Annotated in this window: 68 protein-coding genes and 1 tRNA gene (1 of these 69 cut by a window edge); 51 read left to right on the top strand and 18 right to left on the bottom strand. The window is 39.3% G+C overall.

Translation table 11 applies throughout. The features are described from left to right. The 3 genes in view from HMPREF3279_RS03100 to HMPREF3279_RS03090 are tightly spaced (at most 2 nt apart) and all read right to left on the bottom strand, a layout consistent with a single transcriptional unit that may run on beyond the window. A protein-coding gene (locus tag HMPREF3279_RS03100) for a hypothetical protein (RefSeq protein WP_070868039.1) crosses the window boundary here: on the bottom strand, positions 1-517 show its 5' portion. It extends 38 nt beyond the left edge of the window; the window shows 517 of its 555 coding nt (coding positions 1-517); the start codon lies at positions 515-517; its stop codon lies beyond the left edge, outside the window. Further along, positions 504-716 carry an ANR family transcriptional regulator gene (locus tag HMPREF3279_RS03095; RefSeq protein ID WP_070868038.1) on the bottom strand — a complete coding sequence of 71 codons (213 nt, stop codon included), beginning with the start codon at positions 714-716 and terminating at the stop codon, positions 504-506. The genes HMPREF3279_RS03100 and HMPREF3279_RS03095 overlap by 14 nt, the downstream gene beginning before the upstream one ends. A gap of 2 nt (positions 717-718) precedes the next feature. Further along, positions 719-985: a hypothetical protein gene (locus HMPREF3279_RS03090; RefSeq protein WP_070868037.1), complete on the bottom strand. Its 267-nt coding sequence runs from the start codon at positions 983-985 to the stop codon at positions 719-721. Positions 986-1,299: 314 nt separating this feature from the next. Between HMPREF3279_RS03090 and HMPREF3279_RS03085 the strand changes: the two genes are divergently transcribed. Further along, complete coding sequence (locus HMPREF3279_RS03085) at positions 1,300-1,512, top strand: hypothetical protein (protein ID WP_070868036.1); 213 nt, start codon at positions 1,300-1,302, stop codon at positions 1,510-1,512. On the opposite strand, the gene HMPREF3279_RS10155 is transcribed toward HMPREF3279_RS03085, so the two are convergent. Both HMPREF3279_RS10155 and HMPREF3279_RS03080 read right to left on the bottom strand, forming a co-directional pair. After that, positions 1,490-1,648, bottom strand: coding sequence for a hypothetical protein (locus tag HMPREF3279_RS10155; protein WP_180365025.1), 159 nt, complete (start codon positions 1,646-1,648; stop codon positions 1,490-1,492). The two genes, HMPREF3279_RS03085 and HMPREF3279_RS10155, sit on opposite strands and share 23 nt — an antisense overlap. Before the next feature lie 127 nt (positions 1,649-1,775). Beyond that, positions 1,776-1,853 (bottom strand) — tRNA-Met (locus HMPREF3279_RS03080). Positions 1,854-2,221: 368 nt separating this feature from the next. On the opposite strand from HMPREF3279_RS03080, the gene HMPREF3279_RS03075 reads away from it, so the two are divergent. Both HMPREF3279_RS03075 and HMPREF3279_RS03070 read left to right on the top strand, forming a co-directional pair. Next, a complete protein-coding gene (locus tag HMPREF3279_RS03075; protein ID WP_070868035.1) occupies positions 2,222-2,746 on the top strand; it encodes a hypothetical protein in 525 nt (174 codons plus the stop codon). A gap of 245 nt (positions 2,747-2,991) precedes the next feature. Continuing rightward, positions 2,992-3,366 carry a hypothetical protein gene (locus tag HMPREF3279_RS03070; RefSeq protein WP_180365024.1) on the top strand — a complete coding sequence of 125 codons (375 nt, stop codon included), beginning with the start codon at positions 2,992-2,994 and terminating at the stop codon, positions 3,364-3,366. A gap of 51 nt (positions 3,367-3,417) precedes the next feature. On the opposite strand, the gene HMPREF3279_RS03065 is transcribed toward HMPREF3279_RS03070, so the two are convergent. The 4 genes from HMPREF3279_RS03065 to HMPREF3279_RS03050 form a co-directional block, all read right to left on the bottom strand. Then, positions 3,418-3,765 carry a hypothetical protein gene (locus HMPREF3279_RS03065; RefSeq protein WP_070868033.1) on the bottom strand — a complete coding sequence of 116 codons (348 nt, stop codon included), beginning with the start codon at positions 3,763-3,765 and terminating at the stop codon, positions 3,418-3,420. Beyond that, the gene (locus HMPREF3279_RS03060) at positions 3,746-4,240 is read right to left on the bottom strand and encodes a type II toxin-antitoxin system HicB family antitoxin (RefSeq protein WP_070868032.1); all 495 of its coding nucleotides are present in this window, start codon (positions 4,238-4,240) and stop codon (positions 3,746-3,748) included. Before HMPREF3279_RS03060 ends, HMPREF3279_RS03065 begins: the two co-directional genes overlap by 20 nt. 1 nt (position 4,241) lies before the next feature. Beyond that, positions 4,242-4,505, bottom strand: coding sequence for a type II toxin-antitoxin system HicA family toxin (locus HMPREF3279_RS03055; protein WP_005698592.1), 264 nt, complete (start codon positions 4,503-4,505; stop codon positions 4,242-4,244). Between the two features lie 124 nt (positions 4,506-4,629). Then, positions 4,630-5,328 carry a LexA family transcriptional regulator gene (locus HMPREF3279_RS03050; protein WP_070868031.1) on the bottom strand — a complete coding sequence of 233 codons (699 nt, stop codon included), beginning with the start codon at positions 5,326-5,328 and terminating at the stop codon, positions 4,630-4,632. 108 nt (positions 5,329-5,436) lie between these two features. Here HMPREF3279_RS03050 and HMPREF3279_RS03045 point away from each other — a divergent pair, with 108 nt between their 5' ends. The 41 genes from HMPREF3279_RS03045 (at position 5,437) to folC (ending at position 36,549) form a co-directional block, all read left to right on the top strand. Beyond that, positions 5,437-5,625, top strand: a complete 189-nt coding sequence (locus HMPREF3279_RS03045; RefSeq protein WP_005641697.1) for a transcriptional regulator — start codon at positions 5,437-5,439, stop codon at positions 5,623-5,625. Between the two features lie 48 nt (positions 5,626-5,673). Next, complete coding sequence (locus tag HMPREF3279_RS03040; RefSeq protein ID WP_070868030.1) at positions 5,674-6,117, top strand: YmfL family putative regulatory protein; 444 nt, start codon at positions 5,674-5,676, stop codon at positions 6,115-6,117. A gap of 50 nt (positions 6,118-6,167) precedes the next feature. Continuing rightward, positions 6,168-6,863 (top strand): phage antirepressor KilAC domain-containing protein, encoded by a 696-nt coding sequence (locus HMPREF3279_RS03035; RefSeq protein WP_049371081.1) that lies wholly within the window; start codon positions 6,168-6,170, stop codon positions 6,861-6,863. Beyond that, a complete protein-coding gene (locus HMPREF3279_RS03030) occupies positions 6,860-7,807 on the top strand; it encodes a conserved phage C-terminal domain-containing protein (protein ID WP_070868029.1) in 948 nt (315 codons plus the stop codon). The genes HMPREF3279_RS03035 and HMPREF3279_RS03030 overlap by 4 nt, the downstream gene beginning before the upstream one ends. Next, positions 7,804-8,433 carry a replication protein P gene (locus HMPREF3279_RS03025; protein ID WP_070868028.1) on the top strand — a complete coding sequence of 210 codons (630 nt, stop codon included), beginning with the start codon at positions 7,804-7,806 and terminating at the stop codon, positions 8,431-8,433. The genes HMPREF3279_RS03030 and HMPREF3279_RS03025 overlap by 4 nt, the downstream gene beginning before the upstream one ends. Further along, on the top strand, positions 8,433-9,425 hold the full coding sequence (locus HMPREF3279_RS03020) for a DUF968 domain-containing protein (RefSeq protein ID WP_070868027.1): 993 nt from the start codon (positions 8,433-8,435) through the stop codon (positions 9,423-9,425). The genes HMPREF3279_RS03025 and HMPREF3279_RS03020 overlap by 1 nt, the downstream gene beginning before the upstream one ends. 44 nt (positions 9,426-9,469) lie before the next feature. Further along, entirely contained in the window at positions 9,470-9,826 is a 357-nt protein-coding gene (locus tag HMPREF3279_RS03015) for a RusA family crossover junction endodeoxyribonuclease (protein WP_070868026.1), read from the top strand. Then, the gene (locus tag HMPREF3279_RS03010) at positions 9,820-10,194 is read left to right on the top strand and encodes an antiterminator Q family protein (RefSeq protein ID WP_049384881.1); all 375 of its coding nucleotides are present in this window, start codon (positions 9,820-9,822) and stop codon (positions 10,192-10,194) included. Before HMPREF3279_RS03015 ends, HMPREF3279_RS03010 begins: the two co-directional genes overlap by 7 nt. Positions 10,195-10,364: 170 nt before the next feature. After that, positions 10,365-10,616 carry a hypothetical protein gene (locus tag HMPREF3279_RS03005; RefSeq protein ID WP_373897129.1) on the top strand — a complete coding sequence of 84 codons (252 nt, stop codon included), beginning with the start codon at positions 10,365-10,367 and terminating at the stop codon, positions 10,614-10,616. Further along, positions 10,597-11,148, top strand: coding sequence for a lysozyme (locus HMPREF3279_RS03000; RefSeq protein WP_083327153.1), 552 nt, complete (start codon positions 10,597-10,599; stop codon positions 11,146-11,148). Before HMPREF3279_RS03005 ends, HMPREF3279_RS03000 begins: the two co-directional genes overlap by 20 nt. Before the next feature lie 96 nt (positions 11,149-11,244). Further along, complete coding sequence (locus HMPREF3279_RS02995; protein WP_180365023.1) at positions 11,245-11,610, top strand: DUF2570 family protein; 366 nt, start codon at positions 11,245-11,247, stop codon at positions 11,608-11,610. A gap of 10 nt (positions 11,611-11,620) precedes the next feature. Further along, positions 11,621-11,797 carry an Rz1-like lysis system protein LysC gene (locus HMPREF3279_RS10220; protein WP_257282669.1) on the top strand — a complete coding sequence of 59 codons (177 nt, stop codon included), beginning with the start codon at positions 11,621-11,623 and terminating at the stop codon, positions 11,795-11,797. Positions 11,798-11,840: 43 nt separating this feature from the next. Then, positions 11,841-12,191 carry an HNH endonuclease gene (locus HMPREF3279_RS02985; protein WP_049384884.1) on the top strand — a complete coding sequence of 117 codons (351 nt, stop codon included), beginning with the start codon at positions 11,841-11,843 and terminating at the stop codon, positions 12,189-12,191. Between the two features lie 127 nt (positions 12,192-12,318). Further along, positions 12,319-12,804, top strand: coding sequence for a phage terminase small subunit P27 family (locus HMPREF3279_RS02980; RefSeq protein ID WP_049372598.1), 486 nt, complete (start codon positions 12,319-12,321; stop codon positions 12,802-12,804). After that, positions 12,801-14,507 (top strand): terminase large subunit, encoded by a 1,707-nt coding sequence (locus tag HMPREF3279_RS02975; protein WP_049372597.1) that lies wholly within the window; start codon positions 12,801-12,803, stop codon positions 14,505-14,507. Before HMPREF3279_RS02980 ends, HMPREF3279_RS02975 begins: the two co-directional genes overlap by 4 nt. Then, positions 14,504-14,656, top strand: coding sequence for a hypothetical protein (locus HMPREF3279_RS10150; RefSeq protein WP_049372596.1), 153 nt, complete (start codon positions 14,504-14,506; stop codon positions 14,654-14,656). Before HMPREF3279_RS02975 ends, HMPREF3279_RS10150 begins: the two co-directional genes overlap by 4 nt. After that, positions 14,653-15,867: a phage portal protein gene (locus HMPREF3279_RS02970; RefSeq protein WP_070868024.1), complete on the top strand. Its 1,215-nt coding sequence runs from the start codon at positions 14,653-14,655 to the stop codon at positions 15,865-15,867. Before HMPREF3279_RS10150 ends, HMPREF3279_RS02970 begins: the two co-directional genes overlap by 4 nt. Continuing rightward, a complete protein-coding gene (locus HMPREF3279_RS02965) occupies positions 15,860-16,462 on the top strand; it encodes an HK97 family phage prohead protease (RefSeq protein ID WP_070592309.1) in 603 nt (200 codons plus the stop codon). Before HMPREF3279_RS02970 ends, HMPREF3279_RS02965 begins: the two co-directional genes overlap by 8 nt. A 66-nt stretch (positions 16,463-16,528) precedes the next feature. Then, positions 16,529-17,734, top strand: a complete 1,206-nt coding sequence (locus tag HMPREF3279_RS02960) for a phage major capsid protein (RefSeq protein WP_070868023.1) — start codon at positions 16,529-16,531, stop codon at positions 17,732-17,734. Between the two features lie 46 nt (positions 17,735-17,780). After that, positions 17,781-18,101: a head-tail connector protein gene (locus HMPREF3279_RS02955; RefSeq protein ID WP_070868022.1), complete on the top strand. Its 321-nt coding sequence runs from the start codon at positions 17,781-17,783 to the stop codon at positions 18,099-18,101. 9 nt (positions 18,102-18,110) lie between these two features. Further along, the gene (locus HMPREF3279_RS02950) at positions 18,111-18,434 is read left to right on the top strand and encodes a phage head closure protein (protein ID WP_049372591.1); all 324 of its coding nucleotides are present in this window, start codon (positions 18,111-18,113) and stop codon (positions 18,432-18,434) included. After that, positions 18,427-18,909: an HK97-gp10 family putative phage morphogenesis protein gene (locus tag HMPREF3279_RS02945; RefSeq protein WP_049372590.1), complete on the top strand. Its 483-nt coding sequence runs from the start codon at positions 18,427-18,429 to the stop codon at positions 18,907-18,909. The genes HMPREF3279_RS02950 and HMPREF3279_RS02945 overlap by 8 nt, the downstream gene beginning before the upstream one ends. Continuing rightward, positions 18,906-19,250, top strand: coding sequence for a DUF3168 domain-containing protein (locus tag HMPREF3279_RS02940; protein WP_070868021.1), 345 nt, complete (start codon positions 18,906-18,908; stop codon positions 19,248-19,250). Before HMPREF3279_RS02945 ends, HMPREF3279_RS02940 begins: the two co-directional genes overlap by 4 nt. Before the next feature lie 3 nt (positions 19,251-19,253). Further along, positions 19,254-19,907, top strand: coding sequence for a phage tail protein (locus HMPREF3279_RS02935; RefSeq protein ID WP_070868020.1), 654 nt, complete (start codon positions 19,254-19,256; stop codon positions 19,905-19,907). A gap of 113 nt (positions 19,908-20,020) precedes the next feature. Continuing rightward, entirely contained in the window at positions 20,021-20,428 is a 408-nt protein-coding gene (locus HMPREF3279_RS02930) for a hypothetical protein (protein WP_070868019.1), read from the top strand. 44 nt (positions 20,429-20,472) lie between these two features. Further along, entirely contained in the window at positions 20,473-20,703 is a 231-nt protein-coding gene (locus HMPREF3279_RS02925) for a phage tail assembly protein T (RefSeq protein ID WP_049372586.1), read from the top strand. A gap of 93 nt (positions 20,704-20,796) precedes the next feature. Next, positions 20,797-21,060 carry a hypothetical protein gene (locus HMPREF3279_RS02920; protein ID WP_049372585.1) on the top strand — a complete coding sequence of 88 codons (264 nt, stop codon included), beginning with the start codon at positions 20,797-20,799 and terminating at the stop codon, positions 21,058-21,060. Between the two features lie 58 nt (positions 21,061-21,118). Beyond that, on the top strand, positions 21,119-24,520 hold the full coding sequence (locus HMPREF3279_RS02915) for a tape measure protein (protein ID WP_070868018.1): 3,402 nt from the start codon (positions 21,119-21,121) through the stop codon (positions 24,518-24,520). Positions 24,521-24,529: 9 nt separating this feature from the next. Further along, on the top strand, positions 24,530-24,865 hold the full coding sequence (locus HMPREF3279_RS02910; protein WP_070868017.1) for a phage tail protein: 336 nt from the start codon (positions 24,530-24,532) through the stop codon (positions 24,863-24,865). Further along, on the top strand, positions 24,866-25,603 hold the full coding sequence (locus tag HMPREF3279_RS02905; RefSeq protein ID WP_070868016.1) for a phage minor tail protein L: 738 nt from the start codon (positions 24,866-24,868) through the stop codon (positions 25,601-25,603). A gap of 2 nt (positions 25,604-25,605) precedes the next feature. Next, positions 25,606-26,376, top strand: a complete 771-nt coding sequence (locus HMPREF3279_RS02900) for a C40 family peptidase (RefSeq protein ID WP_070868015.1) — start codon at positions 25,606-25,608, stop codon at positions 26,374-26,376. A 17-nt stretch (positions 26,377-26,393) separates the two neighbouring features. Continuing rightward, a complete protein-coding gene (locus HMPREF3279_RS02895; RefSeq protein WP_070868137.1) occupies positions 26,394-26,894 on the top strand; it encodes a tail assembly protein in 501 nt (166 codons plus the stop codon). A gap of 67 nt (positions 26,895-26,961) precedes the next feature. Further along, the gene (locus HMPREF3279_RS02890; protein WP_070868014.1) at positions 26,962-31,128 is read left to right on the top strand and encodes a TipJ family phage tail tip protein; all 4,167 of its coding nucleotides are present in this window, start codon (positions 26,962-26,964) and stop codon (positions 31,126-31,128) included. Between the two features lie 11 nt (positions 31,129-31,139). Beyond that, positions 31,140-31,466 carry a hypothetical protein gene (locus HMPREF3279_RS02885; RefSeq protein ID WP_070868013.1) on the top strand — a complete coding sequence of 109 codons (327 nt, stop codon included), beginning with the start codon at positions 31,140-31,142 and terminating at the stop codon, positions 31,464-31,466. A 49-nt stretch (positions 31,467-31,515) separates the two neighbouring features. After that, positions 31,516-31,851, top strand: a complete 336-nt coding sequence (locus tag HMPREF3279_RS10000; RefSeq protein ID WP_083327152.1) for a hypothetical protein — start codon at positions 31,516-31,518, stop codon at positions 31,849-31,851. Continuing rightward, on the top strand, positions 31,848-31,985 hold the full coding sequence (locus HMPREF3279_RS10145; RefSeq protein ID WP_180365022.1) for a hypothetical protein: 138 nt from the start codon (positions 31,848-31,850) through the stop codon (positions 31,983-31,985). Before HMPREF3279_RS10000 ends, HMPREF3279_RS10145 begins: the two co-directional genes overlap by 4 nt. Position 31,986: 1 nt before the next feature. After that, positions 31,987-32,475 (top strand): hypothetical protein, encoded by a 489-nt coding sequence (locus HMPREF3279_RS02875; protein ID WP_070868012.1) that lies wholly within the window; start codon positions 31,987-31,989, stop codon positions 32,473-32,475. Next, positions 32,475-33,158, top strand: coding sequence for a hypothetical protein (locus HMPREF3279_RS02870; RefSeq protein ID WP_070868011.1), 684 nt, complete (start codon positions 32,475-32,477; stop codon positions 33,156-33,158). The genes HMPREF3279_RS02875 and HMPREF3279_RS02870 overlap by 1 nt, the downstream gene beginning before the upstream one ends. Before the next feature lie 331 nt (positions 33,159-33,489). Continuing rightward, positions 33,490-34,284: a tRNA pseudouridine(38-40) synthase TruA gene (gene truA / locus HMPREF3279_RS02865; protein WP_070868010.1), complete on the top strand. Its 795-nt coding sequence runs from the start codon at positions 33,490-33,492 to the stop codon at positions 34,282-34,284. Positions 34,285-34,349: 65 nt separating this feature from the next. Then, positions 34,350-35,240, top strand: coding sequence for an acetyl-CoA carboxylase, carboxyltransferase subunit beta (gene accD, locus HMPREF3279_RS02860; protein WP_070868009.1), 891 nt, complete (start codon positions 34,350-34,352; stop codon positions 35,238-35,240). 4 nt (positions 35,241-35,244) lie between these two features. Then, complete coding sequence (gene folC, locus HMPREF3279_RS02855; protein WP_070868008.1) at positions 35,245-36,549, top strand: bifunctional tetrahydrofolate synthase/dihydrofolate synthase; 1,305 nt, start codon at positions 35,245-35,247, stop codon at positions 36,547-36,549. Between the two features lie 47 nt (positions 36,550-36,596). On the opposite strand, the gene HMPREF3279_RS02850 is transcribed toward folC, so the two are convergent. Together HMPREF3279_RS02850 and argR are read right to left on the bottom strand one after the other, a co-directional pair. Next, the gene (locus tag HMPREF3279_RS02850; protein WP_070868007.1) at positions 36,597-37,481 is read right to left on the bottom strand and encodes a TIGR01777 family oxidoreductase; all 885 of its coding nucleotides are present in this window, start codon (positions 37,479-37,481) and stop codon (positions 36,597-36,599) included. Then, complete coding sequence (gene argR, locus HMPREF3279_RS02845; RefSeq protein ID WP_070868006.1) at positions 37,481-37,936, bottom strand: transcriptional regulator ArgR; 456 nt, start codon at positions 37,934-37,936, stop codon at positions 37,481-37,483. Before argR ends, HMPREF3279_RS02850 begins: the two co-directional genes overlap by 1 nt. Before the next feature lie 186 nt (positions 37,937-38,122). Here argR and mdh point away from each other — a divergent pair, with 186 nt between their 5' ends. Then, positions 38,123-39,058, top strand: a complete 936-nt coding sequence (gene mdh, locus HMPREF3279_RS02840) for a malate dehydrogenase (RefSeq protein ID WP_005698784.1) — start codon at positions 38,123-38,125, stop codon at positions 39,056-39,058. A gap of 322 nt (positions 39,059-39,380) precedes the next feature. Here mdh and HMPREF3279_RS02835 read toward each other — a convergent pair whose 3' ends face one another. The 7 genes from HMPREF3279_RS02835 to HMPREF3279_RS02805 form a co-directional block, all read right to left on the bottom strand. Continuing rightward, positions 39,381-40,328 (bottom strand): ribose-phosphate pyrophosphokinase, encoded by a 948-nt coding sequence (locus HMPREF3279_RS02835; protein ID WP_005695817.1) that lies wholly within the window; start codon positions 40,326-40,328, stop codon positions 39,381-39,383. A gap of 1 nt (position 40,329) precedes the next feature. Then, on the bottom strand, positions 40,330-41,253 hold the full coding sequence (gene ispE, locus HMPREF3279_RS02830) for a 4-(cytidine 5'-diphospho)-2-C-methyl-D-erythritol kinase (protein ID WP_083327151.1): 924 nt from the start codon (positions 41,251-41,253) through the stop codon (positions 40,330-40,332). After that, positions 41,253-41,876 carry a lipoprotein insertase outer membrane protein LolB gene (gene lolB, locus HMPREF3279_RS02825; protein WP_005698818.1) on the bottom strand — a complete coding sequence of 208 codons (624 nt, stop codon included), beginning with the start codon at positions 41,874-41,876 and terminating at the stop codon, positions 41,253-41,255. The genes ispE and lolB overlap by 1 nt, the downstream gene beginning before the upstream one ends. A gap of 64 nt (positions 41,877-41,940) precedes the next feature. Continuing rightward, entirely contained in the window at positions 41,941-43,185 is a 1,245-nt protein-coding gene (locus HMPREF3279_RS02820; RefSeq protein ID WP_070868004.1) for a multifunctional CCA addition/repair protein, read from the bottom strand. Between the two features lie 61 nt (positions 43,186-43,246). Next, on the bottom strand, positions 43,247-43,855 hold the full coding sequence (locus HMPREF3279_RS02815) for a TIGR04211 family SH3 domain-containing protein (RefSeq protein ID WP_070775489.1): 609 nt from the start codon (positions 43,853-43,855) through the stop codon (positions 43,247-43,249). A gap of 69 nt (positions 43,856-43,924) precedes the next feature. After that, on the bottom strand, positions 43,925-45,187 hold the full coding sequence (locus tag HMPREF3279_RS02810; RefSeq protein ID WP_049368970.1) for an inorganic phosphate transporter: 1,263 nt from the start codon (positions 45,185-45,187) through the stop codon (positions 43,925-43,927). A gap of 35 nt (positions 45,188-45,222) precedes the next feature. Next, entirely contained in the window at positions 45,223-45,903 is a 681-nt protein-coding gene (locus HMPREF3279_RS02805) for a TIGR00153 family protein (protein WP_049365956.1), read from the bottom strand. A 138-nt stretch (positions 45,904-46,041) separates the two neighbouring features. Between HMPREF3279_RS02805 and HMPREF3279_RS02800 the strand changes: the two genes are divergently transcribed. The 6 genes from HMPREF3279_RS02800 to HMPREF3279_RS02775 all read left to right on the top strand — a co-directional run bounded on the left by HMPREF3279_RS02800 (position 46,042) and on the right by HMPREF3279_RS02775 (position 53,880). Beyond that, positions 46,042-47,064: a CYTH domain-containing protein gene (locus HMPREF3279_RS02800; RefSeq protein WP_070868003.1), complete on the top strand. Its 1,023-nt coding sequence runs from the start codon at positions 46,042-46,044 to the stop codon at positions 47,062-47,064. Between the two features lie 26 nt (positions 47,065-47,090). Then, positions 47,091-48,470 (top strand): DNA repair protein RadA, encoded by a 1,380-nt coding sequence (radA, locus tag HMPREF3279_RS02795; RefSeq protein WP_070868002.1) that lies wholly within the window; start codon positions 47,091-47,093, stop codon positions 48,468-48,470. Between the two features lie 81 nt (positions 48,471-48,551). Further along, positions 48,552-49,031 carry a leucine-responsive transcriptional regulator Lrp gene (gene lrp, locus HMPREF3279_RS02790; protein WP_005695827.1) on the top strand — a complete coding sequence of 160 codons (480 nt, stop codon included), beginning with the start codon at positions 48,552-48,554 and terminating at the stop codon, positions 49,029-49,031. A gap of 2 nt (positions 49,032-49,033) precedes the next feature. Continuing rightward, positions 49,034-51,823: a DNA translocase FtsK gene (locus HMPREF3279_RS02785; RefSeq protein ID WP_070868001.1), complete on the top strand. Its 2,790-nt coding sequence runs from the start codon at positions 49,034-49,036 to the stop codon at positions 51,821-51,823. A 36-nt stretch (positions 51,824-51,859) separates the two neighbouring features. Continuing rightward, the gene (gene lolA, locus HMPREF3279_RS02780) at positions 51,860-52,486 is read left to right on the top strand and encodes an outer membrane lipoprotein periplasmic chaperone LolA (protein ID WP_049384978.1); all 627 of its coding nucleotides are present in this window, start codon (positions 51,860-51,862) and stop codon (positions 52,484-52,486) included. 53 nt (positions 52,487-52,539) lie between these two features. Then, entirely contained in the window at positions 52,540-53,880 is a 1,341-nt protein-coding gene (locus tag HMPREF3279_RS02775) for a replication-associated recombination protein A (RefSeq protein ID WP_070868000.1), read from the top strand. Positions 53,881-53,936 lie beyond the last annotated feature (56 nt).

The raw sequence follows: 53,936 nt of genomic DNA, 5'->3' as shown, positions 1-53,936 counted from the left end.
TAAATTGGGCAAGATATGCTGATTCAGCTTGATGTGGTTGCCAAAAAACAATTGTGATATTTGCCGGAGAGATACCGTCCAATTGCGGCCACTCTACAGATGCTGGTGGAAGTAACTGTTCTTTTTCCGTTGCAAGCATAGATAAATCCATAGATTTAATTGCTGGCAATTTTTTATACTCAACATCAAAACGCTGGTGGATTGCTAAATTAAAGCGATCTTCAATATTGCGATAAGGCTCACTTAGCAAATGTTTGAGCGGAGTCGGAATATCTTTTAAGTAGGCTTCTGCCGCATCGTGCAGTAGGAAAAGAAATGCAAGCTCAGGTAATCCCATTTCTTCAAAAATATAGCTGCCAAGTACACAATGCTGAGCTACGCTATAAGGCTCAGCAGTTTGACCAATAAAACGGTTTTCAAAGCTGAGATTATGCGCAATATCACGAATATCAATTTCGTTAGGATCCGGCTTTATATAGTCAATGGTATGACCATAATAGGTATTAATGCGGTACATAGATTTTTCTCGTTTTCAGTTTAACTTCTTCCAGGTGCATTTTTTGGCACCATTCCGCACGGCTTATGCACCAATGTTTATTTATCTCTTTTCCGGTTAGCTTTGATGCCTTTTTCCAAAGCACATAAGCGGATAAATAATTTTTCTTGCGTTCTTCCTTGGCGGCAAGTTCGCTGTTGGTTTTAAAAGGTAGTTTCATTTCTATTCCTTATTAATTTCAGCTTGTTTAATGGATACGTAAGCACGTGCTTGTTTTTCACCTTCTTCGGTTAAATTCTGTTGATACTCACCGTGTTCGGAAATCCACTGCACTCTCGCTTTTTCACGTTCTAGTGCAGGGTTAGTGTATTCTTTTGCATCTGCCGCTAATGCGGTGAGAATAACCATTGCAGCAACAATGATTGAACAAACTGTTGCAACACCGTAGGCGGTATTTTTAATAAATCTTGCGAATTGATTTTGTTTCATGAGTAGATCCTTGTAGTGATGGTGGAATTAGGTAAAAAAAATCCCGCAGTGCAAATAAGCTATAAATGGCAACTGCGGGGAATTGACTAAAGAAGAACATATTGTTATGTGCTGTTTCCAGCTAGAGCCGCTCTCACACCACTTGAACAAAGTGTAAAATTAGTGATGTTTCTACTTGAAAGCGGCTTTAGCTGGTTGCTCCAAAGAACCATTAACGTGCCTTTCTTTATGCTTGTAAGGCTCAAGCCCTTATTGTTTCTCACAACGCTAAGGAATATAATTTAGACTCTCACAACTCAAATAAGGATATTATTATGAATAAACCTGAAGCAGACGCTCTTGCCCTACTTTTTGCAAGAGATATAGCCAAAACATCAAGCTCATCAACTGCAGCTCCTTACATTTATTTAAACAGCGACTCAGCTAATGGCATTGCGGACTTTGTTGAAACGTTATCTAATAGATTTTTGTCATTAGATGAAAACGTAGATTTGATGAAGGTTATTAACGCCCATAAAGGTCAATAAATGTAAAAGCTCGACACAGTGCTTTAGCAATGTTGTCTGGTGGCAGATTTGTATTTTTAGCCGCACTTTCTAATACAGCCTGTTTGATTAGTTTTTTATCTATATCAGATAGGCTTTTTTCTTTTTCTTCTTCCATATTTAAACCTCTTTATTGATTGACATTTCAAAGCGAACTTACCAAATTCTGATCTAGCTATCCTTAAATTGGTAATCTGCAGTTTACCCAGACCTTTGATGGAACATTTAATAAATTCGCTTTGAAGTGGTGCCTCGGGAGAGATTCGAACTCAACTATCCTCCGGTTATGAGCCGGTCGCTTTTACCTATTAAGCTACCGAGGCAGTTTACCGTCTCTCCGGCTGTCACGCTTGTAGCTGCGTTTGCTAAATTAACCAGTCCGTGGGCTTGTTACCATTTCCCCGACCGAACTCGTATCCTCTAAGGGATTGCTTAAAGATATAAACAGCGCTGCCATTGACCTGCCAACCACATCACTTCGGTTAAACACGCAGTACAGTTTTCTGCTCTGGGGTTACTCGACTTAAACAGCCGATAATTTATATCCCGCACGAGACCAAATTGTCTAAAATTCAAAACAGGTTAATGATGAGTGCCTTTCTTTATACTTGTAAGGCTCAAGTCCTCTTGTATGCGACTACATCGAGGAATATAATGCTCTCTGCGACTACAATTTAATCAGAGGAACATCATGGAAGAGTACGCCAAGTTACTTAATACCATACTTACCAAGGTAGTTTTTAATCACATGACTATGTTCTTCGTTTTCTTATTTATTGGCTTTACGTTCATTCCGCCAGAATTAACGTTGTATCTCAACGCTAAAACACCGGCATTCTTTCCTGATTGGTTCACTCTTGCCAATTTTGGTTCTTTGATATTTGCGTTGGTTTCTACGATGATTTGGATTCTTATTTCTAATTCGACCAAATCAATTATTTCAAAACTGCGTGAATCATTAAAAACTAATTCAGAGCAAGCTAGATTAATCAATCTACTTCATAATTTATCAACAGAAGAGCAACATGTTCTTGCAATGTCCTGCCTTAATGAGCGAATTATTTTCCCAGATAACAGAACTCAGCTAGCCATTCAAAAACTCTTGTCAAAAGAACTTATTTCGTACGGCTGGACTAATGATAAATATGAGTTAAATCCACTTATTCGCAATGTTGTTCTTGCTAAGCTCGATAAGAGCATGAATTCCCATCATTAACCTGTTTCAAATTTTTAAAGAACGTTTCAAAGCGTTTTGCTTTGTTGTGGTTAATTCTACTTAAAGTAGATATTTATGCAACTAAAATTTGCATAAAAGTAGAATTATTTTCTATCAAAAGTAGTATTTATTTGATTTTTAAGTAAAAATATTTTGTTGATTGGTGTTTGATTGACTATTTTTTAACCAGTGAATATTTTGATTTGAGATGCTGATCACGGAATACGTTAATTTTTTTAAGTAGAATGGCCGCACTTTTTAATGGAGGTTATATGAGGAAAATATTTGTTCCGATTGTTGCACTTGGTCTTTTTGGATGTGGAGTTAGTACGTCTGAAATGCGTGCGTTAGAATTTAAAAGCTATCCAATTACACAAAGCGAAGATCATGTAAAACAATGTTTGCTTGATAAGCTAAATAGCTTTAGGCCTGATCGCATGCTGATAAATGAATATGGAAAGCATACAGAAATATTTATTGGGGCAACACAGGCGGGGAAGTTTAGAAGTTTTTATTTGTTTGATATTTTGCATAATGAAATTAAAATATCTCATTATGATGGAGTGTTTCCAGCATTATCTAAAAGCGAGGCAGACAGCATTGTCACATCCTGCCTATGATTAATTAAATATTCGAAATAATAAAAAACCGCCACACAGGCGGTTTGTTAGTTAAATTTCAATAGGTAAATAAGGCAAGCTATTGCTTGGCACTTCGGATATAGCAAGAAGGTTTTTTGCAAATGGCATAGCGTAAGTGTAAAGTGATGCCATAAATTCTTGTTCCCTATTTTTAGCTTCTGAGAATTTTGGACGATTTTTTTCAAAATGATAAGCAAATTCTCCTTTAAATTCATAATCTGGCGTATCAATTTCAATATGGAGAATACAGTCGGCTCTGTCTTCTTTTGGGAATGTAACACCTAGAGATAGTTTTCCTTCTTTTGCGCTACTTTCCTTATTAGTCTTTAGATTAAAAGAGTAAGACATAATAGCTTGATCAAGGATTTGCATTTTCATAATTATTTTCCTCTCCTGAAACAAACTGAGATTTTGACATTTTTTCTAATGTCCAATTAATTGCATTTTTTCTCATTTCTGGATTGCGTTCCCAGTTAAACTTAAATACTTTGTAAGCTTCTAGTTTTGCATGTTCAGTTGCATATTTTGTAATGACCAAATCAACCCCTTCTGCTACTAAAGCATTTAGTTTTATATTTTGTACGCTTGAGATAAATAGGAGTTGGCGATGCTTTTCTGGTTTTACCCGAATATTAAATGCACCCGAACAAGATCTTTGTGGTTCGACGCCGGATTCTTCACAATCGGCAAGATAATCATCAACAGCATCATGAAATGCAGCCTCTAATTCTGAAAAATTCTCAGCTTCGTAAGTTATCAAGCCATTAATATGTAATAGCTTGCCGTATAATATCTTGTCTTCCTTGGAAATTTCGATACTTCCTAGAAAGCCTTTATATTGCATTGTGTCCATATTAATTTCCTAATAGCGCATAGAGTTCATCAAGGGCGGTTTTTATCTGAATAATTACATACCGCTTTAATGTATTTTGCGGATGTGGCTTATGAATACTAATCGGGAAATCAAGCGAAGAATGCTCAAATTTCACACGAGATCCATTACCTTGTTTTTCATTAAATCCTAAATTAAGTAAAAGTGTTCTCAGCTCGTCCCACGTAAAATCAGTGGGTGGCGGCTCTTTGTAGAGCTTATCTTTAATTTTTGTAATTTTGCTCATTTGTCACTAACCTTTAGTTACAAAATATTACCATGAATATTAATATTGTAAACATATTAGTAATAATAATTACGAATTCTTTGTTACTACACAAATAAATCAACAACCATCCGCTATTGTTTTTTTATAAAAGGACAGAATACCAGAACACTTTACCAAGCACTGAAATGTCTTGTAACTCTGCTATTTCGTCAGGGTGCTCATCACTGTTATAACTGCGGATTTTCACTTGTTCATTAGGCATATTGTAGAGTAGTTTTATTCTCAGTAATCCACCGTGGTTTATGGCATATATTTTCCCATCTCTAATTGTTTTATTGCCTAAATCAATCCCCACCGTTGTTCCATCCGGAATAACAGGTTCCATAGAGTTACCGTCAGCAATTACACACACAGCATTTTCAAACTGAACACCTTGTTTTCTTAATGTAGCTTTAGAAAAGCGTAATTTAAAATTGTTATAGTCTGCGATGTCATCAGCAAACCCATTACCCGCAGCAAGGCGAACATCTTGATAAAAAGGCACTGCCACTTCATCACTATTTAATGGCGTGTTTCTATCCCATAAGTCAAAGGATCCAAGCTCTTTTATGTTTGATGTGACTTTTGTTTCAGTTGAGTCAGTAGATCCATATTTCAAATAAGCAGGACTAACTCCAAAGTATTCAGCCATAGATTCAATTTTGTCATCTCTTGGTGTGGCTGTGCCAAGCGTATAACGTCTGGCCATTTCATAGGTTACGCCTAGAGCCTTTTGAAGATCTCCTATTCTTTTATTTTGCTGAGCCATTAATTCATTAATTCGGCTTGCTAAATCTGACATATAACCCCCTTATTTCTACTAAAGGTAGAGAATACGTAAATAAAATAGTTGATTCAATTCTATTTTTAGTAGTAGAATTATGCTACTTAAAATAGAAATGAGGTTAAGATGCTACCAATCGAAAAAGCTTATGAAATCGTAGGCGGTATTTCTGCCATGGCTCGGCACTTCAATATCACCCCTTGGGCAGTATCAAAATGGCGTGAAAAAGTACCAGCTGAACGCTGTGCAAAGATTGAAGAACTTACTAATGGCAAAGTTAAAAAATCTGAATTACGCCCCGATTTGTGGGATTAATTTATCAGTAAAAATCAAAAAGAAAACCATAAAAATAAGGCAAAAATTATGGCAATGAAACAAACCATTATAGAGATGATTGAACAGATACCCGGTGGAAAAAGTGCGGTAGCTGGATTCTTGGGATTTACTGAAAGTGAATTAAATAATCGTCTTTATCAAACAAAGGGCCAACGGTTCAAAAATGAAGAATTGATTGCTATTCAACTTGAATATGGCTGCACACAGTTTATTGAAGAATTATGCCGTACCGCTGGTGGACGTTTTGTACCAGATACCTGTGCAGATGATTTAGATGCAGTAGAAATGGCAAATATTCAATTACATGAGTTATCAGCTCGTGGATTGTTATTTGAAGCATTAGAAAGCGCGCTTGCTGATGGTGAGATTACCCGTAGTGAAGAAGATTTGATTCTCAAGCTATTAAATAAACATTTAGCTGCAACACAACATTCTATTGAGTGTGTGATTTCACTTAATAAACGGCAATAAAAAACCACGGCGGCCACCGTGGTTAATTACACTCACAAGGAGTTCACAAGATGAATGAATTATTACCGATTAATGATAAAAATGCAAGTGCATTAACAATGAGCAGTCGAGAAATAACAAAACTTGTTAATTCTAGACATAGTGACGTGTGTAAAAGCATTGAAACACTTATTTCAAAAGGTGTGATTGGGGGGTATCAGCCGAAACCGTACACCCACCCACAGAATGGTCAAATCTACTATGAGTATTTTTTGAATAAGCGCGACACTTATATTTTAGTTGCTCAGTTTTCACCGGAATTTACAGCGGCAGTTATTGATCGTTGGCAAGAGTTAGAAAACCAACAAAATCCGACCGCACTTTTACCGCAGAATTATCTTCAAGCCTTAGAGCAGTTGGTGGCATCAGAGAAAGAGAAACAAGCTTTAGCGTTAGAGAACAAGGCGATGAAACCTAAAGCGGACTTTGTAGATCTTTACGTTGATATTGGCACAACAAAATCATTACGCGAAACGGCAAAAATCTTAAATATGCCAGAGAAAGCGATGATTGCTGCACTAGAGCGAGATAAAGCGTTATATCGTCAATCAGGCAATCTTATTCCATATTCAGACAAACAAAGCCGTGGTTTATTTACAGTGAAAACTGGTACAGCAGAGCACGGTCACAACTTTACACAAACTCGCGTGACATCGAAAGGTATTCAATGGATCGCACAACGTTACGCATCGGAGTTAATGCTATGAGCAAATTTATCCCTAATTCTTTTCAGATCCCTAATGCTTTTGTAGATGAAGTGATGTTTGCCCTTTCTGGTAACGCTGTAAAAGCCTATTTGTTGGTAGCTCGTAAAACGACTGGCTGGCAGAAAGAAAGTGATTTTATTTCTATTGAACAATTCAAACAATTCACTGGCATTAACCGAGATAAGACTATCTATGAAATCCTTAAAGAGCTTGAAGAAGTTGGTTTGATTCGTACTGTTAAAACCGCTGGAAGAACGACTGAATTCTATTTAGTGAAAGACCTTCCTAATGTTGAAAATAAACCAGTGGCGAAAAGTGCTACCAGTGGCGAAAAACGCCACCAGTTACAAAAAACGCCACCAGTGGCGAAAAGTGCCACGACACCAGTGGCGGAAAACGCCACCGCCACCCCTGGCGAAAAACGCCACCCTACAAAAACAAATAATAAAACAAATATAAATAACCCACCTATAGTCCCCCCAGCTGAGCAAGTTGTGTTGGATTATTTGAACATGGCATTGGCAAATCTTGCTGAAGAGCAAGGCGAACGAAAACCAACAGGATACAAGCTCACTGACAAAACAAAACAAGCGATTGGCGCTAGATTGGCTGAATTCGATTTGGGTGTGTGTAAACGTGTGGTGGATTATCTCGTGTCAAAATGGGGCCGTGATCCGAAAATGGTTGAGTATCTCCGACCAAGTACGATTTTCCGTCCAACAAACTTCGGTGAGTATGTTGTCGGCTCAGAACGTTGGGATAACAAGGGCAGACCAGAAATGCGAGACGGTGCTTGGGTAATGGCTGATGGCACGATGTTAAAACCGAAAGGCAGTGCACCAAACCCGGCAAGCAAAAGCACCGATTGGGCAAAGGGCAGACAAATTCAAATTCGTAATCCGCAAGTAGCGGAAAAACTACGCAAAATGGGGATGTTGAAATGAACGTGGCAATCAGACAAGAAAATTGCGTTTCAGGGGTTGATTTAAATACTCATGTTTCAGAATTAGTGAATCAGTTATTCAATCGCTTGTGTGCTTACTGCAACCGTTGGCGCTATAACTACCCAACAGACGAAGCATTGGAAGAAGCGAAATTTATTTGGATTGAAGAGCTAGTGAATCATGATGTTTTATCTGTGGATATGTTAGAGCGTGGATTAGCAAGAGTTCGTGCAGCAAGAAATGATTATTTCCCAAACCTGTTTGATTTCATCGAATGGTGCAAAATTCCGATGGATTTACCGTCAGAAGAAGAATTAGCACAGCGTTTAGCAAGTTTTCAACGTTACGGCATGGCTGATGTGGATAAATTTAAATTCAATTCAACCGTGGAATATTGGTTAATCACTGATTTGTATTGTCGTTGTCGACGATACACTTGGTCAGTAGAGCAGTTACGAAAAGAAATTAAACAGGCCTTACGCAATATGGCTGATCGTTTAAAAAATGGTGAAGTGTTACCGGAGCCAACAAAACAATTACCATCGCAAGCAACATCAATGCCAGTTTCAAAAACACGCCAAGCAGAGATCATTGCAAGCATTAAAGGATCGTTGCGGGGGCATTAATGCAAGTATTGTTGTTGACACCATATAAACAATCAGACCTTGGTTTAATGATGTTTAGAATTCCGAGCAATGCTGCACAGGTAATGACGAAGAGAATGGTGTTAATGCCAGAGCCTACTGAATTACAACATAAGGAATCTGGTGTAGTTAATTGGCAATGGTCTATTAGTGAAGAATTTCCACCGTTGGTGGTGGATTTCCTAAAAAATAAGGAAGTGCGGTCAAAATTACTTACAAAAAAAGCGTTGATGAATTTTGTGGGCAGTATTAAGCATTGTCAGTTGAGTGATGGTGAATACTGTCATAAAGAATTAACAATTACTCCGTACTTAGACGGTTTTATCAGAGCTTGTTGGCACCACGATACAGAAATGCGCAAGGGAAACTATGATGCTGAAAAAGCAAAGTTGGTGGTGGAACAAAATATAGAGCAAGCAATCATTGCAAAAATCCAAGTGGATTTAAAACATGCTCGTCCTTTAACAGAATCAGATTTAGTGCTGTATTGTTTTAAGAATGGACTTCAACGTTTATTAAGTGATGCGTTATTAAGAAAGGTCTTTAGTGTTAAAAATTACGAACGAGACAATAAAGAAAGTTCTACTCGCTTTGAAGATCCTCTTATTTATCACATGGACCGTTTAGATAAAGCCATTTTAAATTTAAAAGCTGATGATGATCCGCCACTTCAATATATGGCAAGACCAAAGCCACAATATATCCGTTCTGAAAAATGGTTACGTTGGGTAAAAACTCAGCCTTGTGTGTGTTGTGGTAAACAAGCAGATGATCCACATCATTTAATTGGTCATGGTAATGGTGTGATGGGAAGTAAAGCAGATGATTTGGATTGTATTCCGCTTTGCCGAATTCATCACAATGAATTACATCAAAACGTAAAAGCATTTGAAGAAAAGTATGGTTCACAAATAGAGCTTTGGCATAAGTTCTTTTTATACTCCATCAAGATTGGTGCATTAGTGATTGATTAATGGTTTAACAATCAAAAGTGCGGTCTTTTTAAAGTGAGATTTCTATGACAACGATAACATTAGAACTACCATTCCCACCTTCTGTTAATACCTATTGGCGCAGAGTAAATGGGAAAACATTAATTAGCGCGAAAGGACGTGCTTATGCTGCACAGGTTGCGTGGATGACTAGACGCTCAGCAAGATTTCCAGCGGGTATTCGTGCTGCAGTGGTGGTGGAAGCATTTATGCCGGATAGAAGAATGCGTGATTTGGATAATCTTTTTAAATCATTATTAGACGCGTTAGTGAAAGCGGGCGTGTTGGTGGACGATAGTGTTATTGATGATTTGCGAATTATACGCAAATGTGTAGTCAAGGGTGGAAAGGTTTTAGTGTCGATTAAGGAGATAGTATGTTAGATATTGATGTAATTGTTGTTGAGTTCGGTTATTGGGCAACACCAAGACATGAAACAGAATTTCCACGTGTTGCCGCTGGATTTGCAGAAATGAAATGTGAAGCACGTTACGCTCATAAATATCGCATTAATTCTATCTCTGATGATCTTGGTTTAAAAATTGATGGCTACCTTGGCATTATACGCAAGCTAACACCTGAGCTTTATGATGTGTTTGTGTTGACCTATATTAAGCGCTGGGAAAAACAAGAAATATTGACTTATCTACGGATTTCAAAAGCGGAATATTTCAACCGATTAAAAACCGTAAAAACATCTCTATTGTTAATGATTGTGAGTGGTGGGAGTGAGTGTATTTGGGTTGTTTAAAATATTTAAAATTTTTTAATAAAACCGCTTGACAGTCTAGACTAAATGTGTATCATATAAGATATAGTGCGTTTTTTGCACGTTACAAACGCAGAATTGATTTTTAAACCCCTGATGGTTCTCCATCGGGGGTTTTTTATTGCCCCGCAATTGCGAGGTGGAGTATGAGAATGTTTAAAGACGCAGGAAATCAAACATATTTTTGGTCAGGCTTTTCCGGTGTTCTTGCTTGGCTCAGTGATCAAAACAATTTAATGATATTAAGTTTGGTGATTGGTATTGTTACCGCACTAGTTAATGCTTATTCAAAATGCTACGAAGGCAGAGCGGCAAGACGAGCAGAAGAGCGCGAAGAAGAATTGCATGCCTTAAAGGTTCAGGCTTTAAAAAGAGGGCTTAGAGATGAAGCTGGCAAAGACTAGAGTTGGATTAGGACTTGCAGGAAGTATATGCGGAGTATCAGCCATCATCCTAACAATGTACAGTGCTTATGGTGATGAGCTTATTCTCAGTCCTGCTGGAGCAGAGATTATTGGTAATGCTGAAGGTTGCAGACGTGATCCTTATAAATGTCCTGCTGATGTATTAACCGTTGGCATAGGATCAACTGAATACAGTGGCTTACCAATAGATCCTAAGCATCGTTACACAGATTTAGAAATTGCGGAACGTTGGAAGAATGACATTCAAGTGGCTGAGAAATGTGTATTGGCTTATGGAAATGGGCGAGCGTTGCCACAGTCTGTATTTGATTCTGCCGTATCAATTACTTTTAACGTTGGTTGTGGTGCAGTTCGAAAATCAACCTTATTTAAATACCTTAATTCAGGCAAGTATGAGTTAGCTTGTAATGAATATCCAAGATGGAATAAAGCTGGTGGAAAAGTTTTACCCGGCTTAGTTTCACGTAGAGAAAAAGAAAAGGCATTATGTTTATCTGATTTACATAAGTAAAGGTTAGCCGGTGCGGTTATGGGAGCTATTAAATCAGATGGCGAAAGCGTAAACAAAAGAGCCTAAACCGCACCGCTATTTATTATGGGGTTTAACATGATTGGTATCGGGCAATATATCAGTAACGGATTCACAAAGGTTTTATTGGTGTGCTCCGTTGTTTCTGCGTTTGTAATTCTTGCATTGTGTGGATGGATTCATCATCAGTCAGCAACTATTGATGGACTGAATGTAAAGATTAAAACACACCAAGAAACAATTGCTGCACAAAGTCAAACGATCACTCGATTAGAAGAAGATGCTGAGCAAAATAGACAGCTAACATTTGAGCTAAGTCGGGTGGAGTCAGATGCAAGGAGTAAATCAGATGCAGTTATCAAATCTATACCGAAACAAGTTAAAGCTAGCAGTGCTTTTAATACTAGTGCTCCTAGCAATGTTATTGAGTTCTTGCGCCAGTAAACCAGTTGTAGTGAGTTGTTCTCAATTACCTGCAGCGTTGACCGCTCATTTAGATAAGACGGTATTTGCTGGTGATACTTATGGTGATGTGACAAAGTACGCGGTAATCTTAAAACGCGAACGTGATATGTGCTTAAACCGTATTGATAAAATTCGGGAGTGGCAAACAGAGAAGTTAAGTAAATAAAAGGTGAGTGACAATACTCGCCTTTTTTCTTTTGGTGGGAACTATGCCAGCAAGAATACCTAAAGCATGCAGAAAGCAAGGCTGTAAGAATACAACAATCAACAGCAATGGTTATTGTGATGAACATCAAGGTTGTGGTTGGCAAAGACATCAGAAAGGAAAGACATCGTCTCAGCGTGGTTATGGAGCTCAATGGCGAAAAATAAGAGCTGTCGTGTTAGTTCGCGATAACTACTTGTGCCAAGAATGTTTAAAGCAAGGTCTGTTTGTAACAGCTACAACTGTTGACCACATAATCCCTAAGGCTCACGGTGGTAGTGATGACTTAACTAATCTACAAAGTTTATGTAATTCATGCCATAAATTCAAAACAGCGCGAGAACGCTTGAAATAGTGTTTAAAGTGCGGTTGTTTTTGTAAGGGTAGGGGGTGGTAAAATCTCTATAGGTTTTGCCTATCGAAACCGCCACCCTAACTCTATTTTCACAACCGCGAAATTAAAAATTTAGGGTAAACGCCAAATGACAGGAATAGCAACAACGCCGGGGCGAGGAAGAAAGCCCACTCCGACGAAAGTGAAAGAGCGTCGCGGCAACCCCGGTAAAAGAAAATTAAATAAAGACGAGCCTGAGTTCAGTCCATTTAACGAAAACACCCCACCGCCATCTCAGCTTAATACTGACGGTAAAAAGATGTGGGCCTTTATTCTAAAAGAATTACTATCCCAAGGAGTTCTACTACAAACCGATCTTGAAGTAGTGACAAACTATTGCATTGCATATCAGAATCGTAATCGTGCTTGTAAAGATGTTGAAAAATACGGCACGTTTGTTGAGAACGGGAATGGTGGATTATCGAAAAATCCTGCTTTTACTGTTTTGAATGAAGCATTGAAACAGATGACTACATTCGGAGCGTTGCTCGGACTTGACCCAAGCAGTCGACAACGATTGATTGGTAAGGTAGATGAGCAAAATCACAATCCATTCGCGGAGTTAATGCAATGACAGATAATGTAAAAAAGGCAATTAAGTATGCCAAAGATGTTATTGCTGGCAAAATTCCCGCTTGCCGATTTATTGTAAAAACCTGTCAGCAGTTCATTGATGATTTAGAAAATCAAAGTGCGGTTAAATTTCCTTATTATTTTGATGAGGTGAAGGCTGAAAAAGCGTGTAAATTTATTCAATACCTACCACACACAAAAGGCGAGTGGGCGTCGAAACGCCAAAATATCACGCTTGAACCGTGGCAACTCTTCATTATGGCAAATACTTTCGGGTGGTTGCGTAAAAGCGACAATCTGCGTCGTTACCGTGAGGTTTATGTTGAAGTACCCCGCAAAAACGGTAAATCAGCTATTTCTGCAGGTGTCGGCTTGTATATGTTCTGCATGGATAATGAGTTTGGTGCGGAAGTCTATTCAGGTGCAACCACGGAAAAACAAGCGTGGGAAGTATTCCGTCCTGCTCGATTGATGTGTAAGAAAACCGATCTTCTTTGCTCAACTTTCGGTATTGAAGTAAATGCGTCTAACTTAAACCGCCCTGCTGATGGCTCTCGTTTTGAACCGCTTATTGGTTCACCTGGTGATGGTGCATCGCCTAGTTGTGCGATAGTTGACGAATACCATGAGCATAAGAATGATGAGCTATATACCACAATGTTGACTGGTATGGGAGCACGTAAACAACCGCTTATGTTTATCATTACGACTGCAGGTTATAACATCGAAGGTCCTTGTTATGACAAACGCAGAGAAGTAATTGAAAAACTATCCGGTGCAATTCCGAATGATGAGCTATTTGGGATCATTTATACAATTGATGAAGATGATGATTGGACAGATGAAAGCGTATTACGCAAAGCAAATCCAAACTTTGATGTGTCTGTGTATGGTGATTACCTAATTAGCCAACAAAACAAGGCAATTAATAATGCGCGTCTTACCAATACTTTTAAGACAAAACACTTGAATGTGTGGGTGTCGGCCAAAGAAAGCTATTTCAATATGGTGAGTTGGGAAAACTGTAAGGATGAAACACTATCACTTGAAGATTTCCAAGGTGATGATGTCGTGCTTGGCCTTGATATGGCGCGTAAGCTTGATATGAACTCGCTTGTTAAAGTGTTTGCTCGGGTTATTGATGGTAAGCGGCATTATTATTGTATTGCCCCAGAATTCTTCGTTCCGGAAGATACTATCTATAACACTGATACAGCTTTAAAACGAGTGGTGGATAAATATCAAAAATGGGTAAATAGTGGACATTTAACTGCAACAGATGGTGCGGAAGTTGATTATCGAGAGATAGAAGAAGTCATCAAAGATACCAATCAAGAACATAGAGTTTCTTGTGTTGCAATTGACCCGCATGGAGCGATAGCAATCAGCCATAACTTAGCCGATGAAGGACTTAACCCTATAACCATTACACAAAACTACACCAATTTATCCGACCCGATGAAAGAATTGGAAGCGGCAATTGAATCAGGTCGTTTCCATCATGACGGGAATCCAATTATGACCTGGTGTATCGGTAATGTGGTTGGTAAGACAGTTCCAGGGAATGATGATGTCGTGCGTCCAATTAAAGAAATTCCTGAAAACAAAATAGACGGAGCGGTGGCTCTAATGATGGCAATAGGTCGCATTATGTTGAGCACTGATGATGAAAACTTTTTCCCGAATGAGGTATTAGAACTATGAGAACTGTCATTTTAGATCTTTTAGGTCTAACAGGCTTTGGCTTGATGTCTTATGGAGTGTATCTCAAATATGGGGCAGATATTGCATTAATTGGTAGTGGGGCATTATTACTGCTTTTAACTATTTTGGCATCGAGAGGTAAACAATGATTTTTGATAAATTATTTAGCACTCGTTCACTGGAGAATCCAGCGGTGCCATTAAGTGCTGAATCAGCTTACGAAGAAATATTCGGAATGCAGCCGACTAAATCGGTTAGTCCTGATTTGGCAATGAAGTTATCTGCTGTTTATGCTTGCGTTTATGTGTTATCGAGTTCTGTCGCACAATTACCACTGCACGTTAAGTGTAAGAGCGGTGATAAAGTAGAAACAGTAAAAGATCATCCAGCATATTACCTTTTACATGATAGCCCTAACGCTTGGCAGACATCGTACAAATTACGCGAATATGCACAAAGTTCGGTTTTGTTGTACGGAAATGCTTATATCCATATTGTTCGTGATAAAAACGGTGGAGTTGTCTCGCTTGAATCATTAGAGCCGTGGAAAGTGCAGTTGCTTAAAAACGGAAGTCGCTATGTTTATGCTTACTACGGTGACGATAATACAATGAGCCTATCTCCGGATGATGTTTTACACATTAAGTCACTCGGGCCATCAATAAAAACAGGTAAATCAGTCATTCAAACTCATGCTGAGACGATTGGCTTGGGGTTAGATGCTCGCAAATTCGCGAGCGGTTTCTTTGGTGGGAATGCTCGTCCTGCAGGTATTCTGTCTGTTAAGACACCACTTAATAGCAATGCATGGGAAAACTTTAAAAAGATGTGGCAAACCGCACAAGAAAAGCTGAGAAGTGAAGAAAATAAAACAATATTACTTCCTGCTGAGCTTGATTATAAGGCTTTGACCGTATCACCAGTCGATACTGAACTGCTTTCAATGATGAAACTGAATCGTTCCGAGATTGCAGGTATTTTTAATGTTCCAGCCCACATGATCAACGATTTGGAGAAAGCGACATTTTCAAACATCTCCGAACAGACAATCCAGTTTATTAGGTTCAGCGTTATGCCATGGGTAGTCAATTGGGAGCAGGAACTAAACCGAAAAATCTTTACTGAAGCAGAGCGTAAAGCGGGTTACTTCGTGAAGTTTAATCTTGCTGGAATTATGCGTGGTACTGCAGGAGAGCGTGCAACATTTTACCATGCCGCTATCACTGATGGTTGGATGTCGCGAAATGAAGCTCGTCAGCTTGAAGATATGAATCCGGTTGAAGGACTGGATGAAATGTTGGTTAGCGTGAATGCGGCAAAACAAGCAAATAATAAACAAACGGAGAACACAAATGAGTGATGTAGAAAAGCGCTCCTACGCAGGCGAAGTGCGAGCGGAAAGTCGAGATGATGAGCCTACGCACATTATCGGTTATGGTTCCGTGTTCAATACTATGTCTGAAGTAATGTGGGGTTTTCGCGAAATCATTATGCCAGGTGCATTTGATGATGTGCTTGAAGATGATGTGCGCGGGTTGTTTAATCACGACCCTAATTTCATTCTAGGGCGCAGTAAAGCCGGTACGTTGAGTCTATCAGTTGATGAAACAGGACTTAAATATGACATTATTGCACCAGATAATCCAACTATTCGTGATTTAGTTATTGCCCCGCTAAAACGCGGTGATATTACTCAATCATCCTTTGCGTTTAAGATCGCACGTAATGGAGATGAATGGTATGAAAATGATGATGGTGTAATCATCCGTGAAATTCATAAAATTTCACGCCTTTATGATGTCAGTCCTGTGACTTATCCAGCTTACCAAGAAGCAAGCAGTACAGCTCGCTCACTTGAAGCATGGAAAGAAGCTCGAGACTCAGGAACAATTGCTAAAGCGGTATCACAAAAAGCCGCACGTGAGCGATTCTTAAGCTTAATTAGCGCTAAATAAAAGTAATTTTTATCAATACGAGCCGCAATAATGCGGCTTTTTTCATTTAAAGAAAGAGGAAAAATCATGGCTAAATTACATGAACTTCAAGAAAAACGTCGTAATATCGCGGCTCAAATGCGTCAATTGAATGATGAAATTGGCGAAAAAACATGGACTGAAGAACAGCGTACTAAGTGGGATTCGATGAAATCCGAGTTAGGCGGTGTTGAATCACAAATTGAGCGCGAAGAATCATTACGATCAACCGATGCTTTATTTGTTGAAGAACAACGTCAAATTGAAACTGAATCAAAACCAGTTATTGATGTAGAAGTTAAACGTTCCCAAGCGTTTAATTCGTTCTTACGTCGTGGCTTAGGCGAATTAAGCCAAGAAGAACGTCAAGTGATGGCGGAGCTTCGTGCGCAAGCGGCAGGCACGGACAATAAAGGTGGTTACACCGTACCTAAAGAAATGCAGGCTCGTATTGCTGAACAAATGAAAGCTTTTGGTGGTATTGCGAGCGTTGCTCAAATCCTTAACACTGCAGACGGTCGCGTTATTACTTGGGCGACTGCAAACGGCACCGCTGAAGAAGGTGAATTAATTGGCGAAAATGCGGCAGCAACTGAATTAGATACTGAATTTGGCACAGCTGAGCTTGGTGCGAAAAAACTCTCATCAAAAATTATCCGCGTATCAAACGAATTGTTACAAGATTCAGGTGTGGATATCGAAGAGTATTTATCTCGTCGAATTGCAGAGCGTATTGGTCGTGCAGAAGCTAAATATCTTATCCAAGGTACTGGCGTTGGCTCACCTGCTCAACCTAAAGGCTTGCAAACCGCAGTTACTGGTGTAACACAAGCGGCAGCCGCTGCAGTGGCATGGCAAGATTTTAACGCATTGATCCACTCAGTAGATCCTGCCTATCGCAATGTTGGCAATACTCGCCTTGCTTTCAACGACAATACTTTAAAAACGTTGAAAGAAATGGTGGATGGACAAAAACGTCCATTATGGTTGCCTGATGTGGCTGGCGTAGCGCCTGCAACTATCTTAGGTCATCAATATGTGATTGATCAAGGCATCGAAGATATTGGTTCAGGTAAGAAATTTGCTTACTTTGGTGATTTCAGCCGTTTCATCATTCGTCGTGTGTCAGGTATGACATTACGTCGCTTAGTGGAACGTTACGCAGAGTTCGACCAAGTAGGTTTCTTAGCGTTCCATCGCTTTGACTGCGTACTCGAAGATGTGTCAGCAATTAAAGCATTAACAGGTAAATAGTTAAAAGTGCGGTCAGAAATGGCCGCATTTTTTATTTGGGGGATGAATGAAAATCACACTAGACGAAATTAAGTTGCAATGTCGAATTGATAATGATGATGAAGATGATTTGTTGTCTGCCTATCTAGTTGCAGCAAAGGCGATGGTTGAGAACCACACGAATAGAGTGCTTTTTGATACATTGCCCAAAGAAAAACCGATTAATGCACAAGAAATCACTGGCGATTTGAAAATAGCCATATTAATGCTGATCGCTTACCTATATGAAAACCGTGGTGGATGGAACGAAGGTCAAGGTGTAACAAACTTTGATTTACCTCCAACTGTTAAAGCCATCATTGAGCGTTATCGTTTTATAGATGTGTAGGTGATTAAGATGAACATAGGAAAGCTACGTCACAGAATTACTTTGTTACGGCAAGTTAATGAAGTGAATGATTACGGTGCAAGTACTCAAACCTGGAAGAGAGTAGCTACTGTTTGGGCTGATGTTAGGCCATTATCAGGTCGAGAGTATTTTTCAGCACAGCAAGTACAGTCTGAAGTTACCACTCAAATATGGCTACGTCATATAGAAGGCATTAAACCCACAATGAAGGTTAAGTTTGGGAAAAGAGAATTTGAAATTCTTTCCGTGCTTAATACTCAAGAGCGTGACGTGTCTTTACAGCTTATGTGTAAGGAGACAGGAAATGTCTAATCTGACTGTGAAAGTTACAGGGCTTAAAGAGTTAGGAAAAAAAATGAATGACCTTGGAAAGAAAACAAAAGGTCGTATTTCTGTTGACTCAATGCGAAAAGGGGCTGTGATTATCAGGGATAAGGCAAGAGCCAATGCACCAACTTTACAAGAGAAAGTACCCCATCGGAAACGTGGCACTTTAAAAAGAGCCATACTTGAAAGTACAAAGGTTGATAAGTTCGGAAATGTCCGCTCTAAAATCTATGTTCGAAAACTTCGAAGTAAAACTATTGAAAACTTTAAAGTTAAAACAGGTAAAGGTGGCGCTAAAAACCCTAACGATCCTTATTACTGGCGATTTATAGAGTTTGGAACATCAAAAATGCAAGCCAGACCGTTTTTGCGTCCAGCATTCTCAACTAAAAAAAATCAAGTATCGCGAGAAATTATTAATAATTTGCGCAATAACATTTTTAGAGAGGCTGGTAAATGATTCAAAAGAAACTCTTTAATGCTCTAAATCCACTGGTGTCAGGTCGTTGTTTTTATGGGTTGATCCCTGAAACAAATAGTGCCTATCCAGTCATCGTATATCAATTCCCAGCAATATCACCAAATTCAGCGTTGGAAGATGGAGATTTGGATGATTTCACGGTGCAGATTGATGTTTATAGCAAAAATCCTGATGACATTTTCGCTCTGCGAAAGGCTATTTTTACCGCACTTGAAACGGCATTTGATTATGCCGAGAGAGAAAGTGATTTCAGTGACTACGAACCCGATACAAAATTACATCGTCGGGTAATAACTTATCAAATTGCTTATGGAGAATAAAACATGGCAGCAAAAACCACACCGTTCCAAAAAACACGGTTTTATATTGGCACATCCGAAGATGTAGGCAAGAAAATTACAGCTTGTGCTGTAACACCAAATGCAACAATTACTATCCCTTCAAGCGGATTCAAAACTGGTGATTGCGTCTTAGTTACCGGCTTAGGTGCGCTAGATGGATATTATCCAGTTAAATCTGTAGCGGCAGATGTAATCACATTAGCTGATGAAGTTGATTGGTCAGCGTATGATCAACCAACAGTATTTACTGATGCTAAAGCGGCATTAGTGAAATGGTCAAATAATTTCTGTGAGCTCCGAAATTTAGAGCGTAGCGAAGATACATTGACCGAAGAAGATGTGACTACCATGTGTGATGATGGCAAAGCCACCGAAGCAGGTGAGTTTGAGTACGGTGAGACTCAGATGAAGTTCTTTACTGCGCCAACATCTGAAATGCAAAAATTATGTCGTAAAAAATTCTTTTCAAAATCTAAGTTCCCTTTCCGTTTAGTTTTCCCAAATGGTCAAGGCACGATGTATGGCACTGGTTATTTCAAATCTGGCAATGGTTACTCTGGTGAAACTATGGGTAAATTTGAAAGTGGTGCAACTATTAAGCATACAAAACAGGAATATCACTTACCTGTAGCTTAAAAATAAAAAAAAGCCAAGAGTGATCGGCTCTTGGCTTTAATTATTAGATTAACCTTTATTGCAGGAGAAGTTTACCTGCGAGTAAATTTTAACCATAAAAGAAGGTAAATACAATGGATTTGAGAAACAAAATATTGCAGCATAAACCTAAAGTAACCGAAATTGAAATTCTTGGCGAACAGTACTATGCGAGAGCATTAAGTGTCGGTGATGTAAACCGTGGATTGTTTGGCCAGCACAAGCTATTGTGTGATATTGCAAAAGCACAAGGTATTGAGCTTAATTATGATGATCCAGATGAGTTAGGTAAGCAATTAGGAAAAGTTTACGATCCATATCGTTTAGCCCGAAATCTAGCCCTCCGCTTATGTGATAAAGATGGCAATCTATTGTTTGATTTTGAAAATGAAGATGACTTGAAAGCATTATCAAGCCTAGATAATGAAGTTTCTGAAGAATTAAGTCGAGCATTGATGGGTGATGAACCAAAAAACTTAATGACCGACGCAAGTTCCAAATAACTTTATCGCTTGCGTTGGGCAAAACGTTAGAAGAAATCGAACAAATGCCTGAAAAACATCTTCAGGAATATATGCTGTTTTATCAAGAACAGCCATTTGGTTTATGGAGAGATGATTATCGCACAGCGCAGATTGCTCATTTGTTAGCGTTAATTCATAAAGATCCAAAACAGAAAGCCACGACATTGAACGATTTAATGCCATTTTTCAATGAGAATAAGGCATCAGAAGATAAAGAAGATGATGGCGTAGAGTCTTATTTGTTAAATCGTTGATTGTTTAGTAAAAAAGTTAAAAAAATTAGCTACTCCCTATTGATTAAAATGAATGTATTTTGTACAGTATAGGTAAGTAAATAAGGAGGGGTTATGTTTAAAGATGAAGTTAAACTTATCCATTGGTTGGGCAAAGAGGTTATTGCGTTTTTCGCTTTATTCTTTGTGTTACCTATTATTTTTATCTTGGCTGTAACAGGCATAACCACAAAAATTTTACTTGGTGTTTCTCTGGCTTACATTACCTTTTTTGTTTTTGCAAAAGTTGCTATGTTTTTCTTTATGAAGAAAACTGAAAATGAAGTGCTGCAGCAAATTGAAAAAGAAAACGAAGTTAAGTACGTCATCATTAAATAGTTAGTGTTTGTATAGAAAGCTCGCAATATGCGGGCTTTTTTTTATTTCTGGAGAAAATATGTCATCACTCGGTAGTTTGTATATTGGGTTAAGTCTCGATACAGTCCAATTTCAGAATGGATTGAGTAAGTCGGAGTATCAGACCCGAAAATTTACTAGACAATTTGAAGCTAATTTTTCTCGCGCTCAAGAAAAAGCACGTCAGTTCTCAGAACGCACTACACAATATTTAAATAATATTGAGAAAGCCGCCAATAACATCAATTCGACAACAAAATGGAGTTTTCGCCTTGATAATTTAGGTAGAGCGCAAGATTTGTCAAAGCAAGCTATTGCAATGATGGATAGCTACACTGAGCTACAGAACCGTATTAGACTGGTGACTCATAGTCAGACAGAAATGGCTCAGGCTACAGAAAGCGTGTTTGATATATCATCTCGAACCAATCAAGCTGTTGGCGCAACCGCTCAAATCTATCAACGTTTTGCAAAAAATGCTGATACTTTAAATATTAGTCAGCAAAAAGTCGTAGAACTAACAGAAACCGTATCAAAAGCAGTCGCTTTATCAGGTGCCGCACAAGCGTCATCAGAAGCGGCATTAATGCAGTTCGGTCAAGCTTTGGCTAGTGGTGAGTTGCGCGGTGCTGAACTTAATTCTGTGATGGAACAAACACCGGCTTTAGCACAAGCTATTGCAGATGGTTTAGGTGTTAGCGTTGGCGCACTTAAAGATATGGGTAAGAATGGTGAGTTATCTATCAACAAAGTGATAACTGCACTTGAAAAAGCAAAATCATCTGTGGATAGTGATTTTGAGAAACGTGTAAAAACACTCTCGATGTCATACACCAATCTCGAAACATCATTTATTAAATATGCCGGTGAAGCTGACCGCACTTATGGCATCACGCAGAAACTTGGTGAGAGTGTAGATTTTGTTTCGAAAAATCTTGACCAATTAATTACTGCAGCGGTTGTTTTAACTGGTGCCTTAGCAGTTGGTAGAATTAGCCAATACAGTGCAGAGTTAACAAAATCAGGCATTATCAGCGCAAAAAATGCTTTAGCCCATACAGCGGAAGCAAAAAGCATTTATGAAAGAGCAACAGCAATGCGAGTTGCCGCACAACTTGAAATGTCTAGCTTGACCGCACAATTACAGCTTTCTCAATCTGAACAAACTCGATTTGCATTGCGTGAAAGAATGAAAGTGCAATCTGCTCAAATTATTGCACTTGCAGAAGCGGAAGCTACAGCAAAACGAAACCTTGCTACAGCAACTAATCTTGCAACGATGGCGGCAAAAGGTTTGCAAAGTGTAATGGCTTTACTTGGTGGCCCAGCTGGTGTTATTGGTATTGCGGCTACATCATTATTATTTTTCAGTTCACAAGCGGCAGAAGCTCGACAATGGGCATTAGATACATCTGTTGCTAACCAAGCTTTAGCTGAATCTTATGATCAAATCACCGAAGCGGCATTATCTCTTAAAATCACAAAACAGCTTGAGGATATAGAAAAATATTACGCTGAGATTGAAAAATTAAAAGCCGGTGTAAAATCAAAAAACATTAATGGCGATTTTGATGGTTTCACAGTCGTTAATGCCCAAACAGAAGCTGAAATTGAAAAAGTAAATGCTCAAATCGGCACGATGACAGAGAATGCTGATAAAGCTAAACAAGCTCTTGAAAAAATGCTTTCTCCACTTGGCGAGAAGATGCTTCGAGCAGGTAAAAATGTTGATGAAGTGCGGCAGAAATTCAAGTTGCTTGGCGTATCAGCCGAAACTGCAGATAACATTATAGCTAACTTGCCAAAAAGCTTTAATGATACGGCTAATAGTGCAAATAAAGCGGCAGATAAGACGTTAGATTTAAAAGATGCGATGGATAAGCTGAAAGAGAAATCTACGTCTCTTGCTCAAAAGCTTGAAGTTGCAAAACTCAAACAACAAGGTCAGGCTAAATCCGCTTATGTGTTGGCTGGTCTTTATGAATTGCTTGGAAAGGAAGGTGCTGAATACAACGAAGTATTGATTGGTATTGCTACAGGCACAATTACTGCAGCTAATGCGGCAGATAAAGCTGTTGGGTTATCACTTGAAACGCTAAACAAGATTTTAGCCGGTAAAGCAACATTGGAAAAAATGTTTTCCGATGAAACCAAAGTGACAACAATTGAAACTCAAATCAAAGAAAGTAACAAAAAATCAGGTGGTCGAAAATCATCAGGTGAAAATGCTCGAGATAGTTGGTTAAGTTTCTATGATGAAATTCGTAAGAAAAGTAGTTCTAGTCTTGCTGAAATTGACTTGGAACAAACAAGAATGTTTCAACGCTTGGAAGAGCACAACAAAAAAGGTGTTGTATCTCATCAAGAATATGAAACAGCAAAAACAGCTATCACTGAGCGGTTTGCTCGTCAACGGTTAGAGCTTGCAGGGAAGTATGCGCCTGAGAAATTATTGCGTGCGAACTTAAATGATGAGTTAGCGATAGTTGAAGAGCTTAAAAAAGCAGGACAGCTTACAGGTGGTGAAGCTAATACTGCTGAATTGCAATTGAAGTTTGATTATGCTCAAAACAGATCTCAAAGTGCGGTCAATCCATTAGATCAATTACGCGCACTTTATGATCCGCAACAAGAGCTAATTAATCAACAAACGCAAGAGCTTGCTCAGCTCCAAGCATTTAACGATCAAAAGTTAATCACGGAAGAAGAATTCCAGCAACGCAAACAGCAAATCATTGATAAATACAAAAACAACAAGATCCAAAAGGAAATGGAATCGTATGCTACAGGGCTCAATGATTTGGGTGGCGCTTTTGGCACTCTTGCATCTATGGTTGAACAGTCTGCAGGAAAACAATCTGCCGCTTATAAAGCAATGTTCGCTATCTCTAAAGCATTTGCGATCGCTGAAGCAACTGTAAAATTATCACAGGCAGTAATGCAAGCTATGGCTGATGACACCGCATTTACCCCTGCTCAAAAATTTGCAAATATGGCAGCGGTTGCAGCGGCTGGTGCTAATGTTATCTCTCAAATCACTAGCGTAGGATTTGCTAAAGGCGGTCATGTTGTTGGCGAGGGTACAGGAACAAGCGATTCCATATTGGCTAGATTATCTAACAATGAATTTGTTATGACATCCCGCACGGTTGATCACTATGGTGTAGGGTTTATGAACGCCTTAAACCAACGAAGATTTCCTAAATTTGCAAATGGCGGTCATGTTGGTGGCAAATCTGATAGTTATGACGGATTGTTTAGCGGTGGTGGAGCATCAACCAATAACGAAGTATCAATAACAATAAATATTGATAAAAACGGAAATGAAAGTGTGACTGCTGAGCAAAAAGCCGCACAAGGTAAAGAGCTTGCACAAGCAATCCAAGCAAATGTACTTGAAGTGTTAAGAAAACAACGTCGTCCAGGTGGAATGCTTGGATAAGGAGATGAGATGGCTTTAAAAACATTGCCTTGGTGTCCGCAGCCTGGTTATACGGTTGATGAAGAACCAAAGCGTAAAGTGCTTAATTTTGGAAATGGCTATCAGCAACGAATGGAAGATGGAATTAATGCTCTTTTGAGAAAATATTCCGTCACCTATAAGGTGAAAAATAGCCAATCAGTAGAATTTCGTCAATTTATGAAAGAGCACGGTGGAGTCCGTGCTTTTTATTTTAAAGACGTCGCGCTAAATGGGGAATTAGTTAAAGTTGTTTGTGTTAAGTTCCCTCGCCAAATTGGATTGACTCACACAACCTTTAATTGTGAATTTGAAGAGGTGGTGTAAATGCCTAAAAATTTACCTAAGAAAATGACCGCACTTTTGCCTGAATTAGAGCAGGGTGCGCTTATTGAATTGTGGGATATTGATTTACGCCATATTACTCCGACTAACGGTTCTAATACTGCAGGTGAATTATATCGATTCCACAACGGTTTAAACCAAGGGCGAACCAATATTTGGTGGCAGGGGAATGAGTATCAAGCCTATCCAATTAAAGCAGATGGATTTGAAATTAGTGGGCAAGGACCTAGTGCTCGTCCGACATTAACAGTATCTAACCTATATGACATCATTACTGGCATTGCGGTTAATTTAGGACAAGGCGTTGGTGGTAAAGTTACTCGCAGATTGGTTTATGTGCAGTTTCTTGATGCCCGCAACTTTGAAGGTGGTCAAAACGCTCAGGCAGATCCTACACAAGAAGCAGTGAGTTATTACATCATTGAGCAATTAAAAAGCCTTGATGATAAACAAGCTACTTTTGAACTGGCATCACCTGCAGAAACGGATAACGCAAAAATCCCGCTATTAATGATTACATCTGATGTTTGTATTTGGCAATATCGTTCGCCACAATGCGGTTATACAGGTGGACCTGTTGCCGATGAATTTGATAAACCAACGAACGACCGTAAAAAAGACAAATGCTCACATTGCATCCGTGGTTGTAAATTGAGATTTGGCGAGAATGCTGTGTTACCGTTTGGCGGTTTTCCAAGTACAACCCAGTATGGGAATTGATTATGATTATTCCGGATAAATTAAAAAAAGAGATACTGTCACACGCTAAAAGTACAGCGCCGCAAGAATGTTGTGGCTTTGTTGTATTTAAAGACGGTTTCTCTTATATCCCTTGCGAAAACATCTCATACGATCCTGTTAATTTTTTTGAAATATCGGCAGATGATTTTATCCTTGCTGAAGAACGTGGTGTCATTGTAGCGTTGGTTCATTCTCACCCTGATTCAGCTTTTGGAAAAGGATTGCCATATTTATCCATTGCTGACAGAGAATGTCAGGTTAGAACACAGTTAGATTTTTGGCTGGTGGTGGATGACGACATTAAACAGTACCGTTCTATTTCACCGCTAATTGGTCGCCAATTTGAAAACAATAAACAAGATTGCCGAAATATCGTACTTGATTGCTATATGTTATCTGGCATTGATTTACCCGATGATTCTAAATATGAGTTTGATTGGTTTGAAAACTCGAACTTATATGAAGATGGTATGAAACGGTGTGGCTTTTTTAAATTATCACAAGATGAACCTGTCCAGATTGGCGATGTAATCTTAATTAAAGTCGGTGCAAGTGTAGCTAATCACGCAGGAGTGTATCTAGGTGATCAGATGATGGTTCATCATAGTGAAAGTCGGCTCTCTGCACGTGTACCTTATGATGGTTTTTGGCTTAATTCCACTCATTCAATTTGGAGGCATTCAGAATGGCAAAAATTACATTTCACGGCAATCTTAAACGATTTAGCGATGAACCATTCGATCTTGATGTAAGCAACTTCCGAGAGTTAATGAGTGGATTAATCACTCAAATTCAAGGACTAAGATCGCATCTTAGCAAAGGGTATTACAAAGTTAGAATTGGTAGAAAGTATATAAGCAATGAACAATTAAAAAATAACCCAATAATTGATCTTGATGATAACTCCTCCGTACATTTTACACCCGTTATTACTGGCGCTGGTAAAGCGGCAGGTGTAATTCAAGCCGTTGCTGGGGTTGTATTAATTGCTATTGCGTGGTGGAACCCGTTAGGTTGGTCAGCTGGTGGGGTAATGATAGCTGGAGCAATGGGCGCATCACTTGCCATGTCTGGAGCTATATCTCTTTTAACGAGACCGCCAGATATGGGGAGTGGTGCTAATGAAAGTGAAAAGAAACAAAGCACATCATTCAGCAATCTTCGTAACTTAACTCCACAAGGGAGACCTATTCCGTTATTGTACGGAAAAATGATGACCAGCCTTATACTTGTTTCCCAAGGGATAGAAACTTTTGACGATCATCAATAACATCACAAATAAATTTAACCGCTTATAGGCACTGCTTATAGGCGGTTTTCTTTTTTAAGAGGTACTTATGGGCGGTAAAAGCCAAGGTTCAGCGCGCACACCACATGAAGCACCTGATAGCCTTCGTTCTTCGCAACGATTACGTGCTATTGGTTTAATCTCTCTTGGTCCAATCAAAGGTCCAGCCAATAAATGGAAATCAACTTACTTTGACAATACGCCAATCCAAAATGCAAACGGTGTTGATGATAATGATGAGTCAAGTTTCAATTTCAAAAACACAGAGATAGCATATACACTCGGCACGCAGGACCAAATGCCGTTGCAGGGCTTTGAAATGTCAGAGCGTGAAGTATCAGTTGGTGCTGAAATCAAAAATGTTACCCCTGTAACAAGAACCGTTATTGATCCTGATGTGACACGTCTAAGAATTACATGTGGTGTAAGCGCGTTATTTTCTCAAAATGAGAATGGCGACACAGAGGGAACATCTGTATCACTTGAAATCTTAATCAATGGACAAAGCCGCACAGTAAAAAATATTAGTGGTAAATCATCATCTCGCTTTTATCGTAGTTACATCATTGATAATTTACCGCCTAAACCATTTACCATTACAGTTAAAAGATTAACAGCCGATAGTAAATCACAGCGGTTGCAGAATGGCACTCACTGGGTCAGTTATACAGAAATCATTGATACCAAACTGTCATACCCAAACATGGCATTAATTGGTATTAAAACGGATTCGCGCTATAACCCAAATTTCCCTAATGTGAATCTATTGCTTTATGGCCGATTGGTGAAAGTACCAAGTACATATAATCCTGAAACAAGAACGTATGCACCTGGTATTTGGCGCGGTGACTGGAAAGAAGAGTGGACGGATAACCCTGCATGGATTTTTTATGACTTAGTTACTAATTCTTTAGCTGGATTAGGTAAACGAATTGGGGAATACGGATTAGATAAGTTTCAGCTGTATCAAATTGCAAAATACTGTGATGAATTAGTCGATGATGGATATGGCGGTAAAGAGCCACGAATGGTATCTAATCTATGGATTACAGAACAGCGTGATGCCTATAACGTGCTATCAGACATGGCTTCTGTTTTTCGCTCTATTGCAGTGTGGAATGGAACGCAGTTTTCAGCTATCCAAGATAGAACATCAGATCCAGTTTGTTTATATACTCAATCAAATGTAGTTGATGGTAAATTCTCTCGTCAATTCGCAGCAGGAAAGACAATTTTCACTGCAGTGGAAGTTGAATATGCCGATGAACGTAACTTCTATCAAAAGGCGGTTGAGTACGTTGCAGATGATTTAATGATTGCTCGCTATGGCTATAACGTTAAGAAAATTACAGCTTACGGCTGTACAAGTCGTGGGCAAGCTCACCGATACGGGAAATGGGTATTAGAAACATCTCGTCTTGAACAATGTACTATTACCTTTGTAGTAGGTCGTCAAGGGTTATTGCATTTGCCAGGCGACATCATTGAAATTGCTGATAATGATTTTTCTGGTAAAACACTTGGTGGACGAGTTGTAGCGATAAACGGCAAGAAAGTAACACTTGATCAACCTGTAGAAATCACTGGTAATAGCTATTTAAGTTATCTCAATGATGAAATGCAGTTGGTGAAAATCAAAATCATCAATGTAGATAATGCAAATAAATCGGTTATCACATTAGAAACCAATCCTGTTGGTTTGAATGTAATGGATGATTGGGTATTAAAAACACCGCAAGTATCTACTCAGCTTTACCGTGCACTCGGTATTACTGAAAACGATGACGGAAGTTATACCATAACTGCACTGCAGCATGAACCGCAAAAAGAAGCGATTGTTGATGGTAGTGCAAGCTTTGTGCCTGTTGTATCAACAATGCACAATGGACTAACAAAAGTAACTAATGCTGATGTGGTTTATAGCGCTGACGGTATAAAACTCACTTGGTCAGTACCCACAACAGATACGTTATTAACCTATGAAGTGCGGTTATATCGCAACGGAAAGGTTTTCAAAACATATCTAAACTTAAAAAATCCAGAAATATCATTTGAAGGATTGCCTGATGGTAGTTATACCGCAGAAATCAGAGCTAAAAACCAAAGTGGCCAATTGTCAGATCCTGTAACGCGCTCATTTGAGATTAATCTCAACATCCCTAGGTTTGTTACTAAATCCTTGTTGTTTGCTATTGAGTTGGATTGGGATTTACCTAAGACATTCACACCTGGGTTTAGCACTGAGATTTGGCGTAGCAATACAAATGACATAAGCACTGCAGTGAAAGTGGCAACCTTGCCATATCCTCAAAGTAACTATGTTATTAATGGTGTGCCTTTATCAACAGGCTACTACTTTTATTTACGAGGAGTAGATAAACAAGGTAACAAAGGTGAATTTACCGAGGCAGTATTTGGTGAAGCAGATCATAATCCTGATAACTTGTTAAATGCGTTAGAAGGTAAAATCACCAAGTCACAACTTGGTCAAGAGCTTATTAACTCCATTAAAGCCGATATTAATAATGCTGTTGGCGAAGAAGCTAAAACAAGACAAACCGCTGTCGCAGGTGCATTAGCTCAAATAGCTGCACAAGCTCAGTCATCAGGAACCGCAATTAAAAATCTTGAAAAAGCAGATCAAGCACAAGCTGAAACAATTAAAACTGTGACAGCGAAGGCCGAATCAGCTTTATCAGGTATTACTGCAGTAAGACAGGCTCAAGCGCAAAGTGATAAAGCGAATGCACAACAAATTAACGCTTTAACCGCTAAAGTTGGAAATGCAGAATCAACAGTATCACAGGTGAGTAGTGCTGTTGCTGGACTTAATGGCAAAGTTAGCTCAATGCACACAATCAAAACACAAGCTATTGCTGGTGGAAGAACTGCTGTTGCTGGTATTGCACTTGGTGCAAATCAAGAAGAAAGCTCAGTCATTGTTATGGCTGATAAATTCGGGATTGTGGCAAATGCTAATGATGGCAATGTCAAACCGGTCTTTAGTGTAGCTGATGGTCAAGTAGGTATTCGTGGTGATTTGGTTGTAGCTGGGTCTGTGACAAGAGATAAGTTGTCATCTGGTTCAGGTGCAAACCTATTTTACAATCCTATTTTTGCAAATCCAACAAACGGTGTTCCAGATGGTTGGACTGCTTCAGAGGCTAACATACCTGGAGATAAACGTGGTGAGCGAATCTGCAGACAGGATGAGGATTATGGATTAGGTAAAGGTGGATATCTTAAAAACGAGAATGTTTTAAGGTGGCACAATAAGATAACCGGTAATCCAAATACAAGGTGCGGCATCTATCAGAATGTACCAGTATCTGCAGATAAATGGTATATGGTCTCTGCCTACATGGGCAATCATAGTTGCTCAAAGGTTGAGATTTATATTGATGTCCGCGGCAAGAGTGGTGAATGGCTATTACATAAAACTGATGAGGTTAGTTCGGGTTATGGCTTCAGAGGGATTAATAACGCCAAAAGAGCGTTTATAAAATTTAAAATCCCACCAAATGGAGTTAGTGTTGACGTATTTTTCTTCTTCTATGATGGTAACGGAGCTAATCCTAATGGATCGTGGATGTTTGTAGCTCGGCCAATGCTTGAAGAATGTACTGAATATACTACACAGCCTAGTCCATGGGCTAATGCTGGTTTAACGGAAGTACACGGTGGCAGTATTATTGCCAATACAATCCGCGGCGACCATATACTGGCTAATCAGGAGATTAGAGCACCAAGAATAACTGGTGGTGTCATCACTGGTAATACCGTTAATGGTGCGACAGTCAATGGTGGAACAGTTAATGGTGCAGTGGTAACCGGCGGGACAGTAAAAGGTGCAATTGTCGAAGGTGGCGTAATCAAAGGCGCAAGACTGGAAGCTGTAACTGGTAAATTTACTGGGACGCTTGAAGTCAATCAGTTGGTTGGTGGTAATTTGTGTGAGGTGTTTATTGCTAGTGTTTATAAAACTATTGATTTTTATCAGGCGTGGATAAATGTATCCGCCGCACCTGTCAAGAGAATTTTCTTTATCGTTAATTCACATAAAACATTCACAGTTGAGGCTAATCAACCGCACAGATATTTATATACGCACCACGGAGAAAATACACCGCCAGAGTTTTTTGATGTTGGCGGTGGCGCCCCAAAAATCTGCGTTACAGCATACGCAGTATCAAACACAACAACAATGTCTCAATAAGGAGTAAAAAAATGAAATTCATCACAAAACAAATCGAAGATATTCGTACTGGTGCCATGTCAGAACATCATGCGGTCACAGGCTTGCAAGTTGACTATGTCAATAATAGTACATTTGTTACTATTGCATCTTATGTATCAAAAGCTAAAAAGGATGAAGGGAAAGAATCCTTATCTGTAAATACTTTCACTATCCAAGCTGTGCCAGGGTGGGAAAAAATCCCTTATGAATGGGCTTTAGGTGAGCTAGTTAAGGCTCAACCAGAAGATTTTAGTCCTGAAACATATATAGGCTATGTAAACCCATATATGTTTGCTGGTGGGAAAGTAGAACAGTAAACAACAAAACAACCGCACTTTTAAAGTGCGGTTTTTTATTGGAGAGAATATGGAAAATATCGAACTAGAAACAGTGCGTGGCGATGATGATGGATGGTCTTTCGAACTGCTAGAAGATGATGAATCTAAATCAGATTTAACTGGCTCTCGTTTTGATATGTGGATCAAGCCAAAGAAGGGTGAATTGATTAAATTATCAACTGAAACGGGCGAGATAACGGTTAATCAAAATATTGTGACTGTGACTATCTCACACGATAAAACTCAAGGAGCAAAATGGGAATTTGCTACTTGGGATTTGCAATGCACCAGTCAGCAAGGATTGGTTCAAACACTTGCTGGTGGTGGATTTACACTTATTCACGATGTAACGGAGGCGAGATGATTATTAGATTAGTTAAACGCTCAAGACCTAATATCAAGGTTAAAGTGCGTTTAATAAAAGAAATTGGCGAGAGAAAGGAAAAAATCCCAACTCTCGAAGAATTAATTACTTTTTACAAAATAGGGGCTTTATAAGATGGCAGCGCAAGAATTTCACCAAACCATCACAGCATTTGCCGAATTCGTAGGTGAGAAAGATAAGGAAATTACTAAATTTATCGGCAACCTAACAACTTTAAGCACGACAGAAAAAACAAATCTTGTTGGTGCAATCAATGAATTATTTCAATCCATAAGAAGCCTATCTGGTAGTGCGGCAGGTATTAATGACAGCGCAACCAATGAAACATCAACCTTATCCGCTAAAAAAATCCTTGAGCTTGTAAGCCAAGCGAAAACAGATGCGAAAAGCGAAATCTTAGGCGGCAACGTAGCGGCTGAATTAGACACTATCAAAGAGCTTGCTGAAGCGCTAAATGGAATTAAAACTGGTGAAGATGGATTGAATAAACTCATCCAAAAAATCTCGCAAGCTAATGAGGCATTAACCGCGCTTAATCAGAAATTCACAACTCTAGACAGTGTGAATTTAAAAGAAGCTTATAACAGAGGTTACAATAAATAATGACATTTCAAACTGGCGTGACTGAATTCGCTGAATTTGTCGGCAGTGAAATTAGACGGATTGAAAAGAAAATTCCGACAGATGGTGGTGGTCAATCTAGTGATTCAACGATCATTACTGGAAATGGACGACCAGATAAACCTGATACAACAGACGGAAAGATTACAGGTAGAGAGCCGAACGGGAGTTTTTATTACTCAACAAACGGCGCAGGCGTTGGGGCATACTTGTGGCAGAAACAAAACAACAAATGGATTGTTATATCAGGAGATACTGGCCCTAGACGAATGGGTAACTCTTCTGTGAATATTAAAGAGGGTGCTATTTATCTAAGGCGAATGAATAACAGAGTTGAGTGTTCTTTCAATACAGGTCGATGGGACACTATCTCTTTTTATGGAAGTAGTAATCCCAAATTCACAAGGAAAAATCACGCCAAGCGAATGGATATTTTACCATCTCCAAGAATACCAGTCGGCTTCCGTACCAAAACCCCCATTATGCTTCCTTTTTATAGCGATGACGGTGATGAGGTTGCAGTAGTGTATGTTGCCAGTATAGGTGATAGAGCTTATATTGAATTAAGGTTCAAGGATAAAGTACCAACATCTGACCTTGACTACATGAGGATGCCTGTTATCAGTTGGATAACAGACGATCCATTCCCTGAAACTCTGCCTTAATCTAGAAGCTCCGCAACTTCTTCCATATTGGCATGATAGGTATTTTGAAACATCCGGATGTCTTTATTCATATTTTATGGCATTATTACAACCCTGTAACTTTTGTAGTTTCGGAAAAATATATATAATTTCGGAAATAAACAATAGCACAGACACATAATAAACTGATTTTATTATCTAAAAATTGGTGTTTTAAAATTTGTACATTTTGACTTCAAACGTGCTTAATTTTTAGCTTGTGATAAGAACACCAATAATGATGAGTTATTGGTGTTTTTTCTTTTCGGGCAAAGTGCGGTCAAATTTGAAATCGTTTTAGGAGTATTTTCCAATGAAGATAGCCTTAGGCATTGAATATAACGGAAAACAATATTGTGGCTGGCAGCGACAAGAGAAAGTGCACAGTGTACAAGAAGAATTAGAAAAAGCGTTATCTTTTGTGGCAAATGAAAAAATTGAAGTATTTTGTGCGGGCAGAACAGACTCCGGTGTACATGGCACAGGACAAGTGGTGCATTTTGAAACTACCGCTGTTCGCCCTGAAAAAGCTTGGGCATTTGGGACTAATGCAAATTTGCCTGATGACATTTCAGTGAGCTGGGCAAAAGTGGTGGATGATGAATTTCACGCCCGTTTTTCTGCAACCGCGCGTCGTTATCGTTATATCTTGTATTGCAATAAATTACGTTCAGCCATTTTGCCGGAAGGGATTACTCATTGCCATTTAGATTTAGACGAAAAGAAAATGCACCAAGCGGGGCAGTTCTTATTGGGGGAAAATGATTTTTCCTCTTTCCGCGCGGCACAATGTCAATCAAATACCCCTTGGCGAAATGTGCATCATTTAAATGTGGTGCGAAAAGGGCAGTACATTATTGTGGATATTCAAGCTAATGCCTTTGTGCATCACATGGTGCGTAACATTGTAGGAAGCTTGATTGAAGTCGGCGCAGGTAATCAACCCGTTGAGTGGATGAAATGGTTGCTAGAGCAAAAAGATCGTAAATTAGCCGCGCCAACAGCAAAACCAGAAGGCCTGTATTTAGTCAATGTGATTTACCCTGAAAAATTTGCGATTCCACAGAAAAATTTAGGGCCATTGTTTTTAGAAGATAATCTCATCTGACTAGCAAATTTCGCTAAATTATGATTAAATACGCAAACTTTTCTAGTTAATAAAAAAGGTAAAAAATGAGCTGGATTGATAGAATTTTTAGCAAAGGAACCTCTTCCTCTGCATCACGTAAAGCTAACGTACCTGAAGGGGTTTGGACAAAATGTACCTCTTGTGAACAAGTGCTTTACGGTGAAGAAGTAAAACGTAATTTATATGTTTGTCCAAAATGCGGCCATCATATGCGTATTGATGCTCGTGAGCGCCTTTTAGCCTTGTTAGATGAAGGTTCAAGCCAAGAATTATCGGCTGATTTAGAGCCAAAAGATATTCTTAAATTTAAAGATTTAAAAAAATATAAAGATCGTATTACTGCAGCTCAAAAAGAAACGGGCGAAAAAGATGCGTTAATCACAATGACCGGTACACTTTACAATATGCCTATTGTTGTTGCGGCTTCAAACTTTAGTTTCATGGGCGGCTCAATGGGATCGGTTGTGGGTGCAAAATTTGTGAAAGCAGCAGAAAAAGCAATGGAATTAAATTGTCCGTTTGTGTGTTTCTCTGCAAGTGGTGGTGCACGTATGCAAGAAGCACTTTTCTCCTTAATGCAAATGGCGAAAACTAGTGCGGTATTAGCGAAAATGCGTGAAAAAGGTGTGCCGTTTATTTCTGTATTAACGGATCCAACATTAGGTGGTGTTTCTGCAAGTTTTGCGATGTTAGGTGATGTAAACATTGCTGAACCAAAAGCATTAATCGGTTTTGCAGGCCCACGTGTTATTGAACAAACTGTACGTGAAAAATTGCCAGAAGGCTTCCAACGTAGTGAATTCTTACTCGAGAAAGGGGCGATTGATATGATCGTGAAACGTTCAGAAATGCGTTCAACCCTTGGAAACCTCTTAAGCAAACTCACCAATCAACCTTCACCTTTTGTTGAAGTAGAAGTTGTTGAACATGAGTAATATAATGAATTTAAAAGCCACTTCGCCACTCGCTGAGTGGCTTTCTTATTTGGAAAACAGTCACTTCAAAGCGATTGATTTAGGGTTAGAACGTATTAAGTTAGTGGCAGAGGAACTGGACCTTTTGAATCCTGCACCCTATGTGATCACGGTGGGGGGCACAAATGGTAAAGGCACGACTTGCCGTTTGCTCGAAACTATTTTGTTAAATCACGGCTTGCGTGTGGGTGTGTATTCCTCACCTCATTTATTGCGTTATAACGAACGTGTTCGTATTCAAAATCAAGACTTGCCGGATGAAATGCATACCGCTTCTTTTGATTTCATCGAAAAGCATAAAACGCAATCCCTCACTTATTTTGAATTTAGCACGTTGTCAGCTTTGCATTTATTTAAACAAGCGAAACTAGATGTCGTGATTTTAGAAGTGGGGCTTGGTGGGCGTTTGGATGCAACCAATATTGTCGATAATGATCTGGCGGTTATCACCAGTATTGATATTGATCATACAGATTTTCTGGGTTCAACACGTGAAGAAATTAGCTTTGAAAAAGCAGGCATTTTCCGTGCGAATAAACCGATTGTGATTGGCGAACCCAATGTTCCGCAACCTATGTTAGAACAAGCGGAGAAATTACATTGCTACGTTTCACGCCGAGATGTTAATTGGTCATTTAAAGCCAATGAGCAAACTTGGATGTGGCAGAGCAACAAAGTGCGGTTAGAAAATCTGCCGTTTTGCCAAATTCCATTAGCCAATGCAGCAACCGCTTTGGCTGCTGTTGAGCAATTACCTTTTGATATTTCTGTCGAGACCATTAAACGTTCATTAATTGAAGTGGAATTAGTTGGTCGTTTCCAACAATTGAAAGGTTATCAGCTAGAAAAATTAGCAGCTCGCTTGAATGTCCCTTATTCACAGTTACCAAAAGTGATTATCGATGTGGGGCATAATCCTCATGCGGCAAAATATTTAGCCGAAAAATTGACCGCACTTAAAGCACAGATTTCAGGTCGTATCATTGCCGTTTGCGGTATGTTAAAAGATAAAGATGCGGAGTCGGTGTTTACCCAACTTACTTCTGTTATTGACCAATGGTATTGTGTCACATTAGGCGGTTACCGTGGTCAATCTGGCGATGACCTAAATGCAAAATTAACAACAGTTTGCCCATCAGCAAAAAGTGTTTCTGAAGATTCTGTAGCTGAAGGTGTACAAAGTGCGGTTAAAGAAGCGGGTAAAAATGACATTGTGCTGGTATTTGGATCCTTCCACACGGTAGGGGAATTTTTAGAATATTTAGCTTAATGGCGATGGAAAATAATAAAGGCTGGTTTTGACTAGCCTTTTGTTTTTTAAAGTATTTTGTGAAAGTAATCACTTAATTCTGAGTATTGGAATGTAAATCCGCAATCTAACAAATGTTTTGGATAGGCATTCTGACTGTCTAATAGAATGCAAGCGCGTTCACCGAGAAGAGAAGTGAGTAAAAATTGAGGCACTTGAGCAAAACAAGGTCGATGTAGTGCTTGACCTAATAATTGGTTGAATGTCTTGTTTTTAACAGGATGTGGCGCAGTAAAATTAAATGCACCTTCACAATCATTATGGTCAAGTAAGAAGAGAAGGCCTTCTACCATGTCCTCTAACGCAATCCAACTCCAATATTGCTCGCCATTCCCTAATTTGCCGCCTAATCCAAAGCGATAGAGCGGTAGAATTTTAGCAAAAGCGCCGCCTTTTGGAGAAAGCACCAATCCTGTTCTCACTAAACAGACTCTTGTGTTGGTTTGTTTGGGTGCATTTTCCCAATCAATACAAAGTTGTGCGGTAAATTGACTACCTGGAGGAGTGCCTTCAGTGATCTGGTCTTCGCCACAGTTTCCATAAATTCCGGTGGCTGAACCTGAAATCAATACAGGCGGATGTTCACTTTGGTTAATGAGTTGAACAATCTGTTGGGTTAAATCAATACGACTGTGACGCAGTTTCTCTTTTTGCTGAACTGTCCATCTTTTATCGAAGATGGGTTCTCCAGCAAGATTTATGACCGCATCAAATTCATTTAAGTCTTTGAGTGTGTAAAGTGCGGTCAAAAATTGCGGTGTTTTTCCAGAAAAAACAGCTTGGGCTTTTTCAATGGAGCGAGTCAGTACAGTAACGCTATCGCCACGTGAAAGTAGCGATTCAACTAAGGCTTTTCCTACAAATCCCGTTCCACCGGTTACTAAGATATTCATTATAGATTGCTTTCAAAGAGCGTTTGAATTTGTCCTAAAAGCGATTTAATTGTAGTGCCTTTTGTTGGTGTCACAAAAATGGTGTCATCTCCTGCAATCGTGCCTAAAATGCCTTCAGGTTTACCAATGGAATCCAATAAGCGGGCAATCAACTGCGCAGCACCCGGAGAGGTTTTAATGACGATAACGAAATCATTGTGATCAATATCCAAAACCAAATTTTTTAATGGGCTGCTGGTGGCGGGTACACTTAATTCGCTTGGTAAGCAATACACCATTTCCATTTTCGTATTTCTCGCACGAACTGCCCCAAATTTACTTAGCATGCGTGAAACTTTAGACTGGTTAATGCTTTGAAATCCTTGGTTTTTTAAGGCATCAACAATTTCACTCTGAGAAGCAAATCGTTCTTGATGGAGCAGTTCTTTAAATGCTTTTGTTAATTGATCTGACATAGTTATTCTCATATAGGGGAATTTGCATAAGAATTGCATAAAAATTCATTTTAGGCAATTAAAATAAATTTGCTGTTTGAAAAGTTTGAGCTAGATCGCATTATTGAATTTCTCTGTTTGTAATTTAATGGCTAAGACTTTAAAATTCTACCTAGTTAGGATTAATTAATACATGAGGAGTATTTTATGAAAGTTGCAGTATTAGGCGCAGCAGGCGGTATTGGTCAAGCATTAGCCTTATTACTTAAATTACAATTACCCGCTGAAAGTGAATTAGCACTTTATGATATTGCACCAGTGACACCAGGTGTGGCTAAAGATGTGAGTCATATTCCAACAGCGGTGAAAGTAGAAGGTTTTGCGGGAGAAGATCCAACACCTGCACTTAAAGGTGCTGATGTCGTTTTAATTTCTGCAGGGGTTGCACGTAAACCGGGTATGGATCGTTCAGATCTTTTCAACATCAATGCGGGTATCGTGCGTAACTTAATTGAACATGTTGCAAAAACTTGTCCAAAAGCTTGTGTAGGTATTATTACCAACCCTGTGAATACGACTGTTGCGATTGCTGCAGAAGTATTGAAAAAAGCGGGTGTTTACGACAAACGTAAATTATTCGGTGTCACCACTTTAGACGTGTTACGTTCTGAAACATTCGTATCTGAATTAAAAGGCTTAAATGTTTCTCGTACAAGCGTACCGGTAATTGGCGGCCACTCAGGTGTGACGATTCTTCCATTACTTTCACAAGTTCAATATGCTGAGTGGAAAGAAGAGGAAATTGCACCATTAACAAAACGTATCCAAAATGCAGGTACTGAAGTGGTTGAAGCAAAAGCAGGTGGCGGTTCCGCGACACTTTCTATGGCTCAAGCCGCAGCACGTTTTGCGCGTTCATTAGTGAAAGGCTTAAGTGGCGAAACTGTGGTTGAATGTACTTATGTAGAAGGTGATGGTAAATATGCACGTTTCTTCGCTCAACCTGTACGTTTAGGTAAAGAAGGTGTAGAAGAAATTTTACCAATCGGTACCTTAAGCAAATTTGAACAAGAAGCTTTAGAAGCAATGTTACCAACATTGCGTGCAGATATTGAATTAGGCGAAAAATTTATTAACGGTTAATTTAATTCTATTTCTAGAGAAGAGGAGCTGTATGCTCCTCTTTTTTTTATATGAAAATGATTAAACATAAAAAAGTGAAGAAAAAGCGTGATTTAGCTCACAAATTTGAACATTGCTATTTGCAATATAAAAGACTTTGCCGTATTCTTAAATCACTAAAAACAAGTGCTATTTTTAAATAGCCGACATCTATTTTGCTTTCCGAGTAGTGCCCCAGTGGGGCACTTTTTTTTGGCTTATTTTTAGCCAAAGCATAAAAAAGTGCGGTCAAAAAACACTGGATTTTCTGACCGCACTTTTAAAATGAATGCTAACAAAAGAATTATTCAAACATTGCTGAAATAGATTCTTCATTGCTGATACGACGAATTGCTTCAGCAAGCATAGTTGAAAGAGTCAGCACGCGTACTTTACCAAGTGCTTTCATTTCAGGTGAAAGTGGCACAGTATCCGTTACCACGATTTCATCAATGGCATCGCTCGCTAAGTGTTGTGCTGCTGCACCAGAGAATACGGCGTGAGTTGCGTAAGCAAACACGCGTTTTGCACCGCGTTCTTTTAATGCTTCAGCCGCTTTACATAATGTACCACCTGTATCAATCATATCATCTACAAGGATACAATCACGATCTGCAACATCCCCGATAATATGCATAACTTGTGATACGTTTGCACGTGGACGACGTTTATCGATAATCGCCATCTCTGTATCATTTAATAATTTCGCTACTGCACGAGCACGAACAACACCACCGATATCCGGAGAAACAACGATAGGATTGACAAGATCCGTTTTCTTCAAGATGTCATCAAGTAAAACCGGTGAACCGAATACGTTATCAACTGGTACATCAAAGAAACCTTGGATTTGCTCTGCGTGTAAGTCACAAGTTAATAAGCGGTCAATCCCTACAGTTGAAAGTAAATCTGCCACCACTTTTGCAGTGATTGGCACACGAGCAGAACGCACACGACGATCTTGACGAGCATAACCAAAATAAGGAACAACGGCAGTAATACGGCCGGCAGATGCACGACGTAAAGCATCAACCATTACAATCAATTCCATCAGGTTGTCATTAGTTGGTGCACAAGTAGATTGAATAATAAACACGTCTGCACCACGCACATTTTCATTAATTTGCACTTGGATTTCACCATCGCTAAAGCGTCCAACAGTGGCATCGCCTAATGAAATGTAAAGACGTTCAGAAATCTTTTTCGCTAGCTCAGGCGTAGCATTTCCAGCAAAGAGTTTAATGTCTGGCATTTTATATAACCTCAGGTTGAGTGTAGATAGATTGGTTGGTCGAGAGTTGTTTCAACATCACATGTAATGGTGAAACGTTTAATCCTTTAGCAACAAAGCCGAAAAATTCCTTCGGTTTTTGTTGGAAAACAGCTTGTGCTGATTTTTCATCATCAAATTCAGCAAAAACACAAGCCCCGGTTCCGGTTAATCTGGCTGGTGCATATTGTAGCAACCATAGTAGGGCTTTTTCAACTTCAGGATATTGAGTTCGCACGACTTTTTCGCAATCGTTTGCAAACGGTTGATTCAAAAGTTCGGCAAGGGATCTTTTTTCTGTATTGCGAGGCAAATCGGGATCGCTAAAAATCACCGCAGTAGAAATCGCAGTTTCAGGTTTTAGTACCAGATAATATTTTTCTTGTGGTTCACAGTATTGGATTTTTTCACCTACGCCTTCTGCAAAAGCGGCTTGACCATGAACAAAGATGGGGACATCTGCACCAAGTTTTAGCCCAAGCTCAGAAAGTTCATCAATAGATAAATGGGTTTGCCATAAATAATTTAAAGCAAGGAGAGTCGTCGCCGCATTGGATGAACCGCCACCAATACCACCGCCCATCGGCAGAATTTTATCTAAATGAATTGTTGCACCGAGCGTACATCCTGTTTTTTCTTGTAGTAGTATCGCTGCACGATAGATTAAATTTTGTTCTAGAGGTAATCCAGGAATTTCTGGTGTGATGTGGATTTGTTTATCTTGGCGAATATCGATAGTGAGCCAATCGCCGAAATCAAGAAATTGGAAAAGCGTTTGTAATTCGTGGTAGCCGTTTGGCAGTTTACCGTTTATATAGAGAAATAAATTGAGTTTTGCGGGGCTTGGAAAGCGGTTAGGCTTTCCAAGAGAAGTTGAAAGTGCGGTCGAAAAGTGATGTGTTTTCATTAGAACGCCCATTCATCCACACGAATTTTTAGGGTTTGCGATGTACTTTTGTTCTTTAACAGAATATTTTCAGGCATCGAATTATCTGCATGATAACTTAAGTAATCGGCTGTCCACATAGAGCCATCAAGTGGGTAGCTAAATTCGGATAAAAGATGATTCGTTCCAACTTGGTAATCTGCATTATCAGCTGGCTGACCTTTTAGCCAATAAGATAGATGCTCTAATGGCACATCCATTCCGATGATTTCACGTAACAATAATTTGGCGTTTTTATCAGATTGTTGGTTGCCTTTATTATCTGAAATTGTCATACCGTTTGGATGCATTTCCATAGTTAGTGTCGTTTTGCTAATCAGAGAATAGAGTTTTAGCTTATAGGCTTTTGGGTTTTGATATTGCCATTCAAAGCGGCTCGAAAAACGCTCTTGTGGACTGATGTAACCAATTTGTCCTTTGGTGCTATAAGATTGAATTTGTTTGATTTTTTTGAGGTGTTGTTGCCACGTAATATCGTTTTTATCGATATGTTGAACATCTGTTGGGCGCTCTGCATCAAGAGTACAAGCGGATAAGATTACACTTGCAAATACAGGTGCTAGAAGAGATTTTAATAATTTCATAACAAAATATTTACTAAAAAATTGCATATATTGTAAGGGTTAGTTTACTTTTAGTAAAGATGGATTAAGCATTTAAGCGTGTTTTCTCAGCTTTTACCGCCGCAATTCTTCGACGCGTTAATTCATCTCGAATGCCTTGTTTTTCAAACCCATCTGCAATGACTTGCTGTACATCAACAGAAAGGGCAGCTTGATAGAGCGCTTTGAGATAATCAATTTGCGGATATTCTTTATTTTCAAAGCCCGTTCGTCCGCGAGTATCAGATAAACATACTAATAGAAATTCTTCGAAGCGCTGAGGTTTACGCCAAACATCAAACGTATTAAAGAGTTTCACCACTGTTTCAGGGCGAAGCTCTAAGGCTTTATGCACATGCGTGTGATATTCACAAGTTAATTCGGCTAATTCTTGAAGATAATTAGACACTCTAAGGCGTTTACATAATGAACGAGTTGGTTTAATCCCCGCTTTTTCATGACCATGATGACTTGGCCACATTTCTTTTGGTGTAAGGGCTTTTCCAAGATCATGACAAATCGCTGCAAAACGAACCGCACTTTTATTCAAATTGGTATTTTCTGTGAGTTTAACCGCTTGTTGCAATACGAGCATGGTATGAATAAAACTGTCAATTTCAGGATGGTATTTGGCTGGATTCGGTACACCGTCTAAGGTGGCAATCTCAGGGAAAAGTACTTTGAGTGCGCCGACTTGATGTAGCGTTTCAAAATAAATTTCAGGATGAGGTTCGTTTAATGCTTTTTCTGTTTCTATCCAAACTCGCTCAGCCGTTAGGTGGGCGAGTTCACCTTGTTCAGTAAGTTCAGCCATTAATTTAAGGGTTTCTTCGGCAATAGAAAAACCTAAATGATGAAAGCGAGCCGCAAAGCGTGCAACACGTAATACACGCAGTGGATCTTCAGCAAAAGCAGGTGAAATATGACGTAAAATACGTTGATGAATATCCTCTACACCATGATAAGGATCGTGCAGCTTGCCATCTTTGTCTTGGGCAATAGCATTGATAGTAAGATCTCGGCGAATTAAATCTTGTTCAAGCGTAATCTCATCTGAAAAATCACAAATAAATCCGGTGTAACCTTTACCTGATTTTCGTTCTGTACGAGCAAGTGCATATTCTTCATGGTTTTCAGGATTGAGAAAAACGGGGAAGTCTTTGCCAACTTGTTGGTAACCTTGAGCTAACAACATTTCTGGTGTCGCGCCCACGACAACCCAGTCACGATCTTTAATCGGCAAACCTAAAAGTTGATCACGTACTGCACCACCGACAAGATAAATTTCCATTTTGCTCTCCCGTCAAAATATAAAGAAAAGGTAGGCAAATGCCTACCTCAATGATGAATCATTACCAGCTATCACGGCGTTTACGTCTAGGTAAAATGTGAGGTAATACAAGACCGATTAACAAACCTACGCCTAACACAGAACCGCCATAAATAAACCATTGAATTGCAATTTCGCGTTTATTAGCATCAAGCATCGCTTCTAAATCACGATTTTTATTTTTCGTCATTTCTAATTCACGTTTAAGTTGTGAATTTTGTTCAAGCAATTCACTGCTTTGTTGTTCCGCTTGTTTACTACGGCGTTGAATTTCGTTTGTACGTTGTTGCCAATCTGAATCGACGCGATTCAGTTTTAACGTTAATTCTTGTACCTGTGCTTTTAATTTTGGATTTTCTTCGCGGCTACTTGGTGTAGAGCTCAGTTCAGAGGTTAAAATCCAAGCTTCGCGATTTTTATTATCACGAATTAGGGTGTATTTTCCTTGTTGTTCCAAGACTGTTACCGCTTCGCCTGATTGGATAGCACCTGCGATCTTAAATTGATCACCTGCACCACGGCGTAAATATGTATTCAGATTTTCTGTTACATATTGCGTTTCAGCCTGTACTGTTCCAATGGTTGAGCCCAATAGGACACAAGAAAATAAAAGTTTACTCACTTTTGACATAATACTTCCTAGATTCATGAAGAAAGTGCGGCTGGAAAATGAAACATAACCGCACTTTTAATAATTATACTAGTGGAAAATCGCGCGAAGGATGTAGAAAATCACAATCGCAAAGAATGCACCAGCAGGTAACGTTACAACCCATGAACTAATGATGTTACGGATAACCGTTAGGTTAAGTGCTGCAATACCACGTGCGAAACCGATACCTAAGATTGCGCCCACTAAAGTTTGCGTAGTGGAGATAGGTAAACCCGTACCCGATGCCACAACAACAGTCATCGCGGTTGCAAATTGTGCAGCAAAACCACGGCTAGGGGTTAAATCGGTAATACCTGATCCTACGGTTGCCATCACTTTTTGTCCCATTGCGATAAGACCAACGGCGATACCTAATGCACCTAAAGGTAAAATCCACCAAGCTAAATCACCACCACTCAGGATTTTCCCGCCATTTTGCACGATTGATACTACAGAAGAAAGCGGACCAATTGCGTTAGCTACGTCATTAGACCCATGTGCGAATGCCATTGCACAAGCGGTTAGAAGCATTAAGATACTAAAAATCTTTTCAACCGATCCGAATGATCCTTTTCTTGCTTTTGCAGTAAATGCTTTGCTGCGGAAGTAAAAATGGCAGAAGATCATACCAACAACACTGATAAGCAATGAAATAACGAGCGTTTCATTGTTGGAAAGATTTAAACCAACGTGTTTTAAACCTTTTGCCATAGTCACGATACAAAGTACGAATACGGTAATCGCCATGTAGTAAGGCCCATATTTTTGCGCGTTTTTCAGCGGTTCTTCGGTATCGAAAATGAGTTTCTGGATACTTGCAAAGATGATATAAGCTAAAAGTCCTGCGATCACGGGGGTGATAAACCAGCTTCCCACAATCCCACCGATGGTAGACCAGTCAACAGAACTTGGACCAATTGTAATACAAGCAAAACCAATTAAAGCTCCGATGATGGTGTGAGTACCTGAAACGGGCCAACCCATTTTTGTGGCGATAAACAACCAAGCACCCGATGCAAAGAGAGCAGAAAGCATCCCTAATGCCAATACATCTGGCATCTCGACAAATTGAGTGGGGTCGATCACACCACTTTTGATGGTTTCTGTTACTTCACCGCCGGCTAAATAAGCCCCAGCAGATTCAAAAATGAGGGCAATAATAATTGCTTGTTTGGCTGTAATGGTACCCGAACCAACTGAGGTGCCCATTGAGTTTGATACGTCGTTGGCACCAATACCAAATGCCATAAAAAAACCGAATACCGCGGTAATTAAGACTAACCACGAACCGTATGCATTAATAATTTCCATAGTGATTTCCTATGTTGTAGTTAATGTCGTCAAAATTAGGAACGGGCTAGCATTAATTCAATGCGAGATCCAACACGTTGAGCTTGATCGGCTAATACACCTACCCATTCGATGATTTTATATAAGAACATCACATCAATAGGGTTATAACGACTTTCAATCGTGTAGAGCATTTTGCGCAATTTAATTTGCATTTGATCCGTATCATCTTCAATGCTGTCTAGCTCTTGAATCATATGGTTCACTAACTTTAATTCACGGCCTTTAAAACCGGTTTCAAGTAGTTTATCCATTTCTTCAATCACTAAATGAGCTTGATGAATAGAATCTAAGCTACGTTTCACATAGTGCAAAAATTCTTCCTGCATTTCTTCTGGAATGCCGAATTGGCGACCAATCATACGACCAGCAATGTCTTTAGCATAGTTAGCTAATTTGTCTTGTTGGGTGACTAATTCGAGTAAATCGGTACGATCAATGGGTAAAAATAAACCGCGAGGCAATTTCAAACGGATTTCGCGTTTTAAACTATCTGCTTCACGTTCACATTGAGAAATGTCTAGACGTGTTTTTTCTGCATCATCCCATTGTTTTACAAAGGTATGTTGGAAGAATGGAATTAATAAATCACAACATTCAGTCACTTTGTCAGAATGTTTCTGCAGTGGTTTTAAAGGAGAATGGGCAAATAATCCGAGAATATTATTCATTGCCATAGGTGTTTTACTCCATAACAAGGGTTAAAATTTCCGTTGCATATTACCTGATTTTATAAGGAAATACACGAAAAAGATCTTGATTTGTACAAAATTATCTGTATATTTAAACAGTTAAAATTAATAAGGAAAAATAAAATGAGTAATGAAGTTGAATTAAAGCTTGCAGTTACCTCTGATGCTTTCGATACCTTAAAAACACATCTCAATCAATTCAAAATCTTAGAACAAAATACTGTCTTCCTAGGAAATACTTATTTCGATTATCCCGATTATTTTTTGGCTAAACAAAAAATGGGTTTGCGTATTCGTCAGGAAAATAATGATTTCACCCTCACTTTAAAAACAGACGGAAAAGTCGTTGGCGGATTGCATAGCCGTCCGGAGTACAACTTATCTATACCAGATAATTCAGTACCTACATCGGCACAATTAATGTCATTGTATCCATTTGAAAATTTGCCTTCCGCTACATTACAACCGATTTTCTCAACAGATTTTAACCGCACTTTTTGGTTGATTGCGTTTGGTGCATCAAAAATTGAAGTGGCTTTTGATCAAGGGAAAATTTTATCAGGGGAAAAAACACAGCCTATTTGTGAAATAGAATTTGAATTAAAAGAAGGGCTTGTTTCAGATCTTTTCCATTTTGTCTCACTTTTACCTTTTGAACAGGATGTTTATTTTAGTTCAGCAAGCAAAGCAAAACGCGGCTATCAATTAGGTAGCAAACCACTTTTAATTGATTGGCTAAACAAATGGCGTGATTTCTTAAAAGAGGAACGTGAGGGAAGTGCGGTAGATTCTCGCCAGAAATTGAGTGCGGTCATGAAAATGGAACAACAATTAATTGAAGAAACCCTTTCATTCCCAACAGATGTGTTTGCTTTCGATTTTATGAAAACCGTTGAACGTGTGGGCGCATTTTTCAATCTTTATCATTATTATGATGACAATAAAGCCTTGTTTGAAAAACTGGAAGAAAGTCAATCAGCTGAGTTATTAGCAAGTAATCAATTTTTCCTAAATGAAATTAAAGGTTTGATTACCTTTCATAGTGAGACAAAAGATAATATTCAAACTATCGAAAAGTTAAAAGCATTACTAAAGAGTCGTGCGTATTTTGAAAGAATGCTTGGTTTAATGATGTTGATGGCGTAAAACGGGTTCTCTAAAGGATAGTAAAAATGGCAAAAGCTCCTAAAACCGCTTATGTATGTAATGATTGTGGCGCTGAATTTTCGCGCTGGCAAGGGCAATGTTCTGCCTGTAAAGCGTGGAATACGATTAGTGAAGTGCGGGTAATTTCAGCCTCGAATTCCACAAAAAATGATCGTTTTAGTGGGTATGCAGGAGAAACTCGCGCAAAAATCCAAACGCTTTCTGAAATTAGCTTACAAGAAACACCGCGTTTCACCAGTGGATTTAAAGAATTAGATCGCGTGCTAGGTGGCGGGATCGTGCCAGGGAGTGCTATTTTAATTGGTGGGCATCCTGGTGCGGGTAAAAGTACCTTGTTACTTCAAGTAATGTGTGGATTAGCGAAAAATATGACCGCACTTTATGTGACAGGGGAAGAGTCACTTCAACAAGTCGCCATGCGAGCTAATCGATTGAATCTGCCGACAGATAAATTAAATATGTTATCTGAAACATCGGTTGAGCAAATTTGTAATCTGGCGGATCAGCTGAAACCTCAAATTATTGTAGTAGACTCGATCCAGGTTATGCATCTTTCGGATATTCAATCTTCTCCAGGAAGTGTGGCACAAGTGCGTGAATGTGCCTCTTTCCTGACTCGTTATGCGAAAACTCGACAGGTCGCTATCATTATGGTTGGACACGTCACGAAAGATGGCACCCTTGCCGGTCCGAAAGTATTGGAGCATGCCATTGACTGTTCGTTATTACTAGAAGGGGAGGCTGATTCCCGTTTCCGTACGTTACGTAGCCACAAAAACCGTTTTGGTGCGGTGAATGAGCTGGGTGTATTTGGTATGACAGAGCAAGGTTTGCGTGAGGTGAAAAATCCATCAGCAATTTTCTTAAGTCGAGGCGATGAACAAACACCGGGTAGCTCGGTAATGGTACTTTGGGAAGGTACTCGTCCGCTTTTAGTAGAAATTCAAGCATTGGTGGATCATTCCATGCTCGCTAACCCGCGTCGTGTGGCGGTGGGGTTAGAGCAAAATCGTTTGGCCTTATTGCTTGCGGTATTGCATCGTCATGGTGGATTGCAAATGTCGGATCAAGATGTTTTTGTGAATGTCGTTGGTGGAGTAAAAGTTGGGGAAACAGGGGCAGATCTTGCGTTATTACTTGCATTAATTTCCAGTTTCCGTAATCGACCATTACCACAAGATTTAGTTGTCTTTGGTGAAGTAGGGTTAGCGGGTGAAATTCGCCCGGTGACCAGTGGTCAAGAACGTATTAGTGAAGCGGCAAAGCATGGCTTTAAACGCGCGATTGTGCCTTTTGCCAACAAGCCGAAAAGTGCGGTCGAAAATATGGAAGTTTTTACGGTGAAAAAACTCTCTGATGCACTTGCCATTTTGGATAATTTCTAAAAAAACGTTGTCCTATTGTGTCTGATTACTGAAAGTTTTTGATAAATTAGATAGAATATGCGCCGTACATAAGGAAAGGTTATGGAAAAGAAATTAAATAAAGCGTTGGATAGCATTGATATCAAAATCTTAAATGAATTACAACGCAACGGTAAAATCTCTAATATCGATTTATCAAAGAAAGTGGGGTTATCGCCAACGCCTTGTTTAGAAAGGGTAAAACGCCTAGAAAAACAAGGTGTGATTATGGGCTATCGCGCACTACTAAATCCTGAATTACTGGATGCCCCTTTATTGGTGATCGTTGAAATCACGCTTGTGCGTGGTAAACCGGATGTTTTCGAAGAGTTTAATGCTGCGATTCAAGCACTTGATGAAATTCTCGAATGTCATTTGGTATCAGGTGATTTCGATTATTTACTCAAAACACGTGTAGCAGATATGGCGGCATATCGAAAATTATTAGGTACCACATTATTGCGTTTACCCGGTGTGAATGACACCCGAACTTATGTCGTCATGGAAGAAGTGAAACAAACTAATTATCTCGTACTAAAATAAAAATGATTAAACGAATTACAAAACGATTTACACCGAAACAATATTTAGCAGAATTATTACTCGGATTGACCGCACTTTTAGGTTTATATTTAATTGTGGCATGGTCAAGCTATACACCATTAGACAATTCTTGGTCTACAGCAAGTTTTCAAACTGAAACCATTAATAAAGCCGGTGCTTTTGGTGCTTGGTTAATTGATGCGTTTTTTGTTTTTCTCGGCTATGTAGGCCACCTCATTCCGTTTGTCATTTTTATTGTACCGATTTATTTACTGAAAACCAAAGCGGTTCATTCTCTCTCAGCCACCCGCATTGCATTACGTTCCTTTGGCTTTATTGCCCTCATCGTTGGCTTAACCATGATGGCCACATTGTTGCTTTCAAATACGAACTACTATTTAGCAGGTGGCGTATTTGGTGGTAGCTTAGTAGTGAACTTATATCCTACGCTTGGTAAGTTTGGCTGTATTTTAGTCGGCTTTATCTGTGCGGTAGTGGGCTTTATTTTCTGTTCTGGTGCATCATTAATTCGTTTAATTGTGAAATTCTATCATTGGCTAACCATGAAAAATCAGCCGGCAGAAGAGGAGCATGCAGAGCATACTTCTGTAGATGATCTTGAACAAATTGTGATTGAGGCTCCTCAACAACTCGCTTTTTCTGATTCTCAATTAGACACAGAACCAGCAGAAGATAAAAAAGAGGACGAGTCTGGAAATGCCTTTGTTAAGCCTGAGCAGCTAATTAATATCAGTGGGTTATCCTCACCGAGTGCTTCAGAGCCTGCAGATGTTGAAAAATTAGAAGATAAGTTTAAAGGTTTTACGGTTGAATCTGACAATTTACCGAATGTGTCTATCTCTGCCAATTCTTCCGTTGAATTACCGACAAAAGAAGATTTTTCAGCCACATGGAAAAATCTGCAAGTGAATCATCAAAGTGTGGATGAGTCAGATGACATTTTTGAAGAAAATGTGATGCCAAAAGTGTCACTTAAAACACCTGAAAATACAACCGCACTTTATCCAACGTATGATGAACCTTTAGAATCAGAAAATGATGGTTTAGAAGATGAATTAGCACGTCAGTTTGCCGCACAGGAGCAAGCGCGTTTGCAAGAAATGGAAGTGCGAGCAAAAGCTGCAAATGCTGAAGATGCATTAAAAGTGATCTTAAATGAACCGGCAGTTTCAGCACCTAAAGAACGTGAAATTCATATTGAGAATGCAACTGAAACAACCTATAAGCCGTATTCTGATACGCTTATTCATCCAGCATTCCAACAACCAACGAATAAACGTGAAAAACCAACGACACCATTACCAAGTTTAGATTTACTTGAGCATCGTCCTACACAGGCCCAAGATATTACGCGTGAAGAAATTTTAGACACATCCGCACGTATAGAACAACAATTAAAGAATTTTAATGTCAAAGCAACGGTACAAGATGTGTTAGTAGGGCCAGTGGTGACTCGCTATGAACTTGAATTACAGCCGGGTGTAAAAGCATCAAAAGTCACCAGTATTGATACCGATTTAGCACGTGCTTTAATGTTCCGCGCAATTCGTGTAGCAGAAGTGATTCCTGGCAAACCTTATATTGGTATTGAAACACCGAATGCTCACCGCCAAATGGTGCCATTGCGTGATGTGCTCGATAGTAATGAATTCCGTTCCTCAACATCATTGCTTTCAATGGCTTTGGGTAAAGATATTAGCGGAAAACCTGTAGTGGTTGATTTGGCTAAAATGCCTCACTTACTTGTGGCGGGTTCGACTGGCTCAGGTAAGTCTGTTGGGGTGAACACCATGATTTTAAGTTTGCTTTTCCGCGTAACACCGGATCAAGTGAAATTTATTATGATTGACCCGAAAGTGGTTGAGCTTTCTATTTATAACGATATCCCTCACTTGCTTACTCCAGTAGTGACGGATATGAAAAAAGCGGCAAATGCACTGCGTTGGTGCGTAGAAGAAATGGAGCGTCGCTATCAATTATTGTCAGCTCTACGTGTGCGTAACATTGAAGGGTATAACGAAAAAATTGAAGAATATGAAAAACTCAATATGCCAATTCCAAACCCAATTTGGAAGCCTGGTGATACAATGGATAAGATGCCGCCTCCATTAGAAAAATTGAGTTATATTGTCGTGATCGTTGACGAGTTTGCGGACTTAATGATGGTTGCGGGTAAACAAATTGAAGAGTTAATCGCACGCTTAGCACAAAAAGCTCGTGCGATTGGTATTCACTTAATTTTAGCCACACAACGCCCTTCAGTAGATGTGATTACTGGGTTGATTAAGGCTAACATTCCAAGCCGTATCGCCTTTACTGTAGCAAGTAAAATTGACTCTAGAACGATTCTGGATCAGGGCGGTGCAGAAGCCTTATTGGGCCGTGGTGACATGTTATATTCAGGTCAAGGTTCTTCTGATCTCGTTCGTGTACACGGTGCCTTCATGAGTGATGACGAAGTGGCACGTGTGGCAGATGATTGGCGTGCACGTGGTAAACCAAATTATATTGATGGCATTTTAGATGGCGCGGATGATGAAGACTCAGGTGAAAAATCAACTGCAAGTAGTGGCGATCTTGATGCATTATTTGATGACGTCGTTGAGTTTGTCTTAAGTACAGGCAATACATCGACTTCTTATGTTCAACGTAAATTTAGTGTTGGGTTTAACCGAGCGGCTCGAATTATGGATCAGCTTGAAGAACAAGGCATTTTAGGCCCAATGAAAAATGGAAAACGAGAAATTTTAGCTCGACGTTCCGAATATTAATTCTCTTAAGTTTCACTTTACAAAAAGGAAAGTAGAATGAAAAAAACATTATTAAAAATGACCGCACTTACTGCACTGTTGAGTGCGAGTAGTTTTGCTTTTGCGGATGCGGCAGATGAGCTACAAAATCGCTTAAATCAAGTGACGGTATTAAGTGCTGATTTCTCTCAAACTGTGACATCTGTTGGCGGTAAAAACGTTCAACAAGGAAGTGGAAAACTTCAAATTAAACGCCCAAATCTTTTCCGTATGGATACCAAATCACCGCAAGAAACACAAATTATTGCAGATGGTAAAACCCTTTGGTATTACGATCCATTCGTACAACAAGTTACCGCTCAATGGGTAAAGGATGCTGTCAATAATACACCTTTCGTACTTTTAACCAGTAACGATAAAAGCCACTGGAATCAATATTCAGTCACACAGAATGCGGATACCTTTGTATTAAAACCAAAGGCGAAAAATAGCAATATTAAACAATTTGATATTCGTGTCGATGCAAATGGTGTGTTAAAAAATTTCAGCACCACAGAAAAAGATGGTCAAACCAATCTTTATGTATTGCGCAACATTACAAACCAAACCTTAGCTGATAGCTTATTCCAATTTAGCGTACCGAAAGGTGTTGAATTGGATGACCAACGTAAAGGTAAAAAATAATCCATAAGGTGTGAATGATAATCTTCACACCTTTTGCTTATTAAGGAAAGAATATGTCTAATCTTAATTTTGATTTTTCTGAAAATGACTTTCGCCCTTTAGCTGCCCGTATGCGACCAACTAATTTGGAGCAATATTATGGGCAGACGCATTTAATTGGGGAAGGAAAGCCGCTTCGTAAAGCAATTCAAGCTGGGCATGTTCATTCTATGATTCTGTGGGGACCGCCGGGTACAGGTAAAACAACATTGGCGGAAATTATTGCTCATCGTATCAATGCAGAAGTTGAACGAATTTCCGCGGTAACAAGCGGCGTGAAAGAAATTCGAGAATCAATTGAGCGAGCTAAACAAAATCGACTTGCAGATCGCCAAACGATTTTATTTGTGGATGAAGTGCATCGCTTTAACAAAAGCCAGCAAGATGCGTTTTTGCCACATATTGAAGATGGTACGATTATTTTTATTGGTGCGACAACGGAAAATCCTTCCTTTGAATTAAATAATGCATTGCTTTCTCGTGCGAGAGTTTATCTCCTTAAGTCATTGACAGTTGCTGAAATCGAACAAGTTCTACAACAGGCGATTTCTGATCCTGAGCGAGGATTAGGTAAAGAGCGGTTAGTTTTAGAAGAGAATTTACTACAAGTATTAGCCGAATATGTGAATGGTGATGCTCGCCTGGCTTTAAACTGCCTTGAATTGATGGTGGACATGGCTTCTGAAACAGAAAACGGCAAAAAATTAGACCGCACTTTGTTGAAAGAAGTATTAGGTGAGAGACAAGCGCGTTTTGATAAACAAGGTGATCGCTTCTATGATTTGATTTCTGCTTTACATAAATCCATTCGTGGCTCAGCAGCCGATGCGGCACTTTATTGGTATGCACGAATTATTACCGCAGGTGGCGATCCTCTTTATGTTGCAAGACGTTTATTAGCGATTGCCTCAGAAGATGTAGGCAATGCTGATCCTCGCGCAATGCAAGTGGCTCTCGCAGCTTGGGACTGTTTCACGAGAGTGGGGGCTTATGAAGGAGAGCGAGCCATTGCGCAAGCTATTATTTATTTGGCGGTGGCTCCAAAGAGTAATGCGGTTTACAACGCATTTAATGCAGCCAAACAACATGCAAAAGATTTCCCTGATTTTGATGTGCCACCTCATTTACGTAATGCGCCAACGGCTTTAATGAAAGAATTAGGCTATGGAGCTGAATATCGCTATGCACATGATGAGCCAAATGCTTATGCCGCAGGAGAAAATTACTTTCCACCGGAACTGAAAGATACCCAGTATTATTTTCCAACTAATCGAGGAATGGAAATTCAAATTAAAGAAAAACTTGAACGTTTACAAGAGCAAGATAAAAACGCATCAAAAAAACGCTATAAATAGTTTCTTCTAAAATGGTAAATATAAAAAAGTGCGGTCAAATTTGACCGCACTTTTGT

The sequence above is a fragment of the Haemophilus sp. HMSC71H05 genome, assembly GCF_001838635.1.
Classification (GTDB): domain Bacteria; phylum Pseudomonadota; class Gammaproteobacteria; order Enterobacterales; family Pasteurellaceae; genus Haemophilus_D; species Haemophilus_D parainfluenzae_R.
This window is presented reverse-complemented; position numbering and strand designations above follow the sequence as displayed.

What these genes read in the sequence shown, in the direction of transcription:
- HMPREF3279_RS03000 (WP_083327153.1), top strand. Translation starts at nt 10,597, where the DNA reads ATGAAGCTGGCAAAGACTAGAGTTGGATTAGGACTTGCAGGAAGTATA.
- HMPREF3279_RS02995 (WP_180365023.1), top strand. Translation starts at nt 11,245, where the DNA reads ATGATTGGTATCGGGCAATATATCAGTAACGGATTCACAAAGGTTTTA.
- HMPREF3279_RS02955 (WP_070868022.1), top strand. Translation starts at nt 17,781, where the DNA reads ATGAAAATCACACTAGACGAAATTAAGTTGCAATGTCGAATTGATAAT.
- HMPREF3279_RS02905 (WP_070868016.1), top strand. Translation starts at nt 24,866, where the DNA reads ATGCCTAAAAATTTACCTAAGAAAATGACCGCACTTTTGCCTGAATTA.
- HMPREF3279_RS10145 (WP_180365022.1), top strand. Translation starts at nt 31,848, where the DNA reads ATGATTATTAGATTAGTTAAACGCTCAAGACCTAATATCAAGGTTAAA.
- HMPREF3279_RS03050 (WP_070868031.1), bottom strand. Translation starts at nt 5,328, where the DNA reads ATGTCAGATTTAGCAAGCCGAATTAATGAATTAATGGCTCAGCAAAAT.
- HMPREF3279_RS03015 (WP_070868026.1), top strand. Translation starts at nt 9,470, where the DNA reads ATGACAACGATAACATTAGAACTACCATTCCCACCTTCTGTTAATACC.
- mdh (WP_005698784.1), top strand. Translation starts at nt 38,123, where the DNA reads ATGAAAGTTGCAGTATTAGGCGCAGCAGGCGGTATTGGTCAAGCATTA.
- HMPREF3279_RS03060 (WP_070868032.1), bottom strand. Translation starts at nt 4,240, where the DNA reads ATGGACACAATGCAATATAAAGGCTTTCTAGGAAGTATCGAAATTTCC.
- truA (WP_070868010.1), top strand. Translation starts at nt 33,490, where the DNA reads ATGAAGATAGCCTTAGGCATTGAATATAACGGAAAACAATATTGTGGC.
- HMPREF3279_RS03030 (WP_070868029.1), top strand. Translation starts at nt 6,860, where the DNA reads ATGAGCAAATTTATCCCTAATTCTTTTCAGATCCCTAATGCTTTTGTA.
- HMPREF3279_RS02945 (WP_049372590.1), top strand. Translation starts at nt 18,427, where the DNA reads ATGTCTAATCTGACTGTGAAAGTTACAGGGCTTAAAGAGTTAGGAAAA.
- HMPREF3279_RS03055 (WP_005698592.1), bottom strand. Translation starts at nt 4,505, where the DNA reads ATGAGCAAAATTACAAAAATTAAAGATAAGCTCTACAAAGAGCCGCCA.
- HMPREF3279_RS02930 (WP_070868019.1), top strand. Translation starts at nt 20,021, where the DNA reads ATGGATTTGAGAAACAAAATATTGCAGCATAAACCTAAAGTAACCGAA.
- HMPREF3279_RS02900 (WP_070868015.1), top strand. Translation starts at nt 25,606, where the DNA reads ATGATTATTCCGGATAAATTAAAAAAAGAGATACTGTCACACGCTAAA.
- accD (WP_070868009.1), top strand. Translation starts at nt 34,350, where the DNA reads ATGAGCTGGATTGATAGAATTTTTAGCAAAGGAACCTCTTCCTCTGCA.
- HMPREF3279_RS03085 (WP_070868036.1), top strand. Translation starts at nt 1,300, where the DNA reads ATGAATAAACCTGAAGCAGACGCTCTTGCCCTACTTTTTGCAAGAGAT.
- HMPREF3279_RS02890 (WP_070868014.1), top strand. Translation starts at nt 26,962, where the DNA reads ATGGGCGGTAAAAGCCAAGGTTCAGCGCGCACACCACATGAAGCACCT.
- HMPREF3279_RS03005 (WP_373897129.1), top strand. Translation starts at nt 10,365, where the DNA reads ATGTTTAAAGACGCAGGAAATCAAACATATTTTTGGTCAGGCTTTTCC.
- HMPREF3279_RS02870 (WP_070868011.1), top strand. Translation starts at nt 32,475, where the DNA reads ATGACATTTCAAACTGGCGTGACTGAATTCGCTGAATTTGTCGGCAGT.
- HMPREF3279_RS02985 (WP_049384884.1), top strand. Translation starts at nt 11,841, where the DNA reads ATGCCAGCAAGAATACCTAAAGCATGCAGAAAGCAAGGCTGTAAGAAT.
- radA (WP_070868002.1), top strand. Translation starts at nt 47,091, where the DNA reads ATGGCAAAAGCTCCTAAAACCGCTTATGTATGTAATGATTGTGGCGCT.
- HMPREF3279_RS03045 (WP_005641697.1), top strand. Translation starts at nt 5,437, where the DNA reads ATGCTACCAATCGAAAAAGCTTATGAAATCGTAGGCGGTATTTCTGCC.
- HMPREF3279_RS03090 (WP_070868037.1), bottom strand. Translation starts at nt 985, where the DNA reads ATGAAACAAAATCAATTCGCAAGATTTATTAAAAATACCGCCTACGGT.
- HMPREF3279_RS02850 (WP_070868007.1), bottom strand. Translation starts at nt 37,481, where the DNA reads ATGAATATCTTAGTAACCGGTGGAACGGGATTTGTAGGAAAAGCCTTA.
- HMPREF3279_RS03035 (WP_049371081.1), top strand. Translation starts at nt 6,168, where the DNA reads ATGAATGAATTATTACCGATTAATGATAAAAATGCAAGTGCATTAACA.
- lolA (WP_049384978.1), top strand. Translation starts at nt 51,860, where the DNA reads ATGAAAAAAACATTATTAAAAATGACCGCACTTACTGCACTGTTGAGT.
- HMPREF3279_RS02820 (WP_070868004.1), bottom strand. Translation starts at nt 43,185, where the DNA reads ATGGAAATTTATCTTGTCGGTGGTGCAGTACGTGATCAACTTTTAGGT.
- HMPREF3279_RS02910 (WP_070868017.1), top strand. Translation starts at nt 24,530, where the DNA reads ATGGCTTTAAAAACATTGCCTTGGTGTCCGCAGCCTGGTTATACGGTT.
- HMPREF3279_RS03095 (WP_070868038.1), bottom strand. Translation starts at nt 716, where the DNA reads ATGAAACTACCTTTTAAAACCAACAGCGAACTTGCCGCCAAGGAAGAA.
- HMPREF3279_RS02940 (WP_070868021.1), top strand. Translation starts at nt 18,906, where the DNA reads ATGATTCAAAAGAAACTCTTTAATGCTCTAAATCCACTGGTGTCAGGT.
- HMPREF3279_RS02810 (WP_049368970.1), bottom strand. Translation starts at nt 45,187, where the DNA reads ATGGAAATTATTAATGCATACGGTTCGTGGTTAGTCTTAATTACCGCG.
- HMPREF3279_RS03070 (WP_180365024.1), top strand. Translation starts at nt 2,992, where the DNA reads ATGGCCGCACTTTTTAATGGAGGTTATATGAGGAAAATATTTGTTCCG.
- lolB (WP_005698818.1), bottom strand. Translation starts at nt 41,876, where the DNA reads ATGAAATTATTAAAATCTCTTCTAGCACCTGTATTTGCAAGTGTAATC.
- HMPREF3279_RS03010 (WP_049384881.1), top strand. Translation starts at nt 9,820, where the DNA reads ATGTTAGATATTGATGTAATTGTTGTTGAGTTCGGTTATTGGGCAACA.
- argR (WP_070868006.1), bottom strand. Translation starts at nt 37,936, where the DNA reads ATGTCAGATCAATTAACAAAAGCATTTAAAGAACTGCTCCATCAAGAA.
- HMPREF3279_RS10155 (WP_180365025.1), bottom strand. Translation starts at nt 1,648, where the DNA reads ATGGAAGAAGAAAAAGAAAAAAGCCTATCTGATATAGATAAAAAACTA.
- HMPREF3279_RS02965 (WP_070592309.1), top strand. Translation starts at nt 15,860, where the DNA reads ATGAGTGATGTAGAAAAGCGCTCCTACGCAGGCGAAGTGCGAGCGGAA.
- folC (WP_070868008.1), top strand. Translation starts at nt 35,245, where the DNA reads ATGAATTTAAAAGCCACTTCGCCACTCGCTGAGTGGCTTTCTTATTTG.
- HMPREF3279_RS03075 (WP_070868035.1), top strand. Translation starts at nt 2,222, where the DNA reads ATGGAAGAGTACGCCAAGTTACTTAATACCATACTTACCAAGGTAGTT.
- HMPREF3279_RS02915 (WP_070868018.1), top strand. Translation starts at nt 21,119, where the DNA reads ATGTCATCACTCGGTAGTTTGTATATTGGGTTAAGTCTCGATACAGTC.
- HMPREF3279_RS02835 (WP_005695817.1), bottom strand. Translation starts at nt 40,328, where the DNA reads ATGCCAGACATTAAACTCTTTGCTGGAAATGCTACGCCTGAGCTAGCG.
- HMPREF3279_RS03040 (WP_070868030.1), top strand. Translation starts at nt 5,674, where the DNA reads ATGGCAATGAAACAAACCATTATAGAGATGATTGAACAGATACCCGGT.
- HMPREF3279_RS02885 (WP_070868013.1), top strand. Translation starts at nt 31,140, where the DNA reads ATGAAATTCATCACAAAACAAATCGAAGATATTCGTACTGGTGCCATG.
- HMPREF3279_RS02935 (WP_070868020.1), top strand. Translation starts at nt 19,254, where the DNA reads ATGGCAGCAAAAACCACACCGTTCCAAAAAACACGGTTTTATATTGGC.
- HMPREF3279_RS10000 (WP_083327152.1), top strand. Translation starts at nt 31,516, where the DNA reads ATGGAAAATATCGAACTAGAAACAGTGCGTGGCGATGATGATGGATGG.
- lrp (WP_005695827.1), top strand. Translation starts at nt 48,552, where the DNA reads ATGGAAAAGAAATTAAATAAAGCGTTGGATAGCATTGATATCAAAATC.
- HMPREF3279_RS10150 (WP_049372596.1), top strand. Translation starts at nt 14,504, where the DNA reads ATGAGAACTGTCATTTTAGATCTTTTAGGTCTAACAGGCTTTGGCTTG.
- HMPREF3279_RS02980 (WP_049372598.1), top strand. Translation starts at nt 12,319, where the DNA reads ATGACAGGAATAGCAACAACGCCGGGGCGAGGAAGAAAGCCCACTCCG.
- HMPREF3279_RS03025 (WP_070868028.1), top strand. Translation starts at nt 7,804, where the DNA reads ATGAACGTGGCAATCAGACAAGAAAATTGCGTTTCAGGGGTTGATTTA.
- HMPREF3279_RS02950 (WP_049372591.1), top strand. Translation starts at nt 18,111, where the DNA reads ATGAACATAGGAAAGCTACGTCACAGAATTACTTTGTTACGGCAAGTT.
- HMPREF3279_RS02920 (WP_049372585.1), top strand. Translation starts at nt 20,797, where the DNA reads ATGTTTAAAGATGAAGTTAAACTTATCCATTGGTTGGGCAAAGAGGTT.
- HMPREF3279_RS02775 (WP_070868000.1), top strand. Translation starts at nt 52,540, where the DNA reads ATGTCTAATCTTAATTTTGATTTTTCTGAAAATGACTTTCGCCCTTTA.
- ispE (WP_083327151.1), bottom strand. Translation starts at nt 41,253, where the DNA reads ATGAAAACACATCACTTTTCGACCGCACTTTCAACTTCTCTTGGAAAG.
- HMPREF3279_RS02785 (WP_070868001.1), top strand. Translation starts at nt 49,034, where the DNA reads ATGATTAAACGAATTACAAAACGATTTACACCGAAACAATATTTAGCA.
- HMPREF3279_RS02805 (WP_049365956.1), bottom strand. Translation starts at nt 45,903, where the DNA reads ATGGCAATGAATAATATTCTCGGATTATTTGCCCATTCTCCTTTAAAA.
- HMPREF3279_RS02975 (WP_049372597.1), top strand. Translation starts at nt 12,801, where the DNA reads ATGACAGATAATGTAAAAAAGGCAATTAAGTATGCCAAAGATGTTATT.
- HMPREF3279_RS02970 (WP_070868024.1), top strand. Translation starts at nt 14,653, where the DNA reads ATGATTTTTGATAAATTATTTAGCACTCGTTCACTGGAGAATCCAGCG.
- HMPREF3279_RS02925 (WP_049372586.1), top strand. Translation starts at nt 20,473, where the DNA reads ATGCCTGAAAAACATCTTCAGGAATATATGCTGTTTTATCAAGAACAG.
- HMPREF3279_RS03020 (WP_070868027.1), top strand. Translation starts at nt 8,433, where the DNA reads ATGCAAGTATTGTTGTTGACACCATATAAACAATCAGACCTTGGTTTA.
- HMPREF3279_RS02815 (WP_070775489.1), bottom strand. Translation starts at nt 43,855, where the DNA reads ATGTCAAAAGTGAGTAAACTTTTATTTTCTTGTGTCCTATTGGGCTCA.
- HMPREF3279_RS02875 (WP_070868012.1), top strand. Translation starts at nt 31,987, where the DNA reads ATGGCAGCGCAAGAATTTCACCAAACCATCACAGCATTTGCCGAATTC.
- HMPREF3279_RS02895 (WP_070868137.1), top strand. Translation starts at nt 26,394, where the DNA reads ATGAGTGGATTAATCACTCAAATTCAAGGACTAAGATCGCATCTTAGC.
- HMPREF3279_RS02960 (WP_070868023.1), top strand. Translation starts at nt 16,529, where the DNA reads ATGGCTAAATTACATGAACTTCAAGAAAAACGTCGTAATATCGCGGCT.
- HMPREF3279_RS02800 (WP_070868003.1), top strand. Translation starts at nt 46,042, where the DNA reads ATGAGTAATGAAGTTGAATTAAAGCTTGCAGTTACCTCTGATGCTTTC.
- HMPREF3279_RS03065 (WP_070868033.1), bottom strand. Translation starts at nt 3,765, where the DNA reads ATGAAAATGCAAATCCTTGATCAAGCTATTATGTCTTACTCTTTTAAT.